58 protein-coding genes and 2 pseudogenes (2 of these 60 only partly in view) are annotated in these 57209 nt (G+C 38.2%); 30 read left to right on the forward strand and 30 right to left on the reverse strand.

Annotation, left to right across the window (positions count from 1 at the left end):
* The 4 genes and pseudogenes from ACJ5H0_RS02840 to ACJ5H0_RS02855 all read left to right on the forward strand — a co-directional run.
* Nucleotides 1-36: the end of an efflux RND transporter periplasmic adaptor subunit gene (locus tag ACJ5H0_RS02840; RefSeq protein ID WP_411247033.1), read on the forward strand. Its footprint begins 1104 nt before the window's first position; only the last 36 of its 1140 coding nucleotides appear in the window; its start codon lies off the left edge, out of view; its stop codon occupies nt 34-36.
* Nucleotides 37-44: 8 nt separating this feature from the next.
* Nucleotides 45-3144: pseudogene (locus ACJ5H0_RS02845) on the forward strand (efflux RND transporter permease subunit).
* 1 nt (nt 3145) lies between these two features.
* Nucleotides 3146-4441 (forward strand): TolC family protein, encoded by a 1296-nt coding sequence (locus ACJ5H0_RS02850; protein ID WP_411247034.1) that lies wholly within the window; start codon nt 3146-3148, stop codon nt 4439-4441.
* Nucleotides 4442-4450: 9 nt separating this feature from the next.
* Complete coding sequence (locus ACJ5H0_RS02855) at nt 4451-5200, forward strand: porin family protein (RefSeq protein WP_411247035.1); 750 nt, start codon at nt 4451-4453, stop codon at nt 5198-5200.
* Between the two features lie 264 nt (nt 5201-5464).
* On the opposite strand, the gene ACJ5H0_RS02860 is transcribed toward ACJ5H0_RS02855, so the two are convergent.
* The 6 genes from ACJ5H0_RS02860 to ACJ5H0_RS02885 all read right to left on the reverse strand — a co-directional run bounded on the left by ACJ5H0_RS02860 (nt 5465) and on the right by ACJ5H0_RS02885 (nt 9216).
* On the reverse strand, nt 5465-6541 hold the full coding sequence (locus ACJ5H0_RS02860; RefSeq protein WP_411247036.1) for an NAD(P)H-dependent flavin oxidoreductase: 1077 nt from the start codon (nt 6539-6541) through the stop codon (nt 5465-5467).
* A gap of 26 nt (nt 6542-6567) precedes the next feature.
* Nucleotides 6568-7014, reverse strand: coding sequence for a nuclear transport factor 2 family protein (locus tag ACJ5H0_RS02865; RefSeq protein WP_172282729.1), 447 nt, complete (start codon nt 7012-7014; stop codon nt 6568-6570).
* The gene (locus ACJ5H0_RS02870; RefSeq protein ID WP_172282728.1) at nt 7014-7745 is read right to left on the reverse strand and encodes an SDR family NAD(P)-dependent oxidoreductase; all 732 of its coding nucleotides are present in this window, start codon (nt 7743-7745) and stop codon (nt 7014-7016) included. The genes ACJ5H0_RS02865 and ACJ5H0_RS02870 overlap by 1 nt, the downstream gene beginning before the upstream one ends.
* Nucleotides 7746-7749: 4 nt before the next feature.
* A complete protein-coding gene (locus ACJ5H0_RS02875) occupies nt 7750-7968 on the reverse strand; it encodes a tautomerase family protein (RefSeq protein ID WP_172282726.1) in 219 nt (72 codons plus the stop codon).
* Nucleotides 7969-7989: 21 nt separating this feature from the next.
* Nucleotides 7990-8532, reverse strand: coding sequence for a YceI family protein (locus tag ACJ5H0_RS02880; RefSeq protein ID WP_411247037.1), 543 nt, complete (start codon nt 8530-8532; stop codon nt 7990-7992).
* Between the two features lie 108 nt (nt 8533-8640).
* Complete coding sequence (locus ACJ5H0_RS02885; RefSeq protein WP_411247038.1) at nt 8641-9216, reverse strand: Crp/Fnr family transcriptional regulator; 576 nt, start codon at nt 9214-9216, stop codon at nt 8641-8643.
* A 370-nt stretch (nt 9217-9586) separates the two neighbouring features.
* On the opposite strand from ACJ5H0_RS02885, the gene ACJ5H0_RS02890 reads away from it, so the two are divergent.
* Together ACJ5H0_RS02890 and ACJ5H0_RS02895 are read left to right on the forward strand one after the other, a co-directional pair.
* Nucleotides 9587-11092 carry an MDR family MFS transporter gene (locus ACJ5H0_RS02890; protein WP_411247039.1) on the forward strand — a complete coding sequence of 502 codons (1506 nt, stop codon included), beginning with the start codon at nt 9587-9589 and terminating at the stop codon, nt 11090-11092.
* Nucleotides 11093-11164: 72 nt separating this feature from the next.
* Nucleotides 11165-12343, forward strand: coding sequence for an acetyl-CoA C-acyltransferase (locus ACJ5H0_RS02895; RefSeq protein ID WP_411247040.1), 1179 nt, complete (start codon nt 11165-11167; stop codon nt 12341-12343).
* Nucleotides 12344-12425: 82 nt separating this feature from the next.
* Here ACJ5H0_RS02895 and ACJ5H0_RS02900 read toward each other — a convergent pair whose 3' ends face one another.
* A complete protein-coding gene (locus ACJ5H0_RS02900) occupies nt 12426-13292 on the reverse strand; it encodes an alpha/beta fold hydrolase (protein WP_411247041.1) in 867 nt (288 codons plus the stop codon).
* Between the two features lie 95 nt (nt 13293-13387).
* On the opposite strand from ACJ5H0_RS02900, the gene ACJ5H0_RS02905 reads away from it, so the two are divergent.
* Nucleotides 13388-14272, forward strand: coding sequence for a LysR family transcriptional regulator (locus tag ACJ5H0_RS02905; RefSeq protein WP_411247042.1), 885 nt, complete (start codon nt 13388-13390; stop codon nt 14270-14272).
* A gap of 19 nt (nt 14273-14291) precedes the next feature.
* On the opposite strand, the gene ACJ5H0_RS02910 is transcribed toward ACJ5H0_RS02905, so the two are convergent.
* Nucleotides 14292-14825 carry a carboxymuconolactone decarboxylase family protein gene (locus tag ACJ5H0_RS02910; RefSeq protein ID WP_411247043.1) on the reverse strand — a complete coding sequence of 178 codons (534 nt, stop codon included), beginning with the start codon at nt 14823-14825 and terminating at the stop codon, nt 14292-14294.
* A gap of 153 nt (nt 14826-14978) precedes the next feature.
* Here ACJ5H0_RS02910 and ACJ5H0_RS02915 point away from each other — a divergent pair, with 153 nt between their 5' ends.
* Complete coding sequence (locus tag ACJ5H0_RS02915; protein WP_411247044.1) at nt 14979-15836, forward strand: helix-turn-helix domain-containing protein; 858 nt, start codon at nt 14979-14981, stop codon at nt 15834-15836.
* A 285-nt stretch (nt 15837-16121) separates the two neighbouring features.
* On the opposite strand, the gene ACJ5H0_RS02920 is transcribed toward ACJ5H0_RS02915, so the two are convergent.
* Together ACJ5H0_RS02920 and ACJ5H0_RS02925 are read right to left on the reverse strand one after the other, a co-directional pair.
* Nucleotides 16122-16466 carry a mannan-binding lectin gene (locus tag ACJ5H0_RS02920; protein ID WP_172282703.1) on the reverse strand — a complete coding sequence of 115 codons (345 nt, stop codon included), beginning with the start codon at nt 16464-16466 and terminating at the stop codon, nt 16122-16124.
* A 381-nt stretch (nt 16467-16847) separates the two neighbouring features.
* Nucleotides 16848-18260: an aminotransferase-like domain-containing protein gene (locus ACJ5H0_RS02925; protein ID WP_411247045.1), complete on the reverse strand. Its 1413-nt coding sequence runs from the start codon at nt 18258-18260 to the stop codon at nt 16848-16850.
* 293 nt (nt 18261-18553) lie between these two features.
* On the opposite strand from ACJ5H0_RS02925, the gene ACJ5H0_RS02930 reads away from it, so the two are divergent.
* Nucleotides 18554-19477, forward strand: coding sequence for a DUF3078 domain-containing protein (locus ACJ5H0_RS02930; protein WP_172282699.1), 924 nt, complete (start codon nt 18554-18556; stop codon nt 19475-19477).
* A 78-nt stretch (nt 19478-19555) separates the two neighbouring features.
* Here the strand turns inward: ACJ5H0_RS02930 and ACJ5H0_RS02935 are convergent, their stop codons facing one another.
* The 3 genes from ACJ5H0_RS02935 to ACJ5H0_RS02945 all read right to left on the reverse strand — a co-directional run bounded on the left by ACJ5H0_RS02935 (nt 19556) and on the right by ACJ5H0_RS02945 (nt 21700).
* Nucleotides 19556-20572 (reverse strand): MFS transporter, encoded by a 1017-nt coding sequence (locus tag ACJ5H0_RS02935; protein WP_411247046.1) that lies wholly within the window; start codon nt 20570-20572, stop codon nt 19556-19558.
* On the reverse strand, nt 20523-20774 hold the full coding sequence (locus ACJ5H0_RS02940; protein WP_411247047.1) for a hypothetical protein: 252 nt from the start codon (nt 20772-20774) through the stop codon (nt 20523-20525). The genes ACJ5H0_RS02935 and ACJ5H0_RS02940 overlap by 50 nt, the downstream gene beginning before the upstream one ends.
* 77 nt (nt 20775-20851) lie before the next feature.
* Nucleotides 20852-21700 carry an AraC family transcriptional regulator gene (locus ACJ5H0_RS02945; protein WP_411247048.1) on the reverse strand — a complete coding sequence of 283 codons (849 nt, stop codon included), beginning with the start codon at nt 21698-21700 and terminating at the stop codon, nt 20852-20854.
* A gap of 341 nt (nt 21701-22041) precedes the next feature.
* Here ACJ5H0_RS02945 and ACJ5H0_RS02950 point away from each other — a divergent pair, with 341 nt between their 5' ends.
* The 7 genes from ACJ5H0_RS02950 (at nt 22042) to ACJ5H0_RS02980 (ending at nt 29785) form a co-directional block, all read left to right on the forward strand.
* A complete protein-coding gene (locus ACJ5H0_RS02950; protein ID WP_411247049.1) occupies nt 22042-22719 on the forward strand; it encodes a histidine kinase in 678 nt (225 codons plus the stop codon).
* 43 nt (nt 22720-22762) lie between these two features.
* The gene (locus ACJ5H0_RS02955; protein ID WP_411247050.1) at nt 22763-23035 is read left to right on the forward strand and encodes a LytS family sensor histidine kinase; all 273 of its coding nucleotides are present in this window, start codon (nt 22763-22765) and stop codon (nt 23033-23035) included.
* The gene (locus ACJ5H0_RS02960; protein ID WP_273648036.1) at nt 23032-23796 is read left to right on the forward strand and encodes a LytR/AlgR family response regulator transcription factor; all 765 of its coding nucleotides are present in this window, start codon (nt 23032-23034) and stop codon (nt 23794-23796) included. Before ACJ5H0_RS02955 ends, ACJ5H0_RS02960 begins: the two co-directional genes overlap by 4 nt.
* Nucleotides 23797-24051: 255 nt before the next feature.
* The gene (locus ACJ5H0_RS02965; protein ID WP_411247051.1) at nt 24052-25173 is read left to right on the forward strand and encodes an efflux RND transporter periplasmic adaptor subunit; all 1122 of its coding nucleotides are present in this window, start codon (nt 24052-24054) and stop codon (nt 25171-25173) included.
* A 40-nt stretch (nt 25174-25213) separates the two neighbouring features.
* Nucleotides 25214-28366 (forward strand): efflux RND transporter permease subunit, encoded by a 3153-nt coding sequence (locus tag ACJ5H0_RS02970; RefSeq protein WP_411247052.1) that lies wholly within the window; start codon nt 25214-25216, stop codon nt 28364-28366.
* A gap of 2 nt (nt 28367-28368) precedes the next feature.
* Entirely contained in the window at nt 28369-28974 is a 606-nt protein-coding gene (locus ACJ5H0_RS02975) for a TolC family protein (RefSeq protein ID WP_411247053.1), read from the forward strand.
* Nucleotides 28975-28999: 25 nt separating this feature from the next.
* Entirely contained in the window at nt 29000-29785 is a 786-nt protein-coding gene (locus ACJ5H0_RS02980) for a TolC family protein (protein WP_411247054.1), read from the forward strand.
* Between the two features lie 97 nt (nt 29786-29882).
* Here ACJ5H0_RS02980 and ACJ5H0_RS02985 read toward each other — a convergent pair whose 3' ends face one another.
* On the reverse strand, nt 29883-30434 hold the full coding sequence (locus ACJ5H0_RS02985) for a DUF6624 domain-containing protein (RefSeq protein ID WP_411247055.1): 552 nt from the start codon (nt 30432-30434) through the stop codon (nt 29883-29885).
* Nucleotides 30435-30469: 35 nt separating this feature from the next.
* Nucleotides 30470-30934: an SRPBCC family protein gene (locus tag ACJ5H0_RS02990; protein ID WP_411247056.1), complete on the reverse strand. Its 465-nt coding sequence runs from the start codon at nt 30932-30934 to the stop codon at nt 30470-30472.
* A gap of 240 nt (nt 30935-31174) precedes the next feature.
* Between ACJ5H0_RS02990 and ACJ5H0_RS02995 the strand changes: the two are divergent.
* Nucleotides 31175-32984: pseudogene (locus tag ACJ5H0_RS02995) on the forward strand (hypothetical protein).
* Between the two features lie 103 nt (nt 32985-33087).
* On the opposite strand, the gene ACJ5H0_RS03000 reads toward ACJ5H0_RS02995, so the two are convergent.
* The 4 genes from ACJ5H0_RS03000 to ACJ5H0_RS03015 form a co-directional block, all read right to left on the reverse strand.
* Nucleotides 33088-33417: a GLPGLI family protein gene (locus ACJ5H0_RS03000; RefSeq protein ID WP_411247057.1), complete on the reverse strand. Its 330-nt coding sequence runs from the start codon at nt 33415-33417 to the stop codon at nt 33088-33090.
* Complete coding sequence (locus ACJ5H0_RS03005; protein ID WP_411247060.1) at nt 33380-33805, reverse strand: hypothetical protein; 426 nt, start codon at nt 33803-33805, stop codon at nt 33380-33382. Before ACJ5H0_RS03005 ends, ACJ5H0_RS03000 begins: the two co-directional genes overlap by 38 nt.
* A 197-nt stretch (nt 33806-34002) precedes the next feature.
* Nucleotides 34003-34191, reverse strand: coding sequence for a hypothetical protein (locus ACJ5H0_RS03010; protein WP_411247063.1), 189 nt, complete (start codon nt 34189-34191; stop codon nt 34003-34005).
* A gap of 191 nt (nt 34192-34382) precedes the next feature.
* Nucleotides 34383-34511: a hypothetical protein gene (locus ACJ5H0_RS03015; RefSeq protein ID WP_411247066.1), complete on the reverse strand. Its 129-nt coding sequence runs from the start codon at nt 34509-34511 to the stop codon at nt 34383-34385.
* A 616-nt stretch (nt 34512-35127) separates the two neighbouring features.
* Between ACJ5H0_RS03015 and ACJ5H0_RS03020 the strand changes: the two genes are divergently transcribed.
* The 3 genes from ACJ5H0_RS03020 to ACJ5H0_RS03030 all read left to right on the forward strand — a co-directional run bounded on the left by ACJ5H0_RS03020 (nt 35128) and on the right by ACJ5H0_RS03030 (nt 38123).
* Entirely contained in the window at nt 35128-36072 is a 945-nt protein-coding gene (locus ACJ5H0_RS03020; RefSeq protein ID WP_411247069.1) for an aldo/keto reductase, read from the forward strand.
* Nucleotides 36073-36205: 133 nt separating this feature from the next.
* The gene (locus tag ACJ5H0_RS03025) at nt 36206-37204 is read left to right on the forward strand and encodes an aldo/keto reductase (protein WP_411247073.1); all 999 of its coding nucleotides are present in this window, start codon (nt 36206-36208) and stop codon (nt 37202-37204) included.
* A gap of 16 nt (nt 37205-37220) precedes the next feature.
* The gene (locus ACJ5H0_RS03030) at nt 37221-38123 is read left to right on the forward strand and encodes a helix-turn-helix domain-containing protein (RefSeq protein WP_411247076.1); all 903 of its coding nucleotides are present in this window, start codon (nt 37221-37223) and stop codon (nt 38121-38123) included.
* Nucleotides 38124-38188: 65 nt separating this feature from the next.
* On the opposite strand, the gene ACJ5H0_RS03035 is transcribed toward ACJ5H0_RS03030, so the two are convergent.
* Nucleotides 38189-38656, reverse strand: coding sequence for a YciE/YciF ferroxidase family protein (locus tag ACJ5H0_RS03035; RefSeq protein ID WP_411248053.1), 468 nt, complete (start codon nt 38654-38656; stop codon nt 38189-38191).
* A gap of 417 nt (nt 38657-39073) precedes the next feature.
* Between ACJ5H0_RS03035 and ACJ5H0_RS03040 the strand changes: the two genes are divergently transcribed.
* Nucleotides 39074-39508 carry a low affinity iron permease family protein gene (locus ACJ5H0_RS03040; protein WP_306612362.1) on the forward strand — a complete coding sequence of 145 codons (435 nt, stop codon included), beginning with the start codon at nt 39074-39076 and terminating at the stop codon, nt 39506-39508.
* Nucleotides 39509-39513: 5 nt separating this feature from the next.
* On the opposite strand, the gene ACJ5H0_RS03045 is transcribed toward ACJ5H0_RS03040, so the two are convergent.
* Nucleotides 39514-39762, reverse strand: a complete 249-nt coding sequence (locus ACJ5H0_RS03045; protein WP_411247080.1) for a hypothetical protein — start codon at nt 39760-39762, stop codon at nt 39514-39516.
* A 40-nt stretch (nt 39763-39802) separates the two neighbouring features.
* Nucleotides 39803-40780, reverse strand: a complete 978-nt coding sequence (locus ACJ5H0_RS03050) for an NAD(P)/FAD-dependent oxidoreductase (protein ID WP_411247082.1) — start codon at nt 40778-40780, stop codon at nt 39803-39805.
* A gap of 115 nt (nt 40781-40895) precedes the next feature.
* On the opposite strand from ACJ5H0_RS03050, the gene ACJ5H0_RS03055 reads away from it, so the two are divergent.
* A complete protein-coding gene (locus ACJ5H0_RS03055) occupies nt 40896-41891 on the forward strand; it encodes an aldo/keto reductase (RefSeq protein WP_411247084.1) in 996 nt (331 codons plus the stop codon).
* 56 nt (nt 41892-41947) lie between these two features.
* Here the strand turns inward: ACJ5H0_RS03055 and ACJ5H0_RS03060 are convergent, their stop codons facing one another.
* On the reverse strand, nt 41948-43075 hold the full coding sequence (locus tag ACJ5H0_RS03060; protein ID WP_411247087.1) for an aminotransferase-like domain-containing protein: 1128 nt from the start codon (nt 43073-43075) through the stop codon (nt 41948-41950).
* Between the two features lie 49 nt (nt 43076-43124).
* A complete protein-coding gene (locus ACJ5H0_RS03065; RefSeq protein WP_411247090.1) occupies nt 43125-43415 on the reverse strand; it encodes a GntR family transcriptional regulator in 291 nt (96 codons plus the stop codon).
* Nucleotides 43416-43569: 154 nt separating this feature from the next.
* On the opposite strand from ACJ5H0_RS03065, the gene ACJ5H0_RS03070 reads away from it, so the two are divergent.
* The 5 genes from ACJ5H0_RS03070 (at nt 43570) to ACJ5H0_RS03090 (ending at nt 48426) form a co-directional block, all read left to right on the forward strand.
* Nucleotides 43570-44022 carry a carboxymuconolactone decarboxylase family protein gene (locus tag ACJ5H0_RS03070; RefSeq protein WP_411247092.1) on the forward strand — a complete coding sequence of 151 codons (453 nt, stop codon included), beginning with the start codon at nt 43570-43572 and terminating at the stop codon, nt 44020-44022.
* A gap of 3 nt (nt 44023-44025) precedes the next feature.
* On the forward strand, nt 44026-44457 hold the full coding sequence (locus ACJ5H0_RS03075; RefSeq protein ID WP_411247094.1) for a GNAT family N-acetyltransferase: 432 nt from the start codon (nt 44026-44028) through the stop codon (nt 44455-44457).
* A 75-nt stretch (nt 44458-44532) separates the two neighbouring features.
* Entirely contained in the window at nt 44533-44940 is a 408-nt protein-coding gene (locus ACJ5H0_RS03080) for a GNAT family N-acetyltransferase (RefSeq protein ID WP_273648051.1), read from the forward strand.
* A gap of 227 nt (nt 44941-45167) precedes the next feature.
* Nucleotides 45168-47939, forward strand: a complete 2772-nt coding sequence (gene acnA, locus ACJ5H0_RS03085) for an aconitate hydratase AcnA (protein ID WP_306612371.1) — start codon at nt 45168-45170, stop codon at nt 47937-47939.
* A gap of 37 nt (nt 47940-47976) precedes the next feature.
* On the forward strand, nt 47977-48426 hold the full coding sequence (locus tag ACJ5H0_RS03090) for an NUDIX hydrolase (protein ID WP_411247101.1): 450 nt from the start codon (nt 47977-47979) through the stop codon (nt 48424-48426).
* 2 nt (nt 48427-48428) lie between these two features.
* Here ACJ5H0_RS03090 and ACJ5H0_RS03095 read toward each other — a convergent pair whose 3' ends face one another.
* The 5 genes from ACJ5H0_RS03095 to ACJ5H0_RS03115 all read right to left on the reverse strand — a co-directional run bounded on the left by ACJ5H0_RS03095 (nt 48429) and on the right by ACJ5H0_RS03115 (nt 50816).
* The gene (locus tag ACJ5H0_RS03095; protein WP_273648053.1) at nt 48429-49040 is read right to left on the reverse strand and encodes an alpha-ketoglutarate-dependent dioxygenase AlkB family protein; all 612 of its coding nucleotides are present in this window, start codon (nt 49038-49040) and stop codon (nt 48429-48431) included.
* Between the two features lie 69 nt (nt 49041-49109).
* Nucleotides 49110-49280 carry a lmo0937 family membrane protein gene (locus ACJ5H0_RS03100; protein ID WP_172282659.1) on the reverse strand — a complete coding sequence of 57 codons (171 nt, stop codon included), beginning with the start codon at nt 49278-49280 and terminating at the stop codon, nt 49110-49112.
* Between the two features lie 102 nt (nt 49281-49382).
* Nucleotides 49383-49607, reverse strand: a complete 225-nt coding sequence (locus ACJ5H0_RS03105; RefSeq protein ID WP_273648055.1) for a hypothetical protein — start codon at nt 49605-49607, stop codon at nt 49383-49385.
* A gap of 12 nt (nt 49608-49619) precedes the next feature.
* On the reverse strand, nt 49620-49847 hold the full coding sequence (locus ACJ5H0_RS03110; protein WP_411247109.1) for a glutathione synthase: 228 nt from the start codon (nt 49845-49847) through the stop codon (nt 49620-49622).
* 198 nt (nt 49848-50045) lie between these two features.
* Nucleotides 50046-50816: an XRE family transcriptional regulator gene (locus tag ACJ5H0_RS03115; RefSeq protein WP_273648057.1), complete on the reverse strand. Its 771-nt coding sequence runs from the start codon at nt 50814-50816 to the stop codon at nt 50046-50048.
* A 61-nt stretch (nt 50817-50877) separates the two neighbouring features.
* Between ACJ5H0_RS03115 and dinB the strand changes: the two genes are divergently transcribed.
* Nucleotides 50878-52041 carry a DNA polymerase IV gene (dinB, locus tag ACJ5H0_RS03120; protein WP_172282651.1) on the forward strand — a complete coding sequence of 388 codons (1164 nt, stop codon included), beginning with the start codon at nt 50878-50880 and terminating at the stop codon, nt 52039-52041.
* A gap of 4 nt (nt 52042-52045) precedes the next feature.
* Nucleotides 52046-55099 (forward strand): DNA polymerase III subunit alpha, encoded by a 3054-nt coding sequence (locus ACJ5H0_RS03125; RefSeq protein WP_411247114.1) that lies wholly within the window; start codon nt 52046-52048, stop codon nt 55097-55099.
* 4 nt (nt 55100-55103) lie between these two features.
* On the opposite strand, the gene ACJ5H0_RS03130 is transcribed toward ACJ5H0_RS03125, so the two are convergent.
* A complete protein-coding gene (locus ACJ5H0_RS03130; RefSeq protein ID WP_411247117.1) occupies nt 55104-55922 on the reverse strand; it encodes a hypothetical protein in 819 nt (272 codons plus the stop codon).
* A 564-nt stretch (nt 55923-56486) separates the two neighbouring features.
* On the opposite strand from ACJ5H0_RS03130, the gene ACJ5H0_RS03135 reads away from it, so the two are divergent.
* On the forward strand, nt 56487-57209 hold the 5' end (the start) of the coding sequence (locus ACJ5H0_RS03135; protein WP_411247119.1) for a SusC/RagA family TonB-linked outer membrane protein. Its footprint extends 2235 nt past the window's final position; 723 of the gene's 2958 nt are visible here — the first part of the coding sequence; its start codon is at nt 56487-56489; the stop codon falls past the right edge of the window.

Raw genomic sequence — 57209 nt, forward strand, 5'->3', positions numbered from 1 at the left:
AGTGAAGGAGCTTTCTATCTTCTGGATGCTAAATAAGGAACCCAATGAAAAACATATTAAACAATATCATTGCTAAACGATGGCTGATACTGGCATTGTTTGCACTGCTTGCTCTTTTCGGATATTATTCATGGAAACAACTTTCTATAGAAGCTTATCCCGATATCGGAGATGTTACTTCCCAGGTTGTTACTCAGGTACCCGGTTTAGCTGCCGAGGAAATTGAACAGCAAATTACCATACCTATTGAACAGGCAATAAATGGACTCCCAGGAATGCATGTCATGCGAAGCAAAAGTACCTTCGGATTATCCATGGTAACCATTGTTTTCAATGACGGGGTCGATGATTACTGGGCAAGGACCAGAATTAAAGAAAGGCTGGGGGATCTCGAACTTCCGTATGGAGTAACTCCTGGGCTGGATCCGCTCACCTCTCCAACAGGAGAGATTTACCGCTATATCATTGAGAGTAAAACCCATGATCTACGTGAGCTTACTGATCTTCAGAATTTTGTAATCATCCCGAAAATAAAACAGGTTTCTGGAGTCGCAGACGTTACCAATTTTGGCGGGATTACCACCCAGTTTCAGGTAGAACTGGATCCGGTAAAGCTGGAACAATACAATATTAGCCTTAAAGAGGTGGCAGAAAAGCTTGAGGCCAACAATGCCAACTCAGGTGGAAGTGTTATGAACAGGGGAGACCAGTCTTACGTTATCCGTGGAATCGGCCTGGTTAAATCTCTCGAAGACATGGGTAGGGTTGTCGTAAAATCAGTTAATGGCTCTCCCATATACATGAATGACATTGGCAAAATAAAATATGGGAACCTTGAACGTAAAGGAGCGCTAGGCTACTCAGATCAGCGGGGTGTTAATTACCCGGACAACATAGAAGGTATTGTTCTATTGCTTAAAGGAGAAAATCCATCTGTCGTATTAAAAGGAGTAAATGATGCTGTTGATGATCTTAATAAAAACATCCTTCCAAAAGGTGTTCAGATCCATGTTGTATTAGACCGAACCAATCTTGTTGATAATACATTACATACCGTATCTAAAACTTTACTTGAAGGAATGACTTTGGTTATCATCGTATTGATTGTATTCCTTGGAAGCTGGCGCGGCGCCCTGCTTGTGGCCATTACCATCCCCCTGTCTTTGCTTATTGCATTTATATTAATGCATTTCACCAATATTCCGGCTAACCTTTTATCCCTTGGGGCTATCGATTTCGGGATTATTGTAGATGGGGCTATTGTAATGCTTGAAACGATTTTAAAGAAACGGGAAGATCATCCTGAAGAGGAACTGGAAGAAAAAACCATTACTCAAAAAGTAAAAGAAGTAGCCAAACCCATATTCTTTGCCACCATCATTATCATCACCGCTTATTTGCCATTGTTTGCTTTTGAAAGAGTAGAAAAGAAATTATTTACACCAATGGCATTTACAGTAGGTTACGCATTGCTTGGTGCCCTTGCTGTTGCATTATTCCTCATTCCGGGACTGGCTTTTGTCATCTACCGGAAACCACGGAAGATTTATCACAACCGCTGGCTTGAGAAAATAGGGACGGCATATCATAACAGAGTTCAAAAGATCATGAGCCGTCCTAAACGGATATTTATTCCATTGATTGCTATCCTGCTGACGACAGGCGTTTTAACAGCCCTGGTAGGAAAAGACTTTTTACCTCCGCTGGATGAAGGATCAATATGGCTTCAGGTTTCTTTACCACCAGGTATTACAGTAGAAAAATCAAGAGAAATGAGTGATACGCTCCGGGCGCGTACTCTTAAGCACAAAGAAGTAACGTATGTAATGGTACAGGCTGGAAGAAATGACGACGGAACTGACGCCTGGACACCTTCCCATTTTGAGGTGAGTGTAGGACTAAAACCGTATAGCGAATGGAAATGGGGAAGAAGTAAAGCGGATCTTATCAAAGAACTTGAAGCAGAATACGCAACCATGCCGGGATACAATATTGCTTTCACCCAACCGATGATCGATGGCGTAATGGACAAAATTTCCGGAGCCCATAGTGAACTCGTTGTTAAGGTATATGGAAATGATTTTAAAGAAACAAGACGAATAGCAGAAGAAGTAATGGCTACTTTAAAAAAGGTAAAAGGAGCCGTGGACCTTGCTATAGATCAGGAGCCTCCGTTGCCCCAGTTACAGATAAAGGTAGATCGCGAAAAAATCGCCCAGTATGGACTTAACGTATCTGATGTTTCAGATCTTATAGAAGTAGCCATCGGGGGAAAAGCTGTTTCAAAAGTATATCAGGGAATCAAAGTATACGATATTATTACGAGGTATAACGAAACCAGCAGAAATACGCCGGAAAAAATAGGTAGCCTGATGCTTACCAATGAATCCGGGGCGAAAATCCCACTATCTCAGGTTGCAGATATACAGTTGAATACAGGGGAAAGTATGATCGCACGTGAAATGAACAAGCGTCATCTCACCGTACGCCTTAACCTTCGTGGTACTGATTTAACGTCATTTTTATCACAAGCAGAAAATGCCATCGAAAAAAAATGTAAAATATGATCACGAAAAATACAGCATCAAATGGGGTGGTCAGTTTGAAAACCAGAACCGTGCCTACGGAAGGCTTTCTGTTATTGTTCCCCTGGCGCTTTCCATTATGTTTATTTTGTTGTATGGAGCTTTCCAGTCATTCCGTCAGGCCGGGCTTTTAATCAGTATAGTTCCGCTGGCTCTTTTCGGAGGAATGCTTGCTCTCAATCTTCGGGGCATGACCCTGAATATTTCATCAGCAGTTGGTTTTATTGCTTTATTTGGAGTCGCCATACAAAACGGGGTAATCATGATCTCCCACATCAATGACCTGCGAAAGAAAGGGTACGACCTGAAAAAAGCAGTAACAGAAGGAGCTTTCCATCGCTTCCGTCCGGTTCTGATGACCGCTACTGTCGCCATATTGGGGTTATTTCCTGCCTCATTGGCTACAGGTATTGGCTCTGATGTACAAAGACCTCTGGCCACTGTAATTGTGTATGGACTCCTGTTTTCTACCATCATTACCCTGTTTGCACTTCCTGCACTTTACTATCTGATAGAAAATAAATGGGGAAAGAATTTTAATGTACCAAAAGAAGATTAAAATGATCACAATAAAAAAATACACACAGCTTTTTATCATAATATTCCTCGTTTCAGCCTTCAATATAAAGGCCCAGAAGATTGATACTACATTCGCTAAAAAACCAATTGATTATATGACCTACATCAATCTGGTCGGAAAAAACAATCTGGCATATTCTGCAGAAAAATTCAATATCAATATTGCTGATGCCGCGATACAAACCGCCCGGATTTTTCCGGATCCACAATTAGGCTTCGGATGGTTTGATAACGGACAAAGAAGAATGAAGATGGGCTATGGTTTTAACTCTGAAGTAAGCTGGACATTGGAAATGGGGGGCAAAAGAAAAGCCCGTATAGAAGTTGCTCGAAATCAGGCACAGCTTAGCCGTCTTCTTCTGGATGATTATTTCCGTAATCTCCGGGCAGATGCTACACTGGTGTATCTCTCTGCCATCCAGAGCAGGATCGTGCTGGATGTAGAATCCAATTCTTACCTGCAGATGAAAAAACTGGCGGAATCCGACAGTATCCGCTTTAAATTAGGTGTGATTACCCAGGTAGATGCCAGGCAATCAAAGCTGGAAGCAGGTACTATGCTGAACGATGTATTTTCTGCAGAAGCAGAGTGGAAAGCTTCATTAGCTAACCTTTCACTTTTGTCGGGAAAAGCTAAAAGTGATTCTTTATGGTATCCTCAGGGCGATTTTTCAGGGTTTGAACGGCAATTTTCCTTATCGGATCTGGTTATTGAAGCTCAAAACAACAGGGCAGATTTAAAAGCAGCCCTGCAAAACAAAACCGTTTCTCAAAGTCTGCTTAAGCAAGCTAAGGCTGACCGCGCGATTGACCTGGGACTGTCATTTGGTGTTAATAATGCTTCTTACGTGAGAAATACCATCGCTCCCACACCTGCAATGACTACTGTAAATGCAGGAATCAGTGTTCCCCTGAAATTTTCAAACAACAGATCGGGAGATCTGAAAGCAGCACAATACGGTACCTTACAGGCAGAAACAACCTATAAACAAACTGAGCTCCAGATTCAAACCGAAGTTACCCAGGCATATTACACCTATATCGCAGCTCAAAAGCAGGTGAATCAGTTTAAATCCGGTTTGCTTACAGAAGCTAAAGCTATCCTTGAGGGCAAAATATACAGCTATAAGAGAGGTCAGTCTTCCTTACTGGAAGTCCTGAATGCACAACGTACCTATAATGATGTACAGCACGATTATTACGGAACACTTTACAACTATGCCGTTGCATTGGTAGAGCTTGAAAGAGCTGCCGGAATATGGGATATTAATTTATAATTAAAAACAATGAAAAAAATATTTTTTATACTGATCATACTACTTGAAGGACATTTTATATATGCTCAACAGAATTCTGATACGTTAAAAACAGATTCCATAGAATCAAACACAAACAAAGTAAGCTGGGGTGTGAAAGCGGGTATTAATTCTTATAATTTTTACGGCAAAGAGAGGGATTTTATTTTTGCGAATCCAGACACAAAATTCAAACCGGGCTTCCATGCAGGCGTATTTGTTAACACCCGGATAAGCAAAAATATAGAACTTACCCATGAATTGACTTTCAGCCAAAGAAGGGTAGGTGTCTCCTATAAGGATGGTTCTGACCAAACTTATAACTCCGTCATCAACAGCTCTTATATTGATATTATTCCTGTGAACATGAATTACCGCCTATCCGGATTTAAATTCTATGCAGGGCCGTATGTAAGTGTTTTAGCAGCAGCCAATACAAAACGAAAAGATGAAAATGGTAACGTTTTCCGGGATAAAAGCATTTTCGGAGATGCGGCCAATGATGAAAGCAAAAGCTATTATCTTCAGAAATTTGATTTTGGAATGAATATCGGTCTGGACTACCAGCTAAAAGACAGATGGTCGGTAGGGCTAAGATACACACATGGTTTTACAGATCTTTTTCAGAATGCCAACAGTTCAGCAAACGGCAATGCTAAAAAAGATAAAATTAAAATATACAACCGGGGACTTATGCTTTCTTTAGCGTATGACCTGACATCATATCATTCTTATAAATAATGCAAAAAGGAATCAAAATCTCAAAGTTCTAAAACAGAACAGTAAAAACACAAAGAAATTATATATTTTTTGGTTCCTTTTAATCCAATACGATCATCTTATATCGTAGATTATTTATTTCTAAATTAGTGTTAAAGCCGGGTTTTAACCCGGCTTATTTTAGTTCCAAAATGTATTAACGCGCTAAAACCTGCATATAGAATTCTATAAAACTATAGCGTTTTTGTCCTCAAATTCTTAGATCTAAGTTGCCTAAGGAAACTTTCATCCAGGAAGTATTTTTGAGGCTTCAGTAATTAAACTATCCATCAATACCGGTGCGCTTTTATGCTTAAGAACCGGTGCGATCTGCCCACCCCAGAAAAATACCATTTCATTTTTCCCTTGTTCCAGAGCGGCCTTACGCAAAGATGACATAAAAGTAGTTTGTAATGGAAAAGGTAAGTGGGAAATCTGTTTTTCTGAAAGATCCTTTAAAATTTCATTGGTTATTCCTCTGCCTAAACGTCCGGTATAAGCTCTTGACAGCCTCGTGTTTTTTGACGACTCTGAAAAAAGAGCCTCTCTATGAACAGGCAAAGCACCGGATTCCTCACAAGCCAGAAACGCAGTTCCGATTTGCACTCCTTCCGCTCCTAATGTAAGCGCAGCTGCAATTCCGGTCCCATTAGCAATTCCACCGGCAGCAATGACCGGTATTTTAATCCTATCTTTTATCAACTGTACAAGAACGAATGTGCCCGTAGTTGAATATTCAGCCTTATCCAAAAATGAAGGTCTGTGACCGCCGCTTTCAAACCCTGAAGCAACAATAATATCTACTCCAATATTCTCCAGAGCTATCGCTTCGTCCAACGTCGTTGCGTTTCCCGCCAAAAGAATTCCTCTTTTATGGCATTCCTCGACAACAGTTGGATCCAGCAACCCAAACATAAAGCTGAAAACCTTTGGTTTAATATCCAAAACCGTCTGCAGCTGATTCAGAAACCTGGATTCAAAAGAGGGTGGAAGAGCGGGAACATCTATTTGCAGTTGGTCAAAATAAGGTCTAAAAGCCTCCACAGTTTCTTTATAGCTTTTTTCATTATCTTCCGCACTTACAAAATCTGTATCGGAAACCCAAAGATTAAGATTATAGGGTTGAGCCGTTTGAGATCTTATTTTCTGATCGACCTCATAAATTTCCTGCGGACTAAGGGTATATGCTCCAAAACCACCTAATCCACCCTTATTGCTTACCCGTGAAGTGAGTTCTACTGTAGATAAGCCTCCTCCGAAAGGTCCCTGCCAGATAGGGTATTCAATTCCAAGTAAATCTGTAATTCTGTTTGTATTCCACATAATAAGTGATTTGATTGGGTTACCAATTATTCAACATCCGTAAGGGTTTTGTTTACGATCAACCATTTCCCGTTTATTTTATGGAAAGTAATAAAATTATAGTAATTATAATCGTACATCTTCACATTGAGCTTTACTGAGGCAATAGAATTAATCACGTCGATGGAAATAATCTCCGGATGAAACGGTGCTCCTGCCTTTTCCGGGCTGACCCGATTGCCTACACCTTCGATGTATTGTTCCGCTGTTTTATAATACGCTACTCCTTTTATATCTCCGAATAGAAGGGCGTCTTTGAAGAAGACTTCCTTCAAAAGTGTTGTATTCCCTTCAAAAATGCCTTTGAAGTAATATTGCTCAAGTGCGGTTCTTATAGCGGTTTCTTCTGTACTATTTTTCATAGTGTTGATTTTTTGAGCATGGCTGCTTAGTGGAATACCCAGCAACCATGCTATTAATAATACAATTTTCATTATAGGTAATGTCCGGCTCCCATGCCGCCATCCACATTGATTATCGCTCCCGTGATCAGTTTGTTGCATGCAATGCTGTAAACCATTTGTGCAACTTCTTCCGGTTCACCGATACGGTTCAGTAAATGAATTCCTGCTGCCTGATCGATATTTTCATCGTGCATAGGGGTTCTGATCAGCCCGGCGGCAACGGTATTTACTCTGATATTATCTTTTCCAAACTCGGCGGCAAGTTGATGAGTTAAAGCATGGATCGCACCCTTACTCGATATCGGAGCCGTAGAAGGAGACCCTGCCATAGCGTGGTATACCAATGGAGAACCTATATTAATAATAACTCCATTTCTCTGCTTCTGCATCTGAGGAATAACCGACTGTGTCGTAAAAAATGTCCCTTTAAGGTTTGTTCTTAAAAACCTGTCCAGATGATCTTCTGTTACTTCAAGAAATGGTTTGTTTTCATAAATTCCTGCATTATTGACCAGAACATCTGCTGAACCAAATCGCTCAATCGCTGTTTTTACAAGTAATTCACCAATAGCTTTGTCGGCAACATCCCCTGCAATCATTGCCAAATGATCTCCACCTCCCAATTCATTAAAAACCTCCTGCAATTTAGATTCTGTTCTTGAATTAATAACTACATTACTTCCTTTTTCCAGAAAATACCTGGCGATCTCCAATCCGATTCCTGAGGATGCACCTGTTATGATGACCGTTTGTTTCTCCATTTTTCTATTTTTTATCGGTGGAAAATCCCTGTTCTTTCAACGCAGATACCTGCTCTCCGGCATATCCCCAGTTATCATCTTCTATTTCATCAATCACCACATGGGTAAGATGCGGATCTTTATTCAAAACTGAAGTTACCAGTTCTGTTACTCCTTTTATCAAAAGTTGTTTTTGTTCTCTTGTAACTCCGTCACGAAGAACTTCTATTTTTATATAAGGCATGATTGTAAATTTTTAAGGTTATTAATTATTTTCAACTGATTCAGCAACCAGATTAATGGTAAGGTCAAAATTGTTGTATATCAAAGTATCCCCTAAATCCGTGAAGAAATTACCTGATCTGAATTTCATATTATACTTAGTACGGTCAAGAACAATTTTACTTTGAATAGTTGCTGAGTTTGGATTGTTCTCGATTTTTAGTACAGTATCAATAGGATGGGTGATTCCCTTAATCGTAAGATCTCCGTTTACATAATACAGATGATCATCACCAGGCTCTGCATGCCTGATTTCAAAGGTAGATTCCGGAAACTGATCCGAATTAAAGAAATCATCGGAAGCTAAATGACCTGCAAACTGAGCGTTGGTCTCAGCATCTTCGATATCAAGAATTTTTATAGAACGGGTATCTATAATAAATGTTCCCGAAGATAGTTGGTTGTCTTTAAAAGTAAATGAACCTTCTTTAATTCCGATGGTCCCATAATGAGCACCGGTTATTTTTCTTCCGGTCCATTCTATTGTACTTTTTTCATGGTCTACTTTAAAATTTTGTGTATTCATTTTTTCTATGTTTAAATGTTGACACAAAGTTCAGAAGGGGACGTTAAAAAGTTACGTGACATGGGTCACAATTTAATTTTACTGAAAAGCAATGAGTAAATTAAGAGATCAGGGTTGATACAAACGGCTTAAGGTTTCTCTGGAAACACCGAGATAAGCAGCTATAAGATGTTTAGGGACAAGATTATACAATTGAGGATACATTGATAAAAGTTCTTCGTATCTGAACTTAGCATCGTTATTCATTAGTGAAAGAAGGCGTTTCTGTACTGCAACATAGCCTTTATTGGTTCTCCACCTGAAAAAATGCTCCATTTCATGAATTTCGCTGCATATCTTTTCTCTGTTTTTATTGGATATGGCCAATACGGTTGCATGGGTAATGCAATCAATATTTATGGTTGCCTTCTGATGACTGTACAGTGCATTATAATCGGAAACCCACCAATTCGGCATTGCAAATTGTAAAATAAACATCTTCATGGCATCATTTAGATAAAACGCCTTAAGGCAACCCTCCAGGACAAAATATTCGTGATCTACAGAATTTCCTTCCGACAAAAGCATCTGTCCTTTTTTCAGACTGATCAGGGTGAAATGCGAAAATACATAATCCAGTTGCTCTTTATTGAGAGAAACAAATTGCGACAGATGTTGCTGTAATATCTCTTTAGGATGGGTCATCAATTTTTTAATTGAATTACAAATATACAATGTAAAACATTTCCCCAAAACAGCCCTTAACTTTATCTTATCCATTAAGAAGAACTTCAGTCTAATTTTAGTAGGGTAAAGAAAACAATTGCAATAATACCTAAATACCAAAAACGGATGATTCAAAGTAATATATTGTCATTTTAACACAAAAGCCGTTCAACCGTTTGAACGCTTTTTTATGATTCCAAAAATAAATATACCGATTGGTATATTTATTTTATATCTTTGCCATTTAAAAATGGAACTACTGAATTAAAGGCGGGTTATTCCTTTTGTTTCAACCATAAAATTTTTTAATTCAAAATATACCGATCGGTATATTAAATAGTAAAATGCTATGAAAAGAATCATTCTTATTATCACGGTAATCTCCGCAGCCATTATGGAGCTTATAGACACTTCCATAGTAAATGTTGCCCTTAATTATATGAGCGGAAACCTGGGGGCAACATTAGAAGACATTTCCTGGGTGGTTACAGCTTATGGGATTGCCAACGTTATTATTATTCCGATGACCAGCTTTCTGGTCAATAACCTTGGCCGGCGGAATTATTACATCGGCTCTATTATCCTGTTTACCTTTTGTTCTTTTATGTGCGGCAACTCCACAAACCTCTGGGAACTCGTCATGTTCCGGTTTCTGCAGGGGATAGGAGGTGGAGCGTTATTATCTGTATCTGCCATGGTTGTATACGAGTGTTTTCCAAAAGAAAAACAGAATATTGCCAGCGCTTTATTTGGGATCGGGGTTTTCATAGGACCCACGATCGGGCCTACACTCGGTGGATTTATTACGGATAACTTTTCATGGCGATGGATCTTTTACATCAACATTCCTTTAGGAATACTGGCCGCTATTCTATGTTTAAAATTATTACCCGAATCTCCGACCCGGCAAAAGGTTAAAAAGATCGACTGGCCAGGAATTATTCTCTTAATTATTGGTATCGGCTCTTTACAGACCGTTTTGGAGCGCGGGGAAACGGAAGACTGGTTTGCTGCCCGTTATATTATTTTCCTCACTGTAGCAGCTGTCCTTTCACTCGTTCTTTTCGTTCACAGGGAGCTCACTATACCACATCCCGTGGTAAAGCTATCGGTTCTTAAGCACCCTTCACTCAGTATCTCTGCCATACTTACCTTTATAACCGGGATTGGCATGTTTACTTCCATTTACCTCACTCCTGTACTGGCACAACGCTTTTTAGGATTCAACCCGGCTCAGGCTGGTCTTCTACTGCTTCCGGGTTCCATTATTGCCGTATTTGCGCTGATCATTACCGGGAAAGTTTTGCAAAAAGGAGTTCCTCCTGCATTGGTGGTATTGCTTGGTTTTTGTTGTTTTATTTATTTTAACTGGTCTATGGCACAGGTAAACCTGGATGTTTCTTTTGCTACAATTTCCATTAATCTTATATTCAGAGCACTGGGAATGGCTTTACTTACCGTTCCGCTTGCATCACTTGCCGTTTCTTCTTTAAAAGCTGAAGATATGCCCCAGGGAACCGCTATTAACAACATGATGCGCCAGTTGGGTGGTTCATTTGGAATATCCATTATCAATACATATATCGCAAGAAGGGTTGCTCTTCACCGTACCGACCTTATCTCCAACCTTACTCCGGATAACCGTTCGGTAATGGATCGTCTTCAAACCTACACTTCACTTTTTCAGAGCAAGGGATTCGGTTTTCCTGAAGCACAGCAAAAAGCAATAGGTCTGATGGAAAAAATTGTGGTGAAACAATCATTTTTTTTTAAGCTATATCGATGCCTATATGGTTATTGGTCTGGCATTTATATTTGTCTTACCTTTATTATTATTTTTCCTGAAGAGGAATAAGAATAAAAAAATAGTAATCGTATCAGCAGACCATTAAAACAGAATCATATAAAATATAATAAAATCAATATCATGAAAGAAGTATTCATTGTATCAGCAAAACGTACTCCCGTCGGAGGATTACTTGGGAATCTGTCCACTTTTACAGCCACACAGCTGGGCGCTCTGGCCATTCGGGAAGCTTATAAAAACATTTCTCTGGAACCGGAATTACTGGACAGTGTTTATATGGGAAATGTACTGAGTGCAGGAGTAGGACAGGCTCCGGCAAGACAAGCTGCTATTTTTGCTGATATCCCGTATGATAAAGATGCCACGACCATCAATAAGGTATGTGCTTCAGGAATGAAGGCAACTTCATTGGGAGCACAGCAAATCCAGACAGGCCTTGAACATCTCATCGTAACAGGCGGAATGGAAAGTATGAGCAATACACCACATTATGCCTTCATAAGAAACGGAAAAAAATTAGGAGACCTTACCCTTACTGATGGGATGACTAAAGACGGTTTATGGGACGTTTATCATAATTTCCATATGGGAAGTGCGGCAGAGCTGGGAATTAAAAAATATGGACATACCCGGCAGGAACTGGATGATTATGCATTGTCTTCTTATCAGAAATCACAAAACGCAACTGCACAGGGGAAATTTAAAAATGAAATTGTTCCTGTAGAATTCACCAAAGGAAAAGAAACCATTACCATCGATAAAGATGAAGATATTTTTAAGCTTATTCCTGAAAAAATGGCTCAGCTGAAGCCTGTTTTTGAACCGGACGGATTGCTTACCGCGGCCAACTCCAGTAATCTGAATGACGGTGCCGCAGCTTTGATTCTCGCTTCGGCAGAAGCTGTAGAAAAATATCAGCTGAAACCGCTTGCCAAAATTATCGGTTACGCAGATGCCGCCCAGGCACCGGAATGGTTTACAACATCTCCGGCTCTTGCTATTCCAAAAGCTCTTTTAAGTGCCAACCTTGACCTTTCAGCAGTAGATTATTTTGAGATCAATGAAGCTTATGCCTCAGTTGTACTTTCCAATCAGAAGATCTTAGGTTTTGATCCTGAAAAAGTGAATGTATATGGCGGCGCAGTAGCCATTGGACATCCGATAGGAGCTTCCGGAGCCAGAATTCTTGTGACCCTTGTCAATGTCCTTCAACAGGAAAAGGGAAAATATGGTGTAGCTGCGATTTGTAATGGTGGTGGAGGAGCTTCCGCTATGGTTATCGAAAATATGAATATATAGCTAAAGTATTTTTAATTCCATAAAAAAAATGTCTGGCCAGATGAATGACCGGACATTTTTTTATGAATACAATATTCCAGGCTTACGAAGGCAGGTCTTTTAAAAACTCTCTGATGTCATTACTTATTTCTTCTGCATGGGTTTCCAGCGCGAAATGTCCGGTTTCATAAAATTTTACAATAGCATCCGGAATATCTTTTTTGTAAGCTTCCGCTCCCGGAGGCAAAAAGAAAGGATCATATTTTCCCCATGCAGCCAGGAACCGGGGCTGGTATTTTCTGAAATATGCTTGAAATTCAGGATATAGTGCCACATTACTCCGGTAATCCAGCATCAGGTCAATCTGAATATCATTCATTCCCGGGCGGTTTAGAAAATGCTGATCCAGAGCATAAGATTCAGGGGCGATAAGCGAAAGATCCTTAACACCTTCCTGGTACTGGAATTTGGTCATCTTTTCAGAAGTAAAATCACTTAAGAGCTTACGGTTTTCCGGAGTGGGATCTTCCCAGTATTTTCTTATCGAACTCCAGCTGTCACTAAGGCCTTCTTCATAGGCATTCCCATTCTGAGAAATAATTCCCGTTATTTTTTCGGGATTGGCTAAAGCTAACCTAAGACCGGTAGGAGCACCATAATCAAAAATATAAAGGGCAAATCTTTTTAATTCCAATCTATCAATAAATCTCTGCATTATCCTGGCAAGATTATCAAACGTATAGCTGAAGTGGTCAGAATCCGGAGCATCACTAAACCCGAAACCCGGTAGATCCGGTGCAATGATATGATATTGATCATTCAGCTTAGGAATCAGGTTGCGGAACATGTGTGAAGACGTAGGAAATCCATGAAGAAGCAAAAGAACAGGAGCATCTTCAGGCCCGGATTCACGGTAAAAAATATTCAGACCATCAACGTCTGTATTGTTGTAATAAATGGTTGGGTTCATAATTGTTTTTATTTTTTTGTTATTTCAAAATTACGCCATACATTTGATTACATAAAACGATTAATTATGATATGAATAATCATAAAAAATGATACATGAATTTAAATGATTTAAAAATATTTGAAGCAGTAGCTGCTTCCGGCAGTTTTACAAAAGCTGCGGAAGTTATGTGTACCGTACAATCCAATGTTACCGCAAGGATAAAAACGCTCGAAGAAGAACTGGAAGCTCAGCTTTTTACGCGTACTTCCAGAAAAGTTTCTTTAACCACGGCCGGACATGCATTTATTCAATATGCCCGTAAGATTTCAAATACCATAGAAGAAGCCAAAAGGGAAATTAAAAATTCTGATCAGATAGGAGGGAACCTGTGCATAGGATGTATAGAGACAACACTGGTATTTAAAGCCCCGGAAATCCTTTCGGGTTTTATGAACGCTTATCCTCATGTCCAGCTGGAATTTAAATCGGACACCCGCTCAAAGCTTATTGATGATGTTCTGAATTATAAGCTGGATGCGGCGTTTGTTTCTGCACCTATTCATTCCGCACAACTCGAGCAGATCCACATCAAGCAGGATGAGCTGGTTATTGTGACTTCTCTGGATGAAAGATCAGTCAATCAAATTCTCAGAAAGGACAATCTGAATATTGTTGTTTTTGACCAGGGTTGCGTTTACAGGGCAAGGCTTGAAACTTTGCTCAATGCAAGGGGAGTGATACAATACAAGAGCATGGTAATGAATTCTATTGAAGGGATCATTAATTTCGTTGAAGCAGGCCTGGGAATTACCTTGCTTCCGCTTGAGCTGATTGAAAAGTATTACGGTGGCAGGAAATTGAAAACCTTTAAGCTCAGTAAGGAGATCAATACCATATCTACTTCTCTCATCTACTTGAAAAGCATTCCCAAATCCCAGGCTTTGGAATCTTTTATCGGGATGTATGCAACAGGTAATAAAAAGGCAATCCCTTTTTGAGATTGCCTTTTGTAATTATTTACAGTTCCGGAGCTAATGGCCAGTCTACGGGAATTTTTGTAGCTGCAAACAAGTAATTGGTTATTGTTTTATCACCGATCGCAATAATCACATCTACCAAATGTCCTTCGGTATATCCTTCATTGAAAAACTGATTTTTTGTCTCCTCAGAAATCTCACCCTTATTGCTTACTGCCTCATAAACCAGTTGCCCTAAGGAATTGAGTTTTGAATCAAAAGATATTTTTGCTTTTCTGATTTCAAGGATCTGATCATCATCAAATCCGTTCAGCTTTGCAATAGCAGTGTGAGCACTTAAACAATACAGGCAATTGTTATACTGGCTGACAATAAGGTTCACTACTTCTTTTTCTTTTGCTTTTAAGGATGACTTGGCATTTTGCAAGGCGAGGTAAGTGGCAAGTCCATTTTCCGAATGTGCAAAAGTTGCATACAGATTAGGAACAAAGCCAACCCCTTTTTCTAATTGGTTAAAAATATTTTGATTTGCTTCTGAAAGCTGCTCTTTTTGAGGAATCTGAAAATTTTCCATTTGTAATTGTTGTTTAAAATTAATACGACAAAGTTCAGTGATCCCTGACCTCAAAAAAATAGAACAATTTCCCGAAGATGTATGCTTTTTTCCCTTTCCAAATGATACATTTGTTCAAATAAGACTTTTATTAAAAATTTAGTGAGATAAAAGATGATCTATAATTTCTATAATAAACAGACGGAAGCAGCTTGCCGGCTTCTTGTCCATGAAGAAAAATTTGACAGGGTTTTCTACGGAAAAGATCGTAAAGACAAATTTCTGACATTGGCATGGAACCAGGGTCCGGACATTTTTATTACAATAGATAAAATATCCTATCTATTCAAATCAGGCAGCATACTTTGCTTAATGGTCAATCAGTCATTTGATTTTCCCGACAATTCACAAATCATCGTATGGCAGTTTAATAAAGATTTCTACTGCATTGAAAGTCATGATTCCGAAGTAGGGTGTGTAGGATTTCTTTTTTATGGTTTGTCTCAAAGTATGTTTGTTTCCGTGGAGGATCAGGTCCGTGATAAACTCACATTGCTACTGCGTATTTTTATTGAAGAATTCCAGGATGTAGATGATATCCAGGAGGACATGCTCCGGATGCTGTTGAAGCGCCTGATCATCCTGATTACACGGTCGGCAAAAAAACAATTTGTTGCAGATCAATTTCCTGAACAAAAACTGGATATTATCCGCCAATTCAGTTTACTGGTTGAAAAGAATTATAAGTCGGAACATTCCGTAAAGTTTTATGCAGATCAGCTTCATAAGTCTCCCAAAACCCTTTCCAATCTTTTTAATCTCTATAATAACGGAACTCCCTCTGAAATCATTCAGCAAAGGATTATACTGGAAGCTAAAAGATTACTGCTCTTTACCAACAGCTCAGCCAAAGAAATTGCTTATGAATTAGGATATGAAGATGTTGCTTATTTCAGTAGCTTTTTCAAAAGGGTAACGGGGCTTTCACCTCTGGTGTTCAAAAAGCAATCAGCCGGAATTTCCACTCCATAAAAAAGCCTCCCGAGGGAGGCCTTAAAAAACACAAATGATGAAAAAAAAATTATTTCGAAGTGCAAATATAATAAAATATATTATGTAATACATTATAATTTTATTAATATTTTAATTCAATTTTAAATAACATATTAATATTATGCATACATACTATTAATATATTTTTCAAATATAGGTATAATTCTTTAAGAGGAGTTTTTTCTATTTAAACATACAGGAAGTATTTCAGATCCATAAAAAAACCTCCGGGAAAAATCCCGGAGGTTTGAAACTTTTTATTGACTAAAATTTGAATACACAGCCGCAAACGCTCATTTTACCTTCAACGACTGTTGTCCATTGTCCGTTCCAGGTACCTCCGTAAGAGGCACAAATGGAAGGGCATATTTCTTTTGCATCTTCATTGCTCCAGATAGGACCTGCCAGAACATCCAATGTATATTCTGTGCTTCCTGTAGGAACCGTATCGTACTCAACTTCGATTACACTCATTTCCCCCTCAACAATGGTAGACCATTGTCCGGTAAATTTTCCTAAATGTGCCGCAGCAATACGACCTCCTAATTTCTGAGCCTGATCGTTGCTCCAAAGCGGACCTGCAACGATGTTGATTTTGAATTTTGACATGGTGTTTGTTTTTTATGTTTTAACATACCAAAGGTGCAACTATAATAAAACAAACAATAGAGTAGAAAACACCATTTTTTTTGGTCAGTATTTATACCTACAGCTTTAAAAAAAAATTGGGTTAACCCCCATCAATAAAGGGCTAATAGGTTTAAATTATTTCTCCTAAATTAGATATATCAGATTGATCAATGGAAAATAACAGAAAAAAACAAAAGAAGTTAATTTTTTTAAGAGAAAAGGACATAAAAAAAAGACGAAGCTATAATTATTACTTATAGCCTCATCAATTTTTTCAATCATTTGGTTTTGTTGGTACAAATTTAGAGCAATCCGTACGACAGGTACAGATACAGTTGCTGTTTTTTATTAGGGCACAGATTACCAATTACTGGCAATTTCCCCAAGAGTCTTAAGATCGGAGTTAACTTTATCCGTCCATTCCATCGCAAAATTCAGCCTCATACAGTTGTTATACTGATTGTATTGGGTAAACATTCTTCCCGGAGCGAAAGTAATATTCCGCCTGATGGCCATATCAAACAGTTTGACAGTATCAATTTTTTTATCAAGTTCCAGCCATACCATAAATCCACCTTCCGGCTGGGAAACTTTAGTATTATCAGGAAAATAATCCTCAATGCCCTGCTGAAGCTTCAGACAATTATTTTGTACTATTTTCCGGAATGTACGAAGATGATGATCATACCTTCCGTTTTCTAAAAAATGGGATATGGCTTCCTGATACAAAGCAGGGGTAGAAAGCGTTTGTATCAGCTTCTGCTGGATAATTTTATCCTTATACTTGCCCGGGATAATCCATCCGAGCCTGTAACCCGGTGCCAGTGTTTTGGATATAGAATTCACCAGCATCACAATACCGGCTTGATCAAATGCTTTACAGGGTTTCGGCCTCTCGGCTCCATAATACACATTCCTGAAGATATCATTTTCAACTAATGGAATATCCCATTCCGTAAGCATTTTTACAAGCTCCTTTTTATGATCGTCCGGCATGAGTGTGCCTAAAGGATTATTGAAGTTAACCACAAAACAGCATGCACTTATAACAGGCAAAACCTTTTTCAATGCTTCGAGATCTAAACCTGTAGAAGGGTCTGAAGGGATTTCTACAGCTTCAAGTCCCATGGCATTTATCATTTTAAGAATACCAAAGTAAGCGGGACTTTCTACAGCAACCTTATCTCCGGGTTTGGTAACCGCCATCAGGCAGGTAAACATTCCGTTCATCGCTCCGGACGTTGCTATCACATCATCTTCTGTAACTTTACCCTCCAGCATAAATGCCCATCTGGCAACCGTTCTTCTAAAATTGAGATTTCCCTGAACAGATTCATAGGTTGCCCCGCCATTTGCCAGGCTTCGCATAACTGTAGTCACGCTCTTATTAAGCTGGGCGATGGGCAGCAGGCTTTTTTCCGGCAGCCCGAGGGAAAAATGGGTAATGTCCGTATTTTCCGAAGAAGCAAATGTCTTAAGGAAAAGATGTTCCGGGTACTGCTCTTTTTGCAGGGATTCCAGGATAATAACAGAAGGAAGAGAAAATTTCCTTTGTGAAGCTTTACTTACATAATAGCCGGATTTAGGTCGTGGTTCTATCAACGATTTACTTTCTAATTCCAGAAATGCCTGCCGAACGGTATTGATGCTTACATTATATACTTTCTGTAAGGTCCGTATAGAAGGCAATTTATCACCAAGCCTTAACGTTCCACTGAGAATCTGCTGCTCAATGATCCCGGCAATTTTCAGATAAAGGATTTCTTTTTTCATTCAATCGGTATTATTTCTGTGTAGTTCAAAATTAAGAAATTAAATCCCCGTTTAATAATTTATCATGCAGATAAAGAGTCACAAGCACTGCGTTAGTTCATAAAAAATGATTTCTATCAGAAATACCGCTCAATACGATATATTTCATACAAAAGTGAATGATCTGTAAAATATTGTTCTATAACTTTTTAAAATTGTATTATAAAAAATCTTAATTTTAAGTAATTTTAGATTTTTTTAATATTTTTTAACAAAATTTATATTTCTATTTTTGCAACCAAATCTTATAAATTATGAAAAAAATTTTATTAACCCTTTCTCTTTCTTTGGGAATTTTTGCTGCAGCACAAGAAGCAAAAACAGAGGCTCCGGCTGTTGATACGACAAAAGCATGGAGCATTCAAGGTCAAAACACATTAATGCTGAACCAGGCGGCATTCTCGAACTGGGTAGGTGGTGGAGCAAACAACGTGGGTTGGCTTGCCGGTGTGAATTATAACCTTACCTATGAAAAAGGGAAGGACCTTTGGGAAAATATTATTATCCTTGGATACGGACAAAACAATACCCAGGGCGTAGGAACAAGAAAGACCCAGGATGTAATTAATCTTTCAAGTAACTATGGGAGGGAAATCGCTAAAAATTGGTACGCATCCGGTGGTGTAAGTTTACAAACTCAATTTGCTCCGGGCTATGAGGACGGAAATAATCCTGATGCGAAAAAGATATCCAACTTTATGGCTCCGGGATACCTTAATGTAGGGGCTGGTTTTACATATAGACCAAATGATAACTTCACCATGACATTACGTCCGGCAAATGCAAGGGTAACTTTTGTACTGGATAAAGACCTTCAGTATGCAGGAACTTACGGCTTAAAGAATGATGGAGATTCTTCACTATTTCAGTTCGGTTTCCTTGGAACAGCCATTTATAAAATAAAGATCATGGAAAACATTAACCTTACGAATACAGGGTCTGTCTTTTCCAATTATTTAGATCATCCTGAAAGACTGGTCCTGTCTTATAGCGGAATTTTAAATATGAAGATCAACAAATTTATTTCAACCAACATAACGCTGGATCTTTTATATGATCACAACCAGATCAGAAGAACACAGCTGAAACAGACTTTGGGAGTTGGTTTTGCCTATAATATTGATAACGGGAAAAAACGTTCTGATAAAAAAGACAATCAATCCTGGATGAAGAAGTAGCACTATTCATCGAAAAAATAAAAAAGACTAACCGAAGAATGGTTAGTCTTTTTTATTTAGTATGGAGAAAAATGAAAATTATTGATGTCCGCTTTTTCTGCCCATTAAAGTCAGCATAGCCAGAAGCCCACTGATCGCGCCAAAAAAATAAATAGACTGATATCCCAGCCAGCCTGCAATAATCCCCGCTATCGGACCAGCCAAGCCTAGTGAAAGATCGAAAAAAGCTGAATAAGCTCCCAGTGCTGTTCCTCTCATCTGCGGAGTTACCTTTTTAATGGCAAGTACTCCCAAAGATGGAAATACCAGGGAAAAACCAATTCCCGTAAGTGCACAGCCTACGATTGCCATCCATCCCGAATGAGAAAAACCTATCAATAGCTGTCCTATGATCTCAATAGCAAAAGACCCTAAGGCTACTTTATAACCACCGTACTTGTCGGGAAGGGAGGCAAATAATATTCTGGTAAGAATGTAAAATCCACCAAAACAAACAAAAGCAAGAGAAGCATGCTCCCAGTTTTTCTCAGCGAAAAGCAAAGCAATAAAGGAAGCTATGCATGCAAATCCTATGGAAGAGAAAGCCAGTGCCAATCCCTGATCGGAGACTTTTGCAATCACTTTATAAAAAGGAGTTCTTATATGAGTAGGATCCGCTTCAAGGGTTGGCAGCCAGACTGTTGATAACCAGCTCACTACAGAAAGGACCAGAATTAATGTAAAAGGAACAACACTACCGAATTGGCTTCCCATCCATATACTTAACGGGGCTCCTAAAGCGATTCCTCCATACATTGAAATTCCGTTCCAGGTCATTACTTTGCCGGAATTGTGTGCTCCCACCAGTCCAATTCCCCAGGTTAGCGCTCCCGTTACCATCATACTTTCAGAAATACCATGAATAATTCTTGACAGAATCAGCAATCCTAATGCTAAAATTGGGAAATGTACAGAGGAACTTCCTGCAATATAAAGGATCCCGGCTACAAAAACCATAAATATCCCTCTGTGATTACTGATTTTAGCCCCAAGTGTATCGGTTATTTTACCGGCATAAGCCCTTGTTAATAAAGTAGCTAAAAACTGAAGCCCCATCACACCCCCCCACGATAAAGGAGTCGAATTTCAGTTCATTTTTAATCAGAGCTGGTAAAGCTCCCAGTGTAATTCCAATTGTAAGATATACCGCAAATACGGAAATTACGATCGGAGCGAGAACTTTTTTTAAAGGTATGTTGTTGTGATGATGAGTATCTCCAATCTTAGGAGTTACCATAGTTGTACTTTTGATTGCCATATTGCATCGTTTTTTTAGTTATTTTTCGAGTACAAAAGTAGATCGGCAACATACAATTAGCGATAGCTATTCAATGGCTATAATTGGACAAATAATGGTTTTCTTTTGCGGAATTCAGATGCTGTATAACCGGTATTCTTTTTAAAAAAGCGCGAAAAATAAGTATAATCATCATATCCAAGGTCAAAAGCAATTTCCTTAATATCCATGTCAGTATAGTACAAAAGACGCTGAGACTCCAGGATAATTTCCTGTTGTATCCAATGACTGGCTGCAAAACCTGTGATTTCTTTTACCACCTCATTCAGATACAGAGGGGTGATATGAAGTTTCACGGCGTATTCCTTTACCTGTTTCAATTCCCTGTAATGCGAGTGAATCATTTGTTTAAAAAGCAATACTGTCTTATATTTCTGTCCGCCAATGACTTTTTCAGAATGCTTGTTTCTGACCAACGCTCTTACCATAAGACCTGCCAGGCTATCCGTAAATGAATTGATAAGATTATTTTGAAAAGAAACTTCATTATGAGCCAATACAGCATCAAAAACCGGAATAAACGAAAACAGACTGTCATTCTTTTCAACTTCTGCAGCCTGGTTAGAATTGAGGTAAGTAGTGAAAATCTCAAGATAAGTTTTAGGAATCAGTGCCGTTTCTATAAATACTAACCAGCCTGTACAATGCTCATTTTTTATATACCGGTGAACCTGTCCGGGTGCAACATATAACACTGCAGCTCCATGAAGTTCAACCTTACGGAAATCCAGTTCTAATGAAGAATATCCTTCCTGCTGAATAACAAACATAAAATGTTCATCGCGGTGAGCTGCCTGTACAGATTCTTCAAGTTCACCCATAGGACAAATTTCTATACCGGTGCTGTTGAGTTCGTTTGTATGGAGTAAAATGTTCGATTTTGCCATCACTGAAACATTGGGCTGTTAGAGCGTGTAAATGTAATCATATTGCCTCATATTTTAATAAAAGCAACACTTTCTTTCATATGATATATATGGTGATGTGAGGCATTCGTTTTAAACCATTTATTTTACATTTCATCTTAAATTTTTCCTGCTTGACTCAAAAAACAGATGCGCATTTAGAAAATCAATATTTATATTTACAGAATTAATGGTTCCAAAACCTACTTGCTCTATGATGAGAAAAACCCAAATAAGGAAAAAAAAAATTATTATCTGCCACCAAAAAACGCCTGGTCATATGGGCTGTGGCAATCATTTCATTTTATTTATTTTCCTATCTCATGGATCCTTTTGATCCGGTATGGGAAGACTATGTTAAAGATCCGTTGGATTTTCTGATCAGTGATTTTCTGTGGGTGCTTCTTTTTTCAGTTATTATTTCGGAGGTAAGCATATTGATCGATAGCCAGCTTAATAAGTTGCTTCCATGGAGTAACCGGGGAATAAAACGCTTATGCATACAAGGCATTCTGCAAATTGCCGTAAGCATTCTTTTTGTGGCCATTATCATTAATATTTTTTCCAATACTCCCGACATAGCCAAAATGGATTATCGTAAAGAAATGACCTTGTTGGGACAATGGGTAGCTACCAATATCATTATTTCCCTGCTCATCAGTGCCGTAAATACAGGAGATTATTTACTGGAAAATTGGAAAAAATCTGCCATAGAAGTAACCCAGCACAAGCTAAGGGCTTCTAAACACAAACAGGCTGCAATGGCTGCAGAGCTACAGGCTCTGAAACTACAGATAGACCCTCATTTTATTTTTAATAACCTAAGCGTTTTATCGGAACTTATTCTGGAAAACCAGCAATTAGGTTATGAGTACGCTGAAAATTTCTCTAAAGTTTACCGCTATCTTGTTATTAATTCAAAAAAAGATGTGATCTCTTTAGACGAAGAATTGAAATTTTTAGACTCTTACATTTTCCTGATAAAAAAAAAGAATCGGTGACGGAGTCAATTTCGAGATCTCTATTAATCCGGAATTAAGGAATATGATGATCCCTCCTTTAACTCTGCAGTTTTTGGTAGAAAATGCCATCAAGCACAATCAAACACTCAGATCCAATCCTCTACAAATAAAAATTTATACATTAACCAGCAAAAATCTTGTTGTCTGCAACACTTTGATCCCTCTCATCAATAAAGCCGAATCTTCCAAAGTGGGTATTAAAAACATCATGAACCGGTTTGAATTGCTTGGAGATAAAAAGCCGTTGATCCTTCAAACAGAAAAAGATTTCCTTGCCAAAATACCATTATTATGAAGCTCAATAAGATCTTAATCGTAGAAGATGAAAAGCCTAATGCGGACCGCCTAAAAAGGTTATTGCTGAAATTGCGGCCCCACGCTGAAATTGTATCTGTTGAAGATTCCGTAGCATCAGCAGTACAATGGTTGGAAGAAAATCCGGCTCCTGATATCATTATGATGGATATCCAGCTGGCAGACGGCTTAAGTTTTGAAATTTTCAATCAGACAGAAATTAAATGTCCTGTGATCTTCACCACCGCTTATGATGAATATGCAGTAAAAGCATTTAAATACAACAGCATCGATTATCTTTTAAAACCTGTTGAGGAAGAGGAGCTCGAAACCGCATTAAAGAATTATGAAACCTTTATGGAAACCATTCCATATGTAGGAACTGCTATAGAGGGACTGCTGAACTACATCCAGCCCAAGGATTACAGGAAGCGTTTCCTTTTAGCCCACAGAGACGGTTATAAAACCCTGCTCTCGGAAGATATCCTGTATTTTTTTACCGAACTGGGCGTCAGCAGGGCTGTTGTAAAAAACGGAAACACAGAAATTGTTCCCCAGACCTTAGAGGAACTGGAAAAACAGCTGGATCCTAAAATGTTTTTCAGAGCCAACAGGCAGTTTATCATCAACATAGATTCCGTACAGCATATTTCCAATTACTTTAACGGAAAACTGAAACTCGACCTGGTCAGGCATCCGGATATTGAAGTCATTGTAAGCAGGGAAAAAGCTTCGGCACTGAAGTCCTGGATGGATTATTAGATCACCTATATGATTTCTACGATAGTGGAAATCTTTTTTTTATCATACAATTTAAAATTCTTCATCCCAAACATTTGTTCGGGGTAATACTCTTTATCATTTCAGTAATAGGAAAAATCTCGTTTTATGCCCTTTTCTTTTCATTTCAGCTATTAAACGCTTCATCCCCGAATAATTACGTTTCACTGAAATTCTCCCTATCAATGCCCTTTTTTTGCGATTATTTTGTAGTCAACAAATAGTAAATCGTATATTATGAATTGTAAAAAAGGTTATTTCGTACTGCTATTGACAGCAGCTGTTTTTCTCCAGTCCTGCAACTCCGGAAAGAGCCAGGAAACAGGTGAGCAAATGTCTGCACTTCCTACCGATTTTATACAGCTGAAATCAGGAAATGCTGATATTTCTTCCGGATATCCGGGAAGTATCGAAGGACAGGATAATGTGGATATCAAAGCCCAGGTCACAGGCTATCTGGAAACGGTATACGTAAAAGAAGGGCAATATGTACAAAAAGGGCAGACGCTTTTCAGGATCAATCCTTCAGTCTATAATGAACAGGTAAATAATAGTGACGCTGCATTAAAAATAGCATTGGCCAACCAGGCGAGTGCCAGACTTGAAGTAGAAAAACTGAAACCATTGGTGGAAGGAAATGTGGTTTCCGATATGCAGCTGAAAACAGCTCAGGCAAGCTACGCAGCAGCAACAGCTCAGGTCGCACAGGCTAAATCTGCATTAGGCTCTTCAAAGATCAATGCCGGATTTGCATATATAAAAGCTCCTGTATCGGGATATATTGGCAGGATCGTCAACAGAACCGGAAATCTGATTACCCCTTCTGATGCCACTCCGCTTACCACACTTTCCGATATCCATACAGTGAATGTCTATTTTGCAATGAACGAAGCCGATTTCCTTCGCTATACCAAAGCCAGAATGGCCTCCGAAGATCAAAACGGAAACGTTGAACTGATCCTTCCGGATGGTTCTACCTATCCATATAAAGGAAAGTTGGAAAATGCCAGTGGAAATTTTGACCGGATGACAGGAAGTATGCAGCTGAAAGCAATATTTCAAAATCCTGATCAACTTCTTCGTGCAGGAGGTACAGCACGGGTAAAGATTCATCAGTATGTGGATGATGTCATTAAATTACCTAAAACAGCTGTAAAGGATATTCAGGACAGATTTTTTGTTTACAAACTGAATGCTCAGAACAAAGTTGTTATGACTCCAATTGAAATCTCAGGAGGAACCATCTCGGATTATTTCGTTTCATCAGGAGTGCAGCCGGGAGATAAAATAGCTATCAACAGGATTGATGTCCTTAACGAAGGAGCATCAGTACTCCCTAAAATCATCCCTTCAAAATAGATTCTAAAAACACAATGTACTCATCCAAAGAAATTAAGACATGCTAAAAAAGATCATAGACCGACCGGTATTGGCCACTGTAATTTCCCTTATTATTGTCATATTGGGAATCATAGGCCTCAGCAAACTTGCAGTAACCCGGTTTCCGGATATTTCGCCGCCTACCATTATGGTTTCCGGATCTTATCCGGGAGGAAATAGTGAAACCGTTATCCGCTCCGTAGTAACACCTTTAGAAGAGCAGATCAATGGAGTGGAAGATATGCAATATATTAAGTCAAATGCCAGTAATGACGGAACTTTTTCCATTTCAATTATATTCAAACAAGGAGTTAATCCCGATCAGGCTGCCGTAAATGTACAGAACAGAGTGCAGCAGGCAACCCCTATTTTACCTCAGGAAGTTGTGAGAATGGGATTAACCACCTCCAAGCAGCAAAACAGTATGATCATGCTGTTTAACATTTATACTGACGATAATAAAAAGTATGATGAAACCTTTTTACAGAATTATGCCAACATCAATCTTATTCCACAGGTAAAAAGGGTAAAGGGTGTAGGGCAGGCTCAGGTTTTCGGAGCTAAAGATTATTCAATGAGAATCTGGCTGAATCCGCAGAAAATGTCATCTTACGGACTGGAACCTGCTGATATTTCCAATGCTGTAGCTGATCACAGTCTGGAATCTGCTCCCGGTAAACTGGGTGAGGAATCCAATGCTTCCCTTGAATATGTTATCCGGTACAAAGGAAAGAAAAACAAACCTGAACAATTTGAAAACATCGTTGTTAAAAATGACGGAACCAAACTGATCCGCCTTAAAGACGTAGCAAGAGTAGAATTCGGATCAATTTCTTACAGCGGGGATAATCTTTCAAATGGTAAAAATGCCGTGACTGTTGCTATCATGCAGACTACGGGATCCAATGCCACTGAAATTGAAATTGGAATCAACAAATCCATTGAACAGCTCTCCAAATCTTTTCCTCCCGGAATTAAATACTCTAAAGTGATCAGTACCAAAGAAAGATTAGACGAAGCAACGGGACAGGTAAAATCTACGTTGATAGAAGCATTTATTCTGGTGTTTATTGTTGTGTTTATTTTCTTACAGGACTTCAGGTCTACCATTATTCCTGCTATTGCGGTTCCCGTAGCGATTGTCGGAACTTTCTTTTTCCTTCTTGTACTAGGGTTCACGATTAATGTACTGACACTTTTTGCATTGGTTCTGGCCATCGGTATTGTCGTTGATGATGCAATCGTTGTCGTAGAAGCGGTACACAGTAATATGGAAGGAACCAGCCTTACCGGTAAGGAAGCAACACACAAAGCCATGAATGAAATTACCGGAGCTGTTATTTCAATTACCCTGGTTATGTCTGCCGTATTTATTCCGATCGGATTCATGTCGGGTTCAGCAGGATTATTTTATAAACAGTTTGCCTATACGCTGGCTATTGCAATTATTATTTCGGCAGTGAATGCATTAACATTAACACCTGCATTATGTGCCGTTTTTCTTAAAAATAACCATTCCCATGAGGAAAATGGTAAGAAGAAAGGATTTGGAAAGAGATTCGCTACCGCTTTCAATGCCAGCTTTAATAATTTAACGGGCAGATATGTAAAAGGCGTACGCTTTCTGATCAACAGAAAATGGATTGCCGGAGGTCTGATCATAGGGATTATCGGGGGAGCCGCATGGCTGATGACTTCTACGTCCAAAAGTTTTGTGCCTATGGAAGACGACGGACTGTTTATGTATACCTTAAGTATGCCGCCAGGGACAGGATTAACGAAAACAACAGAAGTATCTGATAAAATGAATGCCATGCTGAAAAAACTGGATGCTATTCAGGAAAATACATCTATCACAGGTTATAATTTATTGAGTAACAGCTCAGGGCCGGCCTATGCTATGGGATTTGTAAAATTGAAGCCTAAAAAAGAAAGAGGAGAAACCCAGGATATTGATGAAATCATGGCCATTGTTAACGAGAAGTTTTCAGGCATCAAAGAGGGAAGTGTCATGACATTCAGAATGCCTCCGGTGGAAGGATATGGTATGACCAACGATGCAGAAATTGTACTTCAGGACCGCATGGGGCGTGACCCACAGATTTTAAAGGCTAAAGCTGATGAGCTGATCGGACAGCTGATGCAAAATCCCAACGTAGCTTTTGCCTACACCATGTTCCGGGCAGATTATCCGCAAATGGAGCTGGAAGTGGATGAAGACAAAGCCAAACAGCTAGGTGTAAGCATTTCCAATCTTTTAGGAAGTATACAGACTTATTTTTCAGGAGACCAGTCTCAAAACTTTTCAAGATTCGGGAAATTCTACCGGGTAAATATTAAAGCGGATGGAGTTTTCAGGATGGATGCTGAAGCCTTTAATGATATCTTCGTGAAAAACAACAAAGGTGAAATGGTTCCCGCTAACACCTTGATCACTTTAAAGAAAGTGTATGGCCCTGAATCTGTTGGACGATATAACCTATACAATTCATTAAACATCAACGTGACCCCAAAACCGGGAGTAAGTAACGGAGCATTAATGACATCCCTGGAAAAAACACTGGATAAACTTCCATCTGATTATAGTTACGAATGGACCGGATTGAGCTTAGAGGAAAAGTCATCAGGAAATCAGACTATTGCAATCTTCGGTCTCTGTCTATTGTTTGTTTATCTCCTCCTTGCTGCCCAATACGAAAGTTATATACTTCCATTAGCTGTAATGCTTTCCATTCCTACAGGAATTGTTGGAGCGTTCCTTGGAATAAAAGCAATAGGATTCGACAACAATATTTATGTACAGGTTGGCTTGATCATGCTGATAGGACTTTTAGCCAAAAATGCCATTCTGATCGTTGAATTCGCTGTCCAGCGGAGAAAATCAGGAATGTCTCTTCTCGAGTCGGCTCTTGAAGGGGCGAAGTCCAGATTACGCCCTATTATTATGACTTCACTGGCATTTATTGTGGGAATGATTCCTTTGATGTTATCCTCCGGAGGAATGGCTTCAGGAAATAAATCCATCAGCGTGAGTGCGGCAATGGGAATGCTGAGCGGGGTTGTTCTGGGAGTATTTGTGATTCCAGTATTATATATGTTCTTTCAATATATCGATGAAAAGATTTCGGCAAAGAATCCTAATGTTTCTAATGTTTCATCACTAAATCAATAAAAATGAACACATTTCATATAAAAAATTTCCTTTTATCGGGATTGGCAGCAATACTCCTGTTGTCCTGCGCCGTAGGAAAAGAATATAAGAGACCGGACCTTAATGTCCCTCAAACATATAAAGAGTCCACGAAAGTAACCGGAGATACGGTTATACTTCCCTGGAAAACATTTTTTAAGGATCCTCAGCTGATTAACCTTATCGATAAGGCTCTCCTGAAGAATAATGAGATCCATACCGCGCTTAAAAATATGGAGCAGCTTGATCTCGCCTACAAGCAGGCCAAAAACAACCTTATGCCAACTGTAGACTTCAGTGCAGGGGCCAACAGGGCATGGGCTTCAAAAAACAGTCTGAATGGTTCCCTTAATGAACAGTTTACCGGAACCAAGTATATTGATGATTTCAGCGCAACGCTAAGGTTGTCGTGGGAAGTGGATATATGGGGAAAGACCAAAATGCAGAAAGAATCCGCTGCAGCTGATTATTTTGCTCAAAAAGAAAATATGAATGCTCTTAAAACACGCATCATCGTACAGGTAGCTCAGGCCTACTACAATCTGATCAGCCTTGATGAACAGCTGAAAATAGCAGAAAAAAAATATTGAGCTAAGTGATAATACCCTAAAAATAATGAAGCTGCAATATACGGCAGGACAGATCAATTCATTGGCAATTCAGCAATCTGAAGCCCAAAAGAAAACAGCTGAACTTCTGATCCCTTTGGCCAGGCAGAATATTTCAATACAGGAAAATGCTTTAAGTATTTTGTGTGGCGAATATCCTGGAAAAATCGACAGGGGAAACTCCATGAAAAATATGATCCCCGAAAATACATTGTCAGAAGGAGTTCCTGCCCAGCTTTTAAGCAGACGTCCAGACCTGAAAGCAGCAGAACTGGCTGTTATCAGCCTGAATGCTAAAACAGGTCTTTCAAAGGCCGCCATGTATCCGAGCATAAGCCTTACTCCACAAATTGGGATCAACTCGAATAAGTTTAATACATGGTTTGATCTCCCGGGATCCATCACCAAGACCCTGGCCGCTAACTTAGCCATGCCTTTGTTACAGAAAAGGCAGCTGAAAACAGCTTATGAAACAGCTATTATTGAACAGGAAAAAGCGGTGATAGCATTCCGGCAATCCATGATGACAGCAGTAAGTGAGGTTTCCGATGCAATGGCCAAATCTAAAGGAACATCAGAAAGGCTCGCATTACTGGAACAGAGAACTGCTATTCTGGACAAAGGAATCAATGATGCGCTTAAATTATATAAAAGTGGTATGGCAACTTATCTGGAGGTAATCACTGCACAGAATAACAAGCTCCAGAATGATCTTGAGTATGTAAACATTACCCTGGAAAAGCTAAATGCAGAAGTAGACCTTTACCGGTCTTTAGGAGGAGGGGTTAATTGATACTCAAAATACGATTACTTTTGTGAAACTGCCTTGTAAAATGAGGCAGTTTTTATTTTTTTTTAATTGATCCCTTTTACAAGCTACAAACAATAATCTACCGGTCAGAATCAATCATCTTTATATACTCTTCAATAGTTCCTAAATTCATGGATTTTCTCCTCGCGTTTACGTGGCTTGAATCTGCAATATCTTTAAAAAAAACCTTGCCCTTGTCATCTATAGAATATTGGGTTCCATATATCTGTTTTCTGTTATTTAAAATCTCAACCCTGTCGATAAGGTAAGCCAGCTGAGACCTTTCAGCATTTCCTCTTTTAACGGCTTCCTTCATTATGGGAAGATATTTTTCCATTACAGATAATTTCCCCGCGTGTTGTATCGTAACGAACAAAGCAAGATTAGCATCATTTCCGATCTTATCTTTTCCCAACCAACCCAGACTATCAATAATTTTTGTAACGATCATCAAATTATTTCGATCTATCGGATTTTGCTTTTGTGGATTGTATAAGGGTGTCCTGTACTTTTGATCATCAACCAATACTTTTTCCAGCTGATATTTTATAATACGGTATTCATCATCCTTCTTTTTACAGGAAGAAATAAGCAATACATTTAATAACAGGATAAAACAACTATGTCTCATGGTATTGATGACAAATTCATGAACTAAAAGTCAGATTACTTTTTCTCATTAAACATTTTTTCCAGAATCTGATAACGATAATTAAAAATATGTTCAATTTTCTTTTTCACAAAAAGCCCATGGGCTACTTCTCCTAAAACACCCATTGGCAGCTCATAATTAATCGTGTCCCTCATTAAAACACCTTTTTCGTTGGGAATGAATTCGTGAAAGTGATTCCAAAGTTTATAAGGTCCTTTTTTCTGAAAATCAGTAAAACTTTTTTGAAAAGAAACCTGAATGATCTCAGTTTGCCAGCTCATCTTAATCCCCAGCAATGGAGAAACATAATAATCAATTATCATCCCTTCATAAATTTCATCATTCTCCAGCTTGGTCAGGACAATAAAGTTCATATTTTTTGGAGTAATTTTTGAAAGATTATTGGCTGAAGAAAAAAATCTCCATGCTGTTTCCAGATCACAATAAAGCTGCTGTTCACGTTGAAGTTGATGTACCATTTTGTATCGTCAATTTTAAAAGTTTGAGTCCTTAGGGAAAAGTTAAGTCATTAGTTTTTAAAAACAAGTGTTCTTTTTATTTTTTTTTTCATAAATAAAAGGTCGACATGAATAAATTCTCTGCTTGCCCTTTTAATAAAGGAAAATGTAATATACCATATCCGTATACTTTAGTAGAAAAGGGTATAAAATAACCCACTATTTCAGGCTATCTTTCCGTCCTATTTTTATCAAAACAAAATGACAAATAAACCCTTACACAGTTTCCATATTCCGGTGATGGGACTAGCCTATACTATTGACAGTCCGATACGGGTTGCACAGTATGGAATTTCCTCCGTTATTTCGATCATAGATGACGAGATTATAGAAAAAATGAAGAATTTTTACGCTGGAAAATTCAATCTCAATTATCCATTCATCTCTACAAAAACTGAAGATTACAGAGCTAGAAGAATAACGGACTACCTTAATATGGTAGATGACATCGTTAATAAAAAGTTCGAATCCTTTAAGCAGGAGATTATCAAGAATGCAGAAACACTCAGAGAATTTATAGGCATGCTACCGAACACTTCTTCTATTAAAAGCAGATTGCAGGATTTTGCAGATCAAAAAGACTATGTAGGTTCCGGTATCAGAAAATTTATTGACGCTCATCTCAGTCCCGGGAATATAGATGTGAATATTATGACAAAAGTAGATAAGGATAATTTCGCGAAAAATGAACAGCTTCCTGTAATGCATAATGACGCCCACGCGTCGTTACGGGGATTTGCTCATAGCAGACTCTCTTCATCTGTGGTACTTTCCGCAGGAATGAATCCACGTTTATACAGCTACCTCGAAGAATTTGATGATTTTTTTCCGGACAAAAATGGAAATCTGAAAAAAAAAGATCATCCTCAAGGTAAGTGATTTCCGTTCCGCCATGATCCAGGGAAATTTTTTAGCAAAAAAGGGATTATGGGTCTCAGAATACAGAGTTGAATCCGGGCTCAACTGTGGTGGTCACGCTTTTGCAACGGAGGGCTTATTATTAGGTCCCATTTTGGAAGAATTCAAACAGAAAAAGAATGAACTCATAAATTCTGCTTATACTCTTATGATTGCAGCTTTAGAACAAAAAGACAGATATACGGCTACTCAACCGCCGGAAGTAAAAATTACCGTTCAGGGAGGAGTAGGAACTTCCGAAGAACATGTTTTTTTACTTGAATATTATCATGCAGACAGTGTAGGATGGGGCTCTCCATTTTTACTGGTTCCTGAAGCGACATCTGTAGATAAAGTAACCCGTGATCTCCTGGTCCGATCTAAAGAAAATGATTTTTATCTCAGTACCATTTCACCATTAGGAGTCCCTTTTAACACTGTCCGGGGAACCTCCAATGAACTTCTTAAACATCAAAAAGAGGCTCACGGAAAGTACGGTAGTTCCTGTCCCAAAAAACTGCTTGCACTAAACAAAGAATATTCCTCCAAAGGAAACTGCACGGCATCACGGAAATACCAAGCTATCAAATTAAAAGAGCTTGAGAAAGAAAAAGAAACCCTCAGTGAAGAAGAGTTTAACAACAGGAAAAAAGAAATAACTAATAAGGCCTGCTTATGTGTGGGGCTTGTGAATGCAGCCTATATGGAACAGGAGATTCAAATAAAAGGAGAGGATCAAGGTGTAGTTATTTGTCCGGGACCTAATCTGGCTTATTTTGATAAAGAAGTTTCTCTCACTGAAATGGTTCAGCACATCTATGGCAACGGCAATATCCTTCCGGACAATAAACGCCCGAATATGTTCATTAATGAGCTGAAAATGTATGTGGACCACCTGAAAAAGGAAATCAAAGCGGTAACTGACACGGTTACTCTTTCCCAAACAAAGAAATGGAATATCTTCAGAAAAAATCTACTGGAAGGCATTGCTTACTACGAAAATCTGTTCTGTACCACCGCATTTTTTAATAAAGAAAAAGAAAGTATGAAACATCAACTTGAAGAGTATAAAGTAATGATCTCACAAATTATAATTCCACAGATAGAAAAATAAAAACTAACATACCTGTAATTCTATAATAAGGATAAATTCAAATCCAAATACTAGAAAATATTCAGGATGGCTTTTAACAAAAGACACCACAATGGGTGTCTTTTTAATTTTTTTCTATAGGATTTATTTTTATATTTCCTTTTGTAAACTTCTTGATTACATTCATTCTAGCCTCAATCATTTTCTTACGGTCAATAAAATTGATATTCTCATCGTACAGAATATTTTGGGACTTTTTTGTAATTGCTAAAAGTTTATAATGAAAGTTTTCCTGATCATCATATACTTCAAGAATAAGCCCCGGTAAACCAGCAAATTTATATGGGCCATCAGCTATTGGGATATCTTTTGTGTACCATGCAATAAATTTTCTACCTCTAAATGTAGCTTCTGCCTTATAACATTCGTATGTTAAAACATTTTTTTTTCTCATCAATAAGTTTCCACTGCATCGCAGGACTTTTTTCCTTATAGCCAAAGTTTATATTTTCAATTTTATCACTATATATCAAATCAGGTTGTTGATAATCTTTTTTTATTACATGAGACACCTTGAACATTGGTCTTGATGACATTTGAAAAAACGGTTGACTATCTATTATTGAATCAATTTTATATTTTTTATCATTTTGAAAAATTGATTCATTATCACCAATATATAAAGTAAGCATATCATCACTTTTAGTACTTAGTGTTGAATCTGCTTTAAAATCAACATTGTAAATTATTTGAGTATGAGACTTAAACACTTTAAATTTCTTATTCTGTGAAAGCACAATCCCAAACAAAAATATAGAAACAATGGAGAGTATTTTTTTCATATTTTATTGTATAAAAGGTGGCTGATATAACAGCCACCTGGATAGTTTATTTTTTGGTTACAATAATAATTTTTTTGACATCATTATACGGGTAATTTAATTTACTTATTTCTGTACTGTCTTCAATTACTTTTATTGTACGCACCTTCTCTGTATCCATTAATTTATGAAAGGTTTCAAAATCTATAACCTTATCATTAGCAATTATTACCGTTTGCTTTTTTTTGTTTGTCAAAGTAACCTTTAACTTTACCGGAATTCTTAAAAAATTCATCAGAATTATTATAATCAACAATTGGTAATTTTTGAAATTCTAATGCTTGAGCATTTTTTCTGCTGCAAGAAAAAAGTAAAAAGAAAGTAGATAAAATAAGTAAGTTTTTCATATTAATTTCAATATTAACCCATGTATGATCCCGCTCCAGTACAAGGAGGTGTGATAACAGTCGATGATGTAGCTTGACTAGCTGACTCAAATTCCCAATATGTAATACCTCCCACAGTTTGCTCTGTATAAGTTCCGTATTGATAGCATGTGCCACAACAGGTAGTATCATAAGCTATAAACCCATTAAAGCTAATTTTTTTTAATACTATTTTGCGCTGCATTAATAGTTTCAGCAGATTTTACATCACTTTTTGTTGGGGAAGCGGCACACAATATACCTGATGTAGCAATACCTAAAATAAGAATTAATTTTTTCATTTTGATCGTTTTTAATTTTAATATTTTTTTGTGATTGCAATCATTACAATAGTACAAAATTATTTTTATTCACCATTACGGGAAGCCCTATTTACTAAAACTTTCTGCTTGTATAGAATGCGAAAAAGGTAAACATTATTTATGCTTTATAATTTTCTTTGATTTATTTCAATTGCTTTTCATTAAGCTCAAACTTTTTAGCCAAATTTCAAGTTTTTGCAGCCTTTCAATGATCTCATACTGAGTTAAATCTTTAAGGACAATTAAATATACAGTGTTGAAAGAATCTAAAATTTTATCACACCATACCTTCCAAAAATCTTTGCCCCTTAAAAAGTATCATCATGAAATTCCTTTGCGTCTTTGTATTTAAAATCATAATCTTAATTGACAGAATAAACACTTATAATCAACCGTATTGTATTAATATTATCTTAAATAATCTTCTGTCCGCTATTCTTAAGAAAATTTTTCTTTAATTTTATACTACTGAAGATGATTCTCCGTCTTCAAACAAATTCAAAAAACAAGGAGATCAACTATCTTAACAGTTTTCAATTGTGGGTTCATAGAGCACCACATCAATGATTATGACTAAAAAATTAATTCTTAATGTATGGAAAAGAGAATGATAAAAAATACGGATTTATCGGTCGCACCGATTAATTTCGGAGGAAACGTTTTCGGATGGACATTGGATGAGCAACAATCTTTTGACATCCTGGATCAGTTTACAGAAGCCGGATTCAATTTTATAGATACTGCTGATACCTATTCTTGGTGGGTAAATGGAAGAGGGGGACAGTCTGAAGAAATTATCGGAAAATGGTTGAAGAGCCGGGGCAACAGAAACGATCTTGTTATTGCGACTAAAGTAGGATCAGAGACCAAAGAACATGGTTTTGATATCAGTAAAAAACATATCCTGAAATCTGTTGACGAATCTCTGAAAAGATTACAGATCGATCATATAGATCTTTATTATACCCACTTTGATGATCATAAAACCCCTGTTGAGGAAACTCTTGCGGCGTATGACGAAATTATAAAAGCCGGAAAGGTGCGTTATATTGCAGCTTCCAATCTTACTCCGGAACGGCTTACCGCTTCTTTTGAAGCTTCAGAAAAGAATAATTTACCTAGGTATGTCGCTTTACAACCTCATTATAATTTATTAGAGCGTGAAAACTTTGAAAAAAATTACGCTCCTTTGGTGGAAAAATATGATTTGAGCGTATTCCCATACTGGTCTTTAGCGGCAGGTTTTCTAACCGGAAAATACCGCAGTGAAGCAGATCTTTCTAAAAGTGCCAGGGGAGAAGGTGTCCGCAAATATCTGAATGAAAAAGGGGAGCGAGTATTAAAAGCTTTGGATCAGGTAAGTGAAAAACATCAGGCCAACCAGGCTTCTGTGGCATTAGCATGGCTATTAGCCAATACACTTATTACCGCACCTATCGTAAGCGCAACCAGCCAGTCTCAATTACAAACCTTGTTTAAAGCGACTGAACTTCATCTGAGTAACGAAGATGTACAGCTTCTGAATGAAGCAAGCAAATAAAAACAAAGCCTCATACGAGGCTTTTGTTTTTATGATCTATATACCCTTGATTTACATACGTTGTTCAGTGTTTTGCATACATGCTGTTTTTTATTTCTTACGAATTTTGAATCATTAAATAAACAGTATGAAAATGAATACAATACAATTAGGAAATCAGGGATTGAAAGTTCCTGTTATAGGTTTAGGATGTATGGGCATGACAGGTTTTGAAGACGGAAATATGTATGGTGAAGCAGATGAGAAGGAAGCTATTGCGACCATTCACAGATCATTGGAGCTAGGAGGTAATTTTCTTGATACAGCAGATCTTTACGGTCCGTTTAAAAATGAGCAGCTTATTGCCAAAGCTACGGAAAACAATCGGGACCAATATATTATCGCTACCAAATTTGGCTGGGAAATCAATGACCAGGATAAGGTTACCTGGGCCATCAACGGAAAGAAGGATTATGTAAAGAAATCAGTAGAACGTTCATTAAAAAACTTAAAGACTGATTATATTGATCTTTATTATATGCATCGGCTGGATAAAAACACACCTATAGAGGAAACTGTAGGAGCAATGAGCGACCTGGTAAAAGAAGGCAAAGTGAAATACATCGGCTTATCGGAAGTATCTTCAGAAACCATCAAAAGAGCCCATATTGTTCATCCCATTACAGCTGTACAAAGTGAATATTCATTGTTTGAGCGTACAGTAGAAGAAAGAGGAGTGATTACAACATTACAAGAACTGAAAATAGGGTTTGTGCCTTATTCTCCGCTGGGACGCGGTTTTTTATCCGGACAAATCCGTTCCATTGATGACTTGCCTGAAAATGACTTCCGACGCGCAATCCCTCGTTTTCAGGAACAACATTTTTATAAAAATATTAAACTGGTAGAAGCCATCGAGTCTATGGCAAAAGAGAAGAACATTACATCTTCCCAACTGGCATTAGCATGGATTATCAGTAAAGGCTTTGTCCCGATTCCAGGAACAAAAGGCAGAAAATATCTGGAACAGAATATTGATGCTGTTCATATTCAGCTTACAGAAGAGGAAATTTTAAAACTGGAAAGCATTATTCCTTTAGGCACTGATACGGGAGCTCAATATGATGAATTCAGTATGGGACTGTTAGATTAATTGTTACATTTGTTTTATGAATGCTATTCAGTCGGTTTCAGCTTTTCATCGCCTATTATCCTTACCGGAACCTAAACATCCGTTGGTAAGTGTTATTAACCTTTCCCATTCTATATTTCTGGAAGATGAAATATGGAAAGGTTTTGTGAACAGATTTTATTGTGTTGCATTGAAAAGAGAAGCAAAAGGCAAGATCAAATATGGTCAGCAGCATTATGACTATGATAAAGGAGTATTAAGCTTTACTGCACCTAACCAGGTACAGTATTTAGACTTGCAAAATATGGAATGCGGATCAGGTTACTTATTGATCTTTCATCCTGATTTTTTATTGAAACATCCTCTGGCATCTTCGATTACAGGTTATGGTTTTTTCTCCTATGCGGTAAATGAAGCTTTACATTTATCGGAAGATGAGGAAGATGATCTGATTGCAATACTCAAAAAAATAGATAAAGAATGTCAGCATATCGATCGTCATACCCAGGATATTATTTTATCTCAGATTGATCTTTTGCTTAATTATTCCAATCGTTTTTATGAACGGCAGTTTATTACCCGCAAAAACAGCAATCATCAGCTCCTAACAAAATTCGAGCTTTTTCTGAATGATTATTTTGATCATGAACAATCTGTAGATAAGGGTTTGTTAACCGTTCAGCTTATTGCTGAAGCAATGAACCTATCTCCTAATTATCTCAGTGATCTGTTAAGAATTCATACAGGGCAGAATACCCAACAACATATTCATGAAAAATTAATAGCAAAGGCCAAAGAAAAACTGTCGACCACTAATTTATCTGTGAGTGAAATCGCCTATGCATTAGGCTTTGAACATCCTCAGTCTTTCAGCACTCTATTCAAAAAGAAAACAAAAATGGCTCCGATGGAGTTCAGAACTTCCTTAGGAATAAAATAATACCTAAATTTTTATAAAAAAAAATCCTCAATTAAAATTGAGGATTCTTTGTTGTATTAATCATATTATTTCATTGCTTTCTTATTCAGAGCAGTGTCTGCGATACTGGTAAGGAGTTCATCGCATTTTTTCTCTTCTTCCAATGTCTTCAATAAAATTTTCAGACATTTGGTTTGCTTCAGAACCTTAGCATAAGCTGCTAACGTACCATAGGTAGCAATTTCATAATGTTCTACTTTCTGTGATGCCGCAATAATTCCGGCATCCCGTACAGAACCTGGTTGTGTTTCTTCCATAATACTTTTCCCTTCATCCAGCAATCCCTGCATGGCATCACATTTTTTTGCCTGAGCTTTCTTGCCCAAAGCAGCAAAACATTCTTCCAATCTTTTTACATGGTTTTCGGTTTCAGCCAGGTGACTTGATATCGCTTTCTTCAGGCCTTTATCTTCAGCATTTTTTTCCATTTTCGGAAGAGCTTTCGTTAATGCTTTTTCAGCCCAGTAAATATCCTTAAGCCCATCTTCAAACAGATCCTTGAGTTCCTTTGCCGCATCCTTTTTAGCGGGAACCTTTCTTGCCGGAGTTTTTACCGCGGCTGTTTTTTTTAGCCGGGGTTGATGCCGATCTGGCTCTTGAAGACGTTGCCGTTTTTTTTTCCTGGTGTTTTTGTACTCGTTGCCATATTAATATTTTTTGTGGTTTATGCATTAACTGGTTACAATAATAAAGCCAAACGCAACAACGAAACCTCAAATTATTTAAATACTTAACATTACTTTAACTTAAAAATGAAATATTGAATAAAAATAAATAGAATTAAATACGCAATTACTAATTCTAATTATGACTATGATCATAAAAATAACAGTTGCTGAATCTTTATATTCGAAATAAATGAAAAGACATTAAGCATCACTAAAATGTATGTCTTCCAATCCACTATTATTATGAAAAAGAATCTTTTTGACAAATTCGCAGATAAAGCTGTTTATTTTACTGGTAGTGCCGCTGCATTTATCACAGCAACAATCCTCGTTATTGCCTGGGCTTCCGTAGGACCTATATTTAATTTTTCGGAAGTCTGGCAGATGGTTATCAATACCGGAACCACAATAATTACTTTTCTCATGGTTTTCCTTATCCAAAAAGCACAAAATAAGGACTCAAAAGCCATACAGATTAAACTTAACGAGCTAATTGCTGCTCATGAACACGCCAGTAACCGGATCGTAGATATTGAAGATCTTACAGAAGATGAACTGGACCAGCTTCATAAATTCTATGAAAAGCTGGGAAAACTACCTAAAAAAGAAGCTTCTTCCACCCATTCAATATCAATAGATGAGCAATCAAAATCTGCCTGTAATCAGCGGTATAAATAAAACTGTTATTTATCTGTATTCCTCTTTGGATAGAGTATTAAACGGATAGAAGGGTTATTGGTAATAAACAACCGAAGCCAATCAAAAGCAAGACGGACCTTACTTCCAAATCCTACCAAAGGAATGATATGAATAAATAACCAGGTAAGCCATGCTATAAAACCTTTAAAAGAAAATTTTGGGAGGTCTACTACCGCATTGTATTTAGAAATAATTGCCATGCTTCCTTTGTCATTATACTCGAAAGGTTTCAAAGGTTTACCTTGTGCAATATACTTAAAGTTATCAGCTAAGTTATGCGCTTGCTGTATGGCTACCTGCGCCAGTTGAGGATGCCCGTTTGGATATTTTTTTTTCCGTGAGCTGAAGACAAATGTCGCCTACAGCGTAAATATTTCTCATTCCTTCCACTTCATTATATCCGTCTACCAGTATTCTTCTTCCACGACCGATAGCTTCTTTTGGAATACCGGGAACTTCCCGGCCTATGACACCGGATGTCCAGATCAGGGTCTCGGTTTCAATGGATCTTCCATCAGAAAGGATTACTTTATTGTCAATATAATCTTTCACGGAGACGTTCAGAATAATTTTTACCCCTAATTTTTCCAGTGTCTCATAAGAAGTTTTCTGGGCCATTTCGCTCATCGGGGAAAGAAGGGTAGGAAGGGCATCAATAAGATACAGGTTGGAAAGACCCAGTTTAATTTCAGGATATTCTTTTTCAGCAATATATTTTCCCATTTCTGCCAGCATCCCAGCAAGTTCCACTCCTGTGGGTCCACCTCCGGCAATAACAATATTCTGAAGAAGACCTGCTGCTTTCATATCCTTATTTCTTGCCGCTTCTTCCAGGGTCAGAAGCATATGATTTCGAAGATAAAGAGCTTCAGTAATACTTTTCATAGGAAGTGCACACCTCTGAACATTTTCCATTCCGAAAAAATTAGATTCGGTTCCTAAAGCAAGAACGAGATAATCATAGCTTAAATTTCCGGTATCAGTTTCTACGGTTTTGGTTTCTGAAACCACTTTAATTAGATTTCCCATGTGAAACCGTACATTTCGGAACTTTGAAATCATTCTTCTGAAAGGATAACTGATATTTGAAGCCTGAATAAAAGAAGTGGCTACCTGGTAGATGAGAGGAGGAAAGAAATGGTAATTATTTTTATCAATCAATGTGATCTCAAACCGTTCGTCATTTTTAAGTGATTTGATGAGATTAATCCCAGCAAATCCTCCGCCTACAATGATGATGTGCTTTTTCATACTTACTATTTTGAGTGGTTACAATAAGAGTCCAATAATAAGACCAAAAAAAATTAAAGTTCATAAATGCACAATGTTTGCTTGCTTTACTATAACCCAACATAAAAAGTACAATATGAAAACAGACATTCTAACAGAAAAGCACAAATTAGGATTAGGAGGAGTAGCTATAGGAACTGCTTTTGCTGACATTACGGATGAAGAAGCGCACGAAGTCCTGCAAAAGGCCTGGGACCTGGGCATACGGTACTATGATACCTCACCCTGGTACGGATTGACAAAAAGCGAAAGAAGATTTGGACAGTTTTTACAGGGTAAGGATAGAGATGACTTTGTTTTCTCTACAAAAGTAGGCAGATTATTTAAGGAAGTCCCTAAATCTGAGGTTCCACCCACCATGTGGAAAAATCCATTAAATTATGACTTCCGGCATGATTATACAGCAGATGCTATAAAAAAGTCAATCGATGAAAGCCTTGAAAGATCAGGGTTCGACCGTATTGATATTGTATACATCCATGACCTTTCTGAAGATCAGGTCGGTGACCGGTATCCTTACTTTCTGAAACAGGCAAAGGAAGGAGCTTTTAAAGTACTTTCAGAGTTAAGGGAACAAGGAATTATAAAAGCCTGGGGAATGGGTGTTAATAAAATAGAGCCTATTTTGGACTGCATTGAAGCAGCTGACCCAGACATTTGCCTTTCTGCTACCCAATATTCTATTTTAGAACATGAAGATGCCGTAGACAGACTACTTCCGGCCGTAAAAAAAGCTGGGGTAAAACTGGTTTCCGGAGCCGGTTATAATTCAGGATTTATTGCGGGGAGAAACCGCTATAATTATAAAGACGTCATTCCCAAAGGGATGACAGAAAAAAGAGACCGGATTGCAGAAATAGCAAAAAAATACAACACAGACATTGTACATGCAGCCCTGCAATTTGTTTTGGCGGCTGATGAATTTGCGGCCATTATTCCCGGAGCCAGTCAGCCGGATCAGGTGCATGACAATGTAGAAGGACTGAATGCTGTAATTCCTCCTGATTTCTGGAATGAGATAAAATCTGAGGGATTGATTTATGAAAAAGCTCAGATCCCAGATTACAGGTAGAATTTTAATATTATTAAACAGAAGCCTCTCATTGTGAGAGGCTTTTATTTGATGGCTTATACTCCGGCTGCTTTTTTCAACAATTCAACCGCTTCTGTCAGTTGATTCTCATTCAAAGAAGCAAACCCAAACCGGCAGGCATTCAACAGGGCGTTTTTTCCGGTACAATAAACAGTCCCGGAAACAACCAAACCATCTTTATGTGCTTTCTTCAAAATATCCGACAATTTAAATTCAGAATTAAATCTAAGCCATAATGCCATTCCTCCCGTTGGTTTTGTAAAAGTAACAACATCAGTCAATTCTTTACTGATCAATTCTGAAACCAGATCACATCGTTGGGCATACAAACGGTTGGATCTCTGAATATGACGGGCTAGATCACCATTGTTAATGAGTCCGGCTGCTGCCTCTTCAATAATAGCATCACCCCTGATATCAATAAGTTTTCTAAGCTTACGGGCAGCTTCTAAAAAATCAGCTGTAGCCACCATATATCCAAGGCGGAAAGGAGTCCCAAGAACTTTTGTAAGAGAACCTATATAAATAACTCTTCCATTATGATCCCCACTGGCCAGAGGAAGATAAGGGTCATATTTAAACTGAAAATCATAATCGTAATCGTCTTCAATAACTGCAATATCATATGATTTAATCAATTTCAGCATATGTTGTCTTCTTTCTACACTCATCGTCACTGTAGTAGGATGATGATGATGAGGGATAATGTAGATCATTTTAATATCATTTTTCTGCAGAACCTCCTCAACCGATCGTGTGCACATTCCTTCATTATCTACGGGTACGCGGATAAGCTCGGCCCCTAATTTTTCAAAAACAAGATTTGCGATAAAGTAGCTCGGGTCGCTTACAATTACTTTATCACCTGGCTTTATAATAAGCGAAGCAGCAATATAAATTGCCATTTGCGCACCACGTGTGGTAAAAATATTTTCTATCTCCATATCCAATCCTCGGGTATGCTTCAGAAAAGTAGATAATGCAATAGAAAGATTGGAGTTTTCTGATATCCTATGCCTCAAAACAGCTTTATATGTAATTTCATCCAATGCCTTTTTAAACTGTTTGGTTATGGTTGTAACCGGTAAAAGTGAAATATCCGGTAAACCATCATCGATAATTATCCTGCTGTTTTCAACAGAGAGAACAGGATTTAAGATCATTTCCAAACGTTCAAAGTTGATTGCTCCTTTATGCGCAAAGGCACTTATTTTATTTTTTTTTATAAGATCTGGGTTTAATCCGGGGCAAATCATAAGATACCCTATATCCTTTCCTCGGCAGATTATCCACCCAATCTTCTGATACCAGAACATCATAAGCTGCAGTAATTGTCTTTCGATGAAGCTGAAGATCAAATGCAAGACCTCTGGTACTTGGCAACAGGGTTCCGGGAAGGAGCTTTCCTTCCTGAATTAATGAAATAAGCTGGGCTGCAATCTGTCGATACAGAGGTTCAGTTGTATCCGCATCAATGAGAATCAGATTCTTATAAGGAAGCATAATCTGGAATTTACTACTACAAATATAAATAATCTGGACTACCAAATTAAATAAATCTGGCCCCGATTACCACCTTTCCTGCGGTCTAATTTTGTATCATTAAAACAAATAAAACAATTGAAGTTAAACTACTTGTATTAATTAAAATTTAGTTATGAAAAAGAGACTCGCATTACAGAAATACCTGCCACAGGCTTATCAATTGATGAAAGAAATGGACGACCTTATTAAAAAAGGCATAGACCCTCTTCATTTTGAATTAATCAAGATCCGCGGTTCACAATTAAACGGTTGTGCATATTGCCTTAATAAACATATTACTGATGCTGTTCAATATGGAGAAAATCCACAGCGGATTTACGTATTGAGTGCCTGGCATGAGGCTAAAAACTGGTTTACTACTGAAGAACAGATTATTTTACAGCTTACTGAAGAGATTACATTAATAGGCTCTCATGGAATAAGCGATAGCGTATATGACAAAGCTGTAGAAACTTTCGGAGAAGAAAAAACAGCTCATTTGATATTAGCCGTTATCAGCATCAATAGCTGGAACCGTATTGGTGTTGGTCTTCAGATGCACCCCGTACAATACAAAAATCAATAAATAATGGAAGTAAAAGAAGCAAAAACAAGAGCAGACATAGAATTTTGCAAAGAAGTAATTCTTCAGTTCCGTACGAATCTGAAGGAAGATAATTATGTTGATCAGATTATAGAAATGATGAATGAGGAAGGTTTTAAACTACATTATATCCCCAACGATACCAATACAAAAGCTGTAGCATTTATTGGCTACCGCCCGCTACAAATGCTGAGGACCGGTAAGATTATTTATATAGATGATCTGTTCACTTCTTCTGAATGTCGTAGTAAAGGATTTGCAGGTTTGTTATTGGATCACGTAACCAAAGAAGCGGAAACAACAGGAATACAGTCTGTTCATCTGGATAGTGGTTATATGCTCCATGACGCACACCGTTTATATCTTAATAAAGGCTATGTCCTTGCCTGTAATCATTTTGCAAAAAAGATTTCTTAACTGATGTAAAAAAAGCAATCTGACAAACGGAAATCTACCACTCAATCTAACTATCTAAAAATCAATAAAATAAAAATGATCAGTTATCAAATAGAAGAAAAAATAAGCACTGAAGAGTTTACCGATATTCTCCTCACTTCAACCCTTGGCGAAAGAAGACCTGTAAATAACTCCAGAAGAATCAATGGAATGCTGGAACATGCAAACCTCATTGTAACAGCGCGTGATCAGGGAAAGCTGGTAGGAATTGCCAGATCGTTAACAGATTTCGTTTACTGCACTTATCTATCAGATCTTGCCGTGGATAAAGCATACCAGAAAACAGGCATCGGAAAAGAACTTATCCGTTTAACTAAAAAAGAAACTCCCGAAGCAAAACTTATCTTGCTGGCAGCTCCAAAAGCGATACATTATTATCCTAAGATTGGAATGGTACAGTGGGAACAATGCTACATTCTGGATGATATTGATGCTCTTAAATAATAAGTTGAATTCATCACCTTTTTTGTGATTAACTAAATAAACAAACATATTATTTTATCATTATGGATAAGGCAATATTTTCGTTTTAACAATTCCCCACCTATCTTTTGGGTTAAGTAGAAGTAGACTAAAGAAAAAAAAGGTTCTTTAATGTTAATATATCCTAATGTTCTTTTCATATTTCTTTTTTTGAGGTAACTTAGTATGTATAATAAAAAACACCTGAAATGAACACCCCAAACGCAAAATCTGTACAACAAATCACTATTGATGGAAAATCTTATACTTATAGCTCTTTAAGAAACCTGCCGGGAGGTGTGGATCATCTTCCGTTCAGTATCCGTATTCTTCTAGAAAATGTTTTAAGGAATTATGACGGCTTTGGTATTACAGACGAACATATCAATACCTTACTGCAATGGACACCTGCTCCTAATGATAAGGATATCCCTTTTAAACCCGCCAGGATCCTGATGCAGGATTTCACCGGAGTACCGGCAGTAGTAGATATGGCTTCTTTAAGGGCAGAATTTGTGAGGCAGGGAAAAAACGGACAAAAGATCAATCCAGCTATTCCGGTAGATCTGGTTATCGACCATTCCGTTCAAGTAGACTATTTCGGAACCGATTATTCTTATGACCGGAATGTAGAACTGGAGTTTGAAAGGAATAAGGAACGGTATGAAGTCCTGAAATGGGCACAACACGGATTGAATAATTTTACCGTAGTTCCTCCCGGAATGGGAATATGCCATCAGGTTAACCTGGAATATTTAGCAAAAGGGGTGATCAGCAGAGACGGATGGCTCTTTCCTGATACATTGGTAGGAACAGACTCACATACACCAATGGTAAACGGAATCGGGGTTATCGCCTGGGGTGTTGGTGGGATAGAAGCGGAAGCAGCTATGCTGGGACAGCCTATTTTCTTTACCTGTCCTGAGGTAGTAGGTTTAAAACTGACAGGAAAAATTCCTGATCATTGTACTGCTACCGATATGGTTCTTTCAATCACAAAGATCCTCAGAAACCAGGGAGTAGTTGGGAAATTTGTGGAAGTCTTTGGTGAAGGGCTGGATCATTTAACGGTTACCGACCGTGCTACCATTTCCAATATGTCTCCGGAATTCGGATGTACGGTTACTTATTTCCCTATCGACTCACGTACTTTGGAATACATGCATGCTACCAACCGTTCTCCGGAACAGATCAAAATTGTTGAGGAATACTGCAAAGAAAATCTTTTATGGAGAACCGGAACGGAAGAAATTAAATATTCATCCGTCGCAGAACTTGATCTGTCGACTCTTGAACCAACGGTATCCGGGCCTAAACGTCCTCAGGATAAAATCTTAGTTAAAGATCTTAGCCAGAGATTTTCTGAAGTTTTAAAAGACGAGCATCATCGTAATTACGAACCTATTTCCAAAAGAACAGAATATGCCTGGTTAGCGGACGGAGGTTCGGGAACGGAATTTACGTTTGGAAAAGTTCCTATTGAAGGAGAACTTCATTCGGAAGTTATTCAGGACTCTTTACGAACTGTAAGGATCAAACAAAATAATTCTGAATTTGTCTTAAGTGACGGAAGCATTGTTATTGCAGCGATTACCAGTTGCACCAACACATCAAACCCTGCTGTTATGGTAGGAGCAGGGCTTTTAGCCCGAAATGCCATAGAAAAAGGACTTCGAACAAAATCATGGGTTAAGACATCTCTGGCACCAGGTTCCAAAGTCGTTACAAAATACCTTGAAAGATCCGGACTTAATACAGATCTGGAGGCACTTCGCTTTCATACAGTCGGCTATGGCTGTACCTCATGTATCGGAAATTCAGGACCACTTCCACCTGCTATTGCAACAGCAGTTGATAACGGCGAGCTGGTAGTAGCTTCGGTACTTTCCGGAAACAGGAATTTTGAGGCAAGAGTGCATCCGCAGGTTAAGATGAATTTTCTCATGTCACCAATGTTGGTTGTTGCCTATGCTTTGGTTGGACATGTTGATATCAATTTAATTACAGATCCTCTGGACTATGATCCGAATGGGCAGCCTGTCTATTTAAAAGACATCTGGCCTTCACGCGAAGAGATCCAAAGAACGATCAATGAGTGCATGAAACAGGAAGATTTTGAAGACGTTTATAATGTAATCTTTGATGGTTCAGAAGACTGGCAGGATCTTGAAGTTAACCTGGATCAGAATTTCGAATGGAACAAAAGCTCAACCTATATCAAAGAAGCTCCTTTTTTTGAAAATATCAAGGCTCAGCCGGATCCTGTAACCGATATAAAAAATGCAAAAGTGCTGCTGTATCTCGGAGATTCTGTAACCACCGATCACATTTCACCGGCGGGATCTTTTAAAGAAGACTCTGCGGCAGGAAGTTATCTGAAAGCCAATAATGTAAACAAAGAAGATTTTAATTCTTATGGTTCCAGAAGAGGAAATCATGAAGTGATGATGCGCGGAACTTTTGCCAACGTAAGGATAAAAAATAAAATAGCTGACAGAGAGGGTGGATACAGTCGTTATTTACCTACAGGAGAAGTTAAAACGGTTTTTGATACCGCCATGCAATACCAAAAAGACCATACACCGCTGATTATTTTAGCGGGTAAAGAATATGGATCAGGATCCTCCCGTGACTGGGCTGCAAAAGGAACTTTCCTGTTAGGTGTAAAAGCGGTGATCGCTGAAAGCTTTGAACGTATCCATAGAAGCAATCTGGTTGGAATGGGTGTGGCACCATTGGTTTTCAATGATGGAGAAAATGCAGCCTCTTTAGGATTGGACGGAACGGAAACGTATACCATCACCGGTTTAGAGGAAAATCTGGTTCCGCATAAAATGCTTAATGTAAAAGCTGTACATCCTTCAGGAAAAGAAACAGTATTCACCGTTAAGGCAAGATTAGATTCGGCAATAGAAATTGAATATTATAAAAACCAGGGAATATTACAGTACGTTTTACGGGATTATTTAAAAAATAATTAATCTCCGGAATCCGGACTATACGATGGAATGAAAACAAGTGCAGGCATCTTATTATTTAAAAAAAGAAAATAACCATCTGTTTTATTTTCTGGTTCATCCGGGAGGCCCCTTCTGGAAGAATAAAGATAAAGGTGCCTGGTCCATTCCCAAAGGAGAAATAGAACAGGGGGAAGATCCTCTGGAACGGGCCCGCATAGAATTTAAAGAGGAAACCGGACAATCTATAGAAGGAGAATTCATAGGACTGACTCCCATCCGGCAGAAAGGAGGTAAAACAGTTCATGCCTGGGCAATAGAAACAGATATTGAAACGACACAGCTTTTCAGCAATTCTTTACAAATAGAATGGCCGCCAAGATCAGGAAAACGTATGGAAATACCGGAGGTAGACCAATGGGAATGGTTCGATTCAGAAGAAGCAAAAATACGTATTAATCCAGCGCAGGTGTTGTTCCTTTCAGAACTGGAGGAACTGTTGCAAAAGTAAGATTACAATTCTTTAATCAATCGAAAAGTAAGGTTGATCCGGGGTTGCATAGGCTTGGTTGATTTCGCAATTCTATGTTCCCAGTTAACCTGCAAATTACCTTTCATGATCAACAGCGATCCATGCGAAAGAGGGAGGCTGTATTTTAAATGATGATCATCCACTTTACGGAAATCAAAATTTCTGACCTGTCCAAGACTCAGAGAAGCGATTACAGGCCGGTTCCCCAACTCACTGTCTCTGTCCCTGTGCCACGCAACGGAATCATTGCCATTTCTGTACAGGTTCAGTAATACTGAATTGAATGTATATCCGGTTGTCTGTTCCAAACGCTGTTTCAATGCCAGTAATTCAGGGGACCATGGATTAACCACAACACGGGTACCACTTAACTGATAAGATTTGCCTTCGTCTCCATACCAAGCGGTCAGGCGTGGCGTCAAAACTTCTTTGTCATACATTTTCTGAGTCGTCTGGATCCATGGGGCAGTTTCCATTAAAAACTCCTGAAGCTCTTTTGCTTCCTGTTGTGATAGAAAATGATCCGTATATTCCAATAACTCTTTAGGAAACTGGTAATATTCTTCTGCATCAAATAAGCTAAGCTGGTCCATTGTGAGAAATTAAAAAAATATCCTTCACCGGTAAATAATCCGGTAAAGGATATTTTAATATTTTAAATTTTAATCAAGAGGCTTTCTGCCTGAAATAATATTATAAAGAACGACAATAATGGCAATAACCAATAAAACATGAACTAAATATCCGGTACTTATTCCGGGTATAACGTTTAGCATTCCTAAAAGCCAAACAACAATACAAATAACTGCGACTAACCATAATAAACTTCTCATAACTGTATATTTTAAGTGATTTATTTTATTAAAGCATACCTTATGCCTTTTGTTATTCAATTTTTATCCTGAATTCAGAACCTCAATACGTTTCTTCGTTGGTTACTCCTCTTTTCTAAAACTTACAACCTGATATTCACCATCCGAACAAAACTTTTTACAACTTTCATCATCAAATTTATCAGGAGCTTTCAGAAAAGCCTCAATGTGTTTTTGACTTTCTTCCGTATTAGCTGGGGTAATAATGATATGATAATCCTTCAATACCGTTTCATCAGCTTTTTTTAAAGATTCTTTTTTATGCTGAACTGCTTCGTTGTACTTCATATTGCTTTTTTATTACTTTTCAAAGATAAGTCTGCCCTCAAACGGCTCACTCCAACTGATAAAAATACGGTCGTTCAGTCTTCTTATCATAGCCTGTATAACCTCGTAACTTCCATCTTCATTTCTTTTCTCTACAGTAAGATTCGAGCCTTCTCCAATTTCTGTTTTTTTGTATTCAATCTGATATCGTCCGTCATCAGTGGGTACAAAATCTTCTTTATGTAAATTTCGATGTGCCATGATATAAAGTATAAGAATTCGGTTTATATAAAGAATAAATTATGCCATTTTTTACAAATATGTTATTTTTTTTCACTTTTAACATACAACACAGCAATCAATCCCATTATCAATAGCATATCTGCAGGATTTCATATATTTTGATAATCAATCATTTATAAGGTAATTCAACTTAAAACGGATTTATTTTTATCATCACTACAATCCTGATACCTTTTGATTAAGATTTTTGATATCTCTCCGCAATTCCAGAAACATATCTTTTACACTTTGGGTGTGGTCTTCATTTTCAAATTCCCGGATCGAAATTCCACAGGCATATTCCCAAACCTCCAGTAAATCACTCAAAATAATATCATAAGGCTCATAAAATGGATTGTCAGCCGCTATATGAAGTGCATTTTCTTTTCTGGATTTAAATCTTTTATAAGTAATTCCATCATTTAACGTTACAAAAATGTATGTTTTATCAGGCTTCAGGTCTTCTGTTTTTTCAATGTATTTTCCGACAATATAAGAACCATCTTTAAAAGGCGGCATCGAATCTCCTTCTACAGGAAAAGCCCTGTATTTTCCATTTGTAAGAAAGGGTAGGGAGATATTCTGGAGGCTTTCAATGTACCCTGGATCGGTATATCCGGACAGGTATCCCATTGATGCTTTCTGAGGAATAATTTCAATGCTGTTATTTCCTGATTGATCAACTACGACGGGAAGCACAATTCTGTTATCGGGAAGATTAATAATATCATTTAATGGATATTTCTTAAGGTCTATCGTTACCATCAGATCGATACTTACCCTATAGTACCTGGACATCTTAATCAATAGCTCTATCGGAGGTTGTGAAGCGCCATCTTCATACTTCGCATACCGTCCGCGCGTGATTGATAAGTTATCTGCTACGGATTGTTGAGATAATTTCAATTGATCTCTCAAATACCTTATGTTTTCTGCTAAAATTGACATTGCTATAAATTATATCAACAAATATAATAATTTTGATACAAATTGTAACTAATTTTGTTTCGTGGAACGATCGATTGTACATATGGACCTGGATACATTTTTTGTATCCTGTGAGCGTCTTAATAACTCAGAACTTAACGGAATCCCTCTGATCATAGGAGGTGGGGACCGTGGAGTAGTAGCATCATGTTCCTATGAAGCAAGAAAGTTTGGGGTACGCTCTGCCATGCCGATAAGAATGGCACTTAAGCTCTGCCCTGATGCTAAAGTGATCCGTGGAGATCATGAAATGTATTCCAACTTATCCCATCTGGTAACAGAGGTCATTCAAAGTAAAGTTCCGGTAATGGAGAAAGCCAGTATTGATGAATTTTATCTCGACCTGTCCGGAATGGATCAGTTTTTCGGATGCTATCAGTGGACTACAGAAATTGCTGCTGCCGTCACAAAAGAAACGGGACTTCCCATCAGCTTTGCATTATCCAACAACAAAACCGTCTCAAAAATCGGAAGTGGGGAATCTAAACCCGATGGAAAGCTCGAAATAAAGCCGCAGAATATGCAGGGATTTCTTAACCCTTTATCAATAAGGAAGATTCCGATGGTAGGAAATGCTACTTTTCAGCTCCTTTCAAGAATAGGAATCCGCACCATTCATACATTATCTGAAATGCCTGTTCTGGTATTACAACAGATGATCGGAAAAAACGGGATTGAACTCTGGAAAAAAGCCAATGGAATTGATGAAAATCCGGTTATTCCTTATTCAGAAAGGAAATCAATCTCAACGGAAAGAACTTTTTCGAATGATACCATGGATATGGTTTCTTTAAAAGGGCTGATATCGGGAATGGCTGAGCAGCTGGCCTATCAGCTCCGGAAAGAAAGATGGTTGACTTCAACGGTAACGATTAAGATCCGGTATTCCAATTTTGATACGGAGACCAAACAATGTAAAGTATCTTATACTTCTGCAGATCACACCCTTTCACGGGTTGCCCTGGAATTATTCCAAAAAGCCTACACCAGAAGAATGCGCCTTCGTCTGGTAGGGTTACGCTTCACAGGGCTGGTTCATGGAAACCATCAGATGGATCTTTTCGAAGATACTGAAGAGCTGATGAATCTTTATCAGTCGATGGATTATATCAAAAACCGTTTTGGAGCCCAGGCTGTCGGCAGAGCTTCCGGATTTGATTTAGAAAATAAAAACAGATTATTCTAACGCTATGTTTCTCAATTGTCATTCTTTCCACAGCCTTCGTTATGGCACACTATCCATCAAAGAGCTGGTAAAACAAGCTCAGAAATCAGGAGTCCGGGAATTGGTTTTAACGGATATCAATACCATTACCGGAATCTACGAATTTAAAACGTTATGTGACCAATGTGGTATAAAACCCATCGCCGGAGTTGAAATAAGGAAAGAAGGCAGGCTTCTGTATGTTGCTATAGCAAAAGAATTCAGCGGGATTGGAGAGGTCAACCAAATGATTACGGATTATAACTGCAATGGAAAAGACCTCACGGAAGCCGCTCCGCAATTTGCCAATGTATTTGTGATCTATCCTAAAGAAAATATTCCTGAAACACTTAGAGAAAATGAGTTTATAGGGATCCGGGAGGAAGAATTGACACTTCTTATCCGTACTGAATATCAGAACCTCATCCATAAAATGGTGGTACTGCATCCGATAACATTCGACACCAGAAAGGATTATAACCTGCACTGTATTCTTCGGGCCATAGATAACAATACACTCCTCAGTAAACTGACTGAAGATGACACCTGCCATAAAACGGAATATTTCAAACGGGAACAAAGTCTCCGTGATGCTTTTTATCAGTATCCAGAAATTATTAAAAATACACAGCATATTCTCAATTCCTGTCATTTTGAGTTTGACTATAAGAGAGTTAAAAATAAATTACATTACACCCGGTCCAAAGAAGGAGACCTTAAAATGCTGACCAGACTGGCCTATTTAGGATTAAAAAAACGCTATGGCTTAGATCATGAAATTGCCAGAGCAAGGGTTGAAATGGAGCTTAAAGTAATTGATGAACTCAATTTCAGCTCCTACTTCCTGATCGTCTGGGATATTATAAGATACAGCAACAGAATGGGATTTATGCATGTAGGACGGGGAAGTGGAGCCAACAGTATTGTAAGTTTTTGTTTAGAAATTACAGATATCTGCCCGCTGGAACTGGATCTGTATTTTGAACGCTTCCTCAATCTGAATAGGAAGACCCCTCCAGACTTTGATATTGACTGGAGCTGGCAGGAAAGGGATGCTATTCTGCAATATATTTTTGATCGCTATGGAAAAGAACATGTCGCATTTTGCGGAACTAATGTTGAATTTAAGTACAAATCGATATTGCGTGAAGTAGGAAAGGTTTTTGGTCTGCCAAAAGAAGAACTGGACGAACTAGCCAGCCAACGGATGGAACTGCATGATAAAAACCTGGTTATAGAGCATGTTCATAAATATGGTAAATTATTAGAAAAATTTCCTAATCAAAGGAGTATGCATGCTTGCGGAATTCTGATTTCGGAAGAGCCTATTACCCATTTTACAGCCCTTGAAATGCCTCCTAAAGGATTTCCCATTGTCCAGTTCGATATGAATGTTGCTGAAGATATCGGTTTTGAAAAATTTGATATACTTTCCCAAAGAGGTTTAGGAACCATTAACGATACCGTTAAGCTGATCAAAAAAACAAGGAATATTGATATAGATATTCGGGATACCTCAATTTCCAAAGATGAAGAAGTGTGTAATGAATATCTGGCACAAGGCAGAACAATAGGTTGTTTTTATATTGAAAGTCCTGCCATGCGGGGGCTCTTGCGAAGGTTGAAATGTGATAACTATAAAATTTTAGTGGCGGCTTCTTCCATTATCAGACCCGGTGTTGCCCAAAGCGGAATGATGCGTGAATACATCTTCCGGCATAACCATCCCGATCAGTTTGAATATTTTCATTCCGTATTTGAAGAACATCTGAAAGAAACTTATGGGATCATGGTGTATCAGGAGGATGTGATTAAAATCTCCCAGTATTTTGGGGGATTAACATTAGCAGATGGAGATATTCTCAGAAGGGCAATGAGCGGAAAAGGACGTTCCATTGAAAAGCTTCAGGAAGTAAAAGCAAATTTCTTTAAATCCTGTGAAGATAAAGGACATTCATTGGAACTGACTGCTGAAGCATACCGCCAGATAGAATCGTTTGCTGGTTATTCTTTCTGTAAAGCCCATTCGGCTTCCTATGCGGTAGAAAGTTATCAGAGTTTATATCTGAAAGTATATTACCCTCTAGAGTTTATGGTTTCCGTGATCAATAACATGGGTGGATTTTACCGCACCGAGGTGTACATTCATGAAACCAAAATGTCGGGTGGAATTGTCTGCAACCCTTGCGTGAACACCAGTGATTTTCAAACCACCCTGCACGGAAAAGAAATTTATCTCGGGTTAATGCATTTACAGGGGCTTGAAACCAGGATTGCCCATTTTATCGTTGAGGAAAGAGCCAGAAACGGGAATTATAAATCCCTGGAGGATTTTATCCGAAGAGTCCCTGTCGGACTTGAAACCGCACAAATACTTATTTTCATCGGAGCTTTCCGGTTTACCGGAAAACAGAAAAACGAACTACTGGTGGAAGTAAGGATGCTCCTGGTTAATTTCAAACCGGAAAACAGAGGATTGATGCTGATCGAAGAACCTGTTAAAGAATACAAGCTTCCCCGGCTGAAAAGGGAAACTTTTGAAGATGCTTTCGATGAAATTGAAATTCTGGGGTTTACCATATCATGCAGTCCTTTTGACTTGCTGAAGACCGGTTACAGAGGTTCCGTTTTTGTGAAAGACCTGCTACAGTACCATAAAAAACAGGTAAAAATGCTGGCCTACCTCATCTCCAGAAAACATGTCCCTACCAAAAAAGGAACGATGTATTTCGGAACCTGGATCGATGTGAACGGCGACTACTTTGATACTGCCCATTTTCCGGATAGTCTTGAAAAGTATACATTTCAGGGTGGGGGATGCTATCTTCTTCTAGGAACTGTGGAAGTTGATTTTCATTTTCCGACCATTACGGTTACCAAAATGGCCAAAATGCCATTCATTCCTGATCCAAGATATGCATATGACAAAGAAATGCAATACGATATTCATAAACAGATCAGAGAGGACGTAAGTATGACAAACAGGCTTCCTTATCCCCAAGCCCACGAAATCGGACTCCCCAGAAACAAGCTGAAATAAATATTTATTTCTTTTTATAAGGCAGATTCCAGATCAGGTCAGCGGCAAGATAATGGACACCACCTTTATGTATGCTGTGGCTGTCTCTGATCAGGTCATCCATATAACCGATATCTACCGTAAAAGGAGAATTGGGAATATCAAACATATAATAAGCAGCAATACGCATTTCCCGGTATCCAAAAGGGGTCCATTCCTTATCCGGCTCATTAAGATGGCTCACAGAAAATAATCCTTCTACGCTAAGCATCAATTTCTGGCTATTCTCTGATGGCAGGCTATAGGTGATCTGGCTTTTAAGACGGGTCCTTAACTGAAAATCTTCTTCCACATTATGGAAGTCAGGATCAAAAAACTTTCTGAATTCCTGTCGCACGGTATTTTTAAGCTTCCATCTTTCTCCGAGATTAAAAGTATATGCATACCTCCCATAGATCCTGAATTCCTGCTCTATACCTTCTTTTTCATAAGGGGAGACCTCATCATATTGAGGCTGACGACGATAACTGAATGCATAACTGTATTGCTGGTGCGGGGCAAACGAATGATACACCTCATGATTCAATACCAGGATCGCCTGCCTGGAAACCAAATTATTCCGGTCCGGCTCACTTTTACGGCCTATCGCAACATAACTTAAAGTTTGCTTTTTCCCCAATGAATCCATTCTACGGCGAACACCAAATGCACCCCAGAATGCTGTATTGGCTTCCCCTAAACCCGGCGGGCTGATCTGGGCTTGTAAAAAGAGACTTCCGAACAGCAATAAGGCTCCGGCAATTTTTTTTAATCTCAACGATCGTTCCCATAAAACATTCTTCATTATCACAAATTTAAAGGCTTTTTAACTCCACGTATTATTTAAATGACTTTTAAAGTGTCGAAAATCGGGACAAAATCTGGAAGAATTCTGGAATCCATGTTATAATTTTAATTAGTCTACTAAATTAATAGACTAATATGATTTATCTCATGTCCCTCCTTGGTTAAGATTTGTGAAGAATTAAATACTTTTGACACAGTTAAAAAAATAAACTTTATTCTCATGAATAAAACTTCATCTCATCCTTATTTATGCACGATGACAGCAACGGTATCCATTCAAGACGAATGGAGTACAGGCAACTGTCTTTCACAACACGATCTTATGTTACAACACATGTGTTTTGATTTTATGATGTGCTACATGATGATGAAGTCATAAGCCACCTTTACTGTAGAAATTAAAACCCAATAATTACAGGTTTTTAAACAGAAGTAATTCCCGTACAATTTAACGACTCTATTATAGCCGTCCCGGAAAAGGAGGGAGGAGGATTATTATTTCTTACCGGAAAAAAACAGTAAGCATCCATCTCATTTTTTAACCTACTTAAATTAATATATAATGAAGAAAAACCAATGTAAAATTGGTGCACTGGCCATGATCTTAATTGCAGAATTTGGCTTTGCACAAAATAGGGACAGCCTTTCCACCAAAGAGCAGTCTATAAAAGAAGTCGTGGTGGTAGCCTTTGGAAAACAGAAAAAAGAAGAAATAACAGGATCCGTACAGTCTTTAAAGACAAAAGATATTGCTAATCTCCAAAACGGAAATGTTTTACAGGGAATCGGGGGTAAAGTAGCAGGGGTACAGGTAGTATCCTCAGGTCAGCCAGGTTCACAGCCTGTCATCAGAATGAGAGGAATAGGTTCGATCAATGCTTCAAGTGATCCATTAATCGTATTGGACGGCATTCCTTATAACGGAAACCTTAACAGCATTCCGGGATCTGATATTGAAAGCATCTCCTTTCTTGAAGATGCTTCTTCCAACGCATTATATGGTTCCAGGGGAGCCAATGGTGTGATCATTGTAAACACCAAAAGGGGTAAATCCAAAGGCCTTCATATAGAAGCAGATATCAGAACAGGGGTTAATTTCAGATCTGTTGAAGATTATTCAGTGTATACTTCACCACAGGATTACTACACCGCTTATTATAACCGGGCAAGGATCGGTGAAATTGCCAGATTAACACAACCCGGAGCGGTTCCTTCCGGTACTAACCCTCATGAAGTTGGAATAATTGCTCTGACCAGCTTGAGATACAATGCCTACAATGTCCCT

It is taken from the genome of Chryseobacterium proteolyticum, from assembly GCF_046591535.1.
Lineage (GTDB): Bacteria > Bacteroidota > Bacteroidia > Flavobacteriales > Weeksellaceae > Chryseobacterium > Chryseobacterium proteolyticum.

What these genes read in the sequence shown, in the direction of transcription:
- ACJ5H0_RS03050 (WP_411247082.1), bottom strand. Translation starts at nt 40,780, where the DNA reads ATGAAAAAGCACATCATCATTGTAGGCGGAGGATTTGCTGGGATTAAT.
- ACJ5H0_RS03080 (WP_273648051.1), top strand. Translation starts at nt 44,533, where the DNA reads ATGATCAGTTATCAAATAGAAGAAAAAATAAGCACTGAAGAGTTTACC.
- ACJ5H0_RS02885 (WP_411247038.1), bottom strand. Translation starts at nt 9,216, where the DNA reads ATGACCCATCCTAAAGAGATATTACAGCAACATCTGTCGCAATTTGTT.
- ACJ5H0_RS03055 (WP_411247084.1), top strand. Translation starts at nt 40,896, where the DNA reads ATGAAAACAGACATTCTAACAGAAAAGCACAAATTAGGATTAGGAGGA.
- ACJ5H0_RS02975 (WP_411247053.1), top strand. Translation starts at nt 28,369, where the DNA reads ATGAACACATTTCATATAAAAAATTTCCTTTTATCGGGATTGGCAGCA.
- ACJ5H0_RS02865 (WP_172282729.1), bottom strand. Translation starts at nt 7,014, where the DNA reads ATGAAAATTGTATTATTAATAGCATGGTTGCTGGGTATTCCACTAAGC.
- ACJ5H0_RS02855 (WP_411247035.1), top strand. Translation starts at nt 4,451, where the DNA reads ATGAAAAAAATATTTTTTATACTGATCATACTACTTGAAGGACATTTT.
- ACJ5H0_RS03020 (WP_411247069.1), top strand. Translation starts at nt 35,128, where the DNA reads ATGGAAAAGAGAATGATAAAAAATACGGATTTATCGGTCGCACCGATT.
- ACJ5H0_RS03105 (WP_273648055.1), bottom strand. Translation starts at nt 49,607, where the DNA reads ATGAAGTACAACGAAGCAGTTCAGCATAAAAAAGAATCTTTAAAAAAA.
- ACJ5H0_RS02925 (WP_411247045.1), bottom strand. Translation starts at nt 18,260, where the DNA reads ATGAAAAAAGAAATCCTTTATCTGAAAATTGCCGGGATCATTGAGCAG.
- ACJ5H0_RS02935 (WP_411247046.1), bottom strand. Translation starts at nt 20,572, where the DNA reads ATGGGGCTTCAGTTTTTAGCTACTTTATTAACAAGGGCTTATGCCGGT.
- ACJ5H0_RS02940 (WP_411247047.1), bottom strand. Translation starts at nt 20,774, where the DNA reads ATGGCAATCAAAAGTACAACTATGGTAACTCCTAAGATTGGAGATACT.
- acnA (WP_306612371.1), top strand. Translation starts at nt 45,168, where the DNA reads ATGAACACCCCAAACGCAAAATCTGTACAACAAATCACTATTGATGGA.
- ACJ5H0_RS02945 (WP_411247048.1), bottom strand. Translation starts at nt 21,700, where the DNA reads ATGGCAAAATCGAACATTTTACTCCATACAAACGAACTCAACAGCACC.
- ACJ5H0_RS03125 (WP_411247114.1), top strand. Translation starts at nt 52,046, where the DNA reads ATGTTTCTCAATTGTCATTCTTTCCACAGCCTTCGTTATGGCACACTA.
- ACJ5H0_RS03130 (WP_411247117.1), bottom strand. Translation starts at nt 55,922, where the DNA reads ATGAAGAATGTTTTATGGGAACGATCGTTGAGATTAAAAAAAATTGCC.
- ACJ5H0_RS03025 (WP_411247073.1), top strand. Translation starts at nt 36,206, where the DNA reads ATGAATACAATACAATTAGGAAATCAGGGATTGAAAGTTCCTGTTATA.
- ACJ5H0_RS03000 (WP_411247057.1), bottom strand. Translation starts at nt 33,417, where the DNA reads ATGAGAAAAAAAAATGTTTTAACATACGAATGTTATAAGGCAGAAGCT.
- ACJ5H0_RS02920 (WP_172282703.1), bottom strand. Translation starts at nt 16,466, where the DNA reads ATGTCAAAATTCAAAATCAACATCGTTGCAGGTCCGCTTTGGAGCAAC.
- ACJ5H0_RS03030 (WP_411247076.1), top strand. Translation starts at nt 37,221, where the DNA reads ATGAATGCTATTCAGTCGGTTTCAGCTTTTCATCGCCTATTATCCTTA.
- ACJ5H0_RS03095 (WP_273648053.1), bottom strand. Translation starts at nt 49,040, where the DNA reads ATGGACCAGCTTAGCTTATTTGATGCAGAAGAATATTACCAGTTTCCT.
- ACJ5H0_RS02950 (WP_411247049.1), top strand. Translation starts at nt 22,042, where the DNA reads ATGGATCCTTTTGATCCGGTATGGGAAGACTATGTTAAAGATCCGTTG.
- ACJ5H0_RS03110 (WP_411247109.1), bottom strand. Translation starts at nt 49,847, where the DNA reads ATGGCACATCGAAATTTACATAAAGAAGATTTTGTACCCACTGATGAC.
- ACJ5H0_RS02890 (WP_411247039.1), top strand. Translation starts at nt 9,587, where the DNA reads ATGAAAAGAATCATTCTTATTATCACGGTAATCTCCGCAGCCATTATG.
- ACJ5H0_RS03075 (WP_411247094.1), top strand. Translation starts at nt 44,026, where the DNA reads ATGGAAGTAAAAGAAGCAAAAACAAGAGCAGACATAGAATTTTGCAAA.
- ACJ5H0_RS03100 (WP_172282659.1), bottom strand. Translation starts at nt 49,280, where the DNA reads ATGAGAAGTTTATTATGGTTAGTCGCAGTTATTTGTATTGTTGTTTGG.
- ACJ5H0_RS02990 (WP_411247056.1), bottom strand. Translation starts at nt 30,934, where the DNA reads ATGGTACATCAACTTCAACGTGAACAGCAGCTTTATTGTGATCTGGAA.
- ACJ5H0_RS02985 (WP_411247055.1), bottom strand. Translation starts at nt 30,434, where the DNA reads ATGAGACATAGTTGTTTTATCCTGTTATTAAATGTATTGCTTATTTCT.
- ACJ5H0_RS02960 (WP_273648036.1), top strand. Translation starts at nt 23,032, where the DNA reads ATGAAGCTCAATAAGATCTTAATCGTAGAAGATGAAAAGCCTAATGCG.
- ACJ5H0_RS02965 (WP_411247051.1), top strand. Translation starts at nt 24,052, where the DNA reads ATGAATTGTAAAAAAGGTTATTTCGTACTGCTATTGACAGCAGCTGTT.
- ACJ5H0_RS02860 (WP_411247036.1), bottom strand. Translation starts at nt 6,541, where the DNA reads ATGTGGAATACAAACAGAATTACAGATTTACTTGGAATTGAATACCCT.
- ACJ5H0_RS03060 (WP_411247087.1), bottom strand. Translation starts at nt 43,075, where the DNA reads ATGATCTTAAATCCTGTTCTCTCTGTTGAAAACAGCAGGATAATTATC.
- ACJ5H0_RS03115 (WP_273648057.1), bottom strand. Translation starts at nt 50,816, where the DNA reads ATGTCAATTTTAGCAGAAAACATAAGGTATTTGAGAGATCAATTGAAA.
- ACJ5H0_RS03015 (WP_411247066.1), bottom strand. Translation starts at nt 34,511, where the DNA reads ATGAAAAAATTAATTCTTATTTTAGGTATTGCTACATCAGGTATATTG.
- ACJ5H0_RS02850 (WP_411247034.1), top strand. Translation starts at nt 3,146, where the DNA reads ATGATCACAATAAAAAAATACACACAGCTTTTTATCATAATATTCCTC.
- ACJ5H0_RS02910 (WP_411247043.1), bottom strand. Translation starts at nt 14,825, where the DNA reads ATGGAAAATTTTCAGATTCCTCAAAAAGAGCAGCTTTCAGAAGCAAAT.
- ACJ5H0_RS02980 (WP_411247054.1), top strand. Translation starts at nt 29,000, where the DNA reads ATGAAGCTGCAATATACGGCAGGACAGATCAATTCATTGGCAATTCAG.
- ACJ5H0_RS03040 (WP_306612362.1), top strand. Translation starts at nt 39,074, where the DNA reads ATGAAAAAGAATCTTTTTGACAAATTCGCAGATAAAGCTGTTTATTTT.
- ACJ5H0_RS02930 (WP_172282699.1), top strand. Translation starts at nt 18,554, where the DNA reads ATGAAAAAAATTTTATTAACCCTTTCTCTTTCTTTGGGAATTTTTGCT.
- ACJ5H0_RS03070 (WP_411247092.1), top strand. Translation starts at nt 43,570, where the DNA reads ATGAAAAAGAGACTCGCATTACAGAAATACCTGCCACAGGCTTATCAA.
- ACJ5H0_RS02900 (WP_411247041.1), bottom strand. Translation starts at nt 13,292, where the DNA reads ATGAACCCAACCATTTATTACAACAATACAGACGTTGATGGTCTGAAT.
- ACJ5H0_RS02915 (WP_411247044.1), top strand. Translation starts at nt 14,979, where the DNA reads ATGATCTATAATTTCTATAATAAACAGACGGAAGCAGCTTGCCGGCTT.
- ACJ5H0_RS02880 (WP_411247037.1), bottom strand. Translation starts at nt 8,532, where the DNA reads ATGAATACACAAAATTTTAAAGTAGACCATGAAAAAAGTACAATAGAA.
- ACJ5H0_RS02905 (WP_411247042.1), top strand. Translation starts at nt 13,388, where the DNA reads ATGAATTTAAATGATTTAAAAATATTTGAAGCAGTAGCTGCTTCCGGC.
- ACJ5H0_RS03005 (WP_411247060.1), bottom strand. Translation starts at nt 33,805, where the DNA reads ATGAAAAAAATACTCTCCATTGTTTCTATATTTTTGTTTGGGATTGTG.
- ACJ5H0_RS03065 (WP_411247090.1), bottom strand. Translation starts at nt 43,415, where the DNA reads ATGCTTCCTTATAAGAATCTGATTCTCATTGATGCGGATACAACTGAA.
- ACJ5H0_RS02895 (WP_411247040.1), top strand. Translation starts at nt 11,165, where the DNA reads ATGAAAGAAGTATTCATTGTATCAGCAAAACGTACTCCCGTCGGAGGA.
- ACJ5H0_RS02955 (WP_411247050.1), top strand. Translation starts at nt 22,763, where the DNA reads ATGATGATCCCTCCTTTAACTCTGCAGTTTTTGGTAGAAAATGCCATC.
- ACJ5H0_RS03010 (WP_411247063.1), bottom strand. Translation starts at nt 34,191, where the DNA reads ATGAAAAACTTACTTATTTTATCTACTTTCTTTTTACTTTTTTCTTGC.
- ACJ5H0_RS02875 (WP_172282726.1), bottom strand. Translation starts at nt 7,968, where the DNA reads ATGCCTTATATAAAAATAGAAGTTCTTCGTGACGGAGTTACAAGAGAA.
- ACJ5H0_RS02970 (WP_411247052.1), top strand. Translation starts at nt 25,214, where the DNA reads ATGCTAAAAAAGATCATAGACCGACCGGTATTGGCCACTGTAATTTCC.
- ACJ5H0_RS02870 (WP_172282728.1), bottom strand. Translation starts at nt 7,745, where the DNA reads ATGGAGAAACAAACGGTCATCATAACAGGTGCATCCTCAGGAATCGGA.